This window comes from Nonomuraea purpurea, assembly GCF_042650645.1.
Lineage (GTDB): Bacteria > Actinomycetota > Actinomycetes > Streptosporangiales > Streptosporangiaceae > Nonomuraea > Nonomuraea purpurea.
This window is the reverse complement of sequence record NZ_JBHSBI010000031.1, coordinates 54,561-112,231: the sequence shown is the minus strand read 5'-3', so window position 1 is coordinate 112,231 and position 57,671 is coordinate 54,561. Positions and strand designations below refer to the sequence as shown.

Here is a 57,671-nt window from a genome sequence, read left to right as displayed (position 1 = left end):
CCAGGCCAGGTGGCAGGCGCCCTTCGAGGCGCCCAGCCGGCGCGGGGCGGCGCTGCCGTCGGCCTTGACCGCCATGATCGAGTCGCTCGCGCCCGGGTAGGCCACCTGCGTCGAGTCGGCCGACCAGACCGGGGTCAGGCACGGCGTGCCGCCCCGCAGGCCGTTCGCGAGCGTGCTGGTCTTGCCGTTCTGCCGGACCCGCAGGGCGCCGCCCGTGGTCACCCAGGCCGCCTTCTTGCCGTCCGGCGAGGCGGCGTACTGGGGCAGGGTGCCGACCTTGGCCAGCGTGGTCCACTCGCCGCCCTGGTAGCGGCTGAGCAGGTTGCCGGTGTCGGTTGCGTACACGGCGGAGCCGGACAGCTTGGGAGCGGGCGCGGCCGAGGCGGCGGAGGGGACCAGCAGGACGGCGCCGAGCGAGACGCCGACGAGAACACGAATCTTCATGAGACCCCATGGTGCCCGGGAAACGCCCCGAGATGCGGGAACAACTCACCCCCGCGGCTGTTCAGAGGCGTAGGAACGGGTCGCTGAAGTGGGCCGTGGCGAGGATCGCCCGCTCGGCCCGCAGCCCGCCGAGCACCTCGGCCCTGGTGCGCGCGGCCGTCTCCTGGTCGTCGTCGTAGGCGTAACGGACGGCCGGGTCGTCGAGCTGGGCCGGGTGCAGGACGAGGTCGCCCGTCATGGCGACCTCGCCGACCCTGACGATCTGGTGGCCGGGCGTGTGTCCGGGCGCGAAGTGCACGTGGACGCCGGGAGAGATCTCGGCCTGGCCCTCGACGACGTGCAACTGCCCCTTGATCGGGGTCACGAACGCGTCGAGGGTCTCGCCCTGCGCGGCGTCCAGTTCGGCCCGCTGGAGGACGTAGCGCGCGTTCTCGAAGGCCGGAGCGCCGTCCGCCACCGCGCCACTGGCGTGGTCGCTGTGCAGGTGGGTGAGGACGACGGTGCCGATGTCGGCGGGCGCGACGCCCACGGCGGCCAGCTCACCGGCCAGCGTGCCGGGGACGGGCGCCCAACTGGACGCCGGTGAGTCGACGCCGCCGATGCCGGTGTCCACGAGGGTCAGCCTGCCTGCCGCGTCGCGGAGCAGGTAGCAGTGGAAGTGGAGGACCCATGGCTCGTCCTGGAGCCCTGAACCGGGAAACAACTCGGCGAGCGGACGGCGGATCGCCGGCCCCATGGGGCCCACGGCGTCGCAGAGTGGTGTCACCTCGACGCCGGACACGTTCATCGACTGATGCGGCACCCGATCAGATTACGGGTAGCCGCAGACCGACGCGTCACCCGATCCGGGCGGCGGCTTTCTGCGGACCTGAGCCCTGGATCCCTAGGCTGCGACCGGGTGGCGCGGGACGAACTCGTTCTCGAGGTCGGCGGCGAAGACGGCGCGGCGGCAGTGCGCGCACCTGTACATGATCGGGCCTTCATCGAGCTCGTGGTGGCACCGCGGGCAGCGGTTGACGGTCTTCATGATGCTCCCCAAAGAGTTCTGACTTTTGTCCTATGGAACCCTCACCGAGTTGCAGGGATCCTGCATGTCGCTTGACAGGATGACGCCGCGTCGCTGAGAGCTCTGTGTTCGCCGGTACACCGCCCGCGGTAATTTTCCACGCAGTACGGTGCCGCAAGAACATTGTCGCGCCTCTGCCCCGCCTTTGCCGCGGAAGACACGAGAACGACCCGGGAATAGCCCAAGAGGGCTAGGCGTTTAGTGGGTCGAAGGCTGTGGTATCTTGCCATCAGCGTTGAGCTTCAGCTCCGCTGCTCTTCATTCAAAGCTCCGCCCCGCGTCGAGGGGCCAGGCTTCCTTTCATTGCTCGTCGGCTCCCCTGTGGACCGGCGCATTTGCCAAGGGGCTCATCATGTCTGTGCAAACCATTCCAGAAACCCGTGCGGACGTGCCCGTTCGCGAAATCCGCGAGGTCGCGGGCCTCGTGGACGTACGGGACAAATCCGCGTTCATCCGGGCAGGTCACCTGCCCGAACCCGGCGACGTGCGCCTGCCTCCCGACAAGGTCCGCCAGTTCGACCTGCGGGCCGGAGACGAGGTCGTCGCCTCCTTCGCAGGGAACAAGCTCGTCGGCGTCGAATCCGTCAACGGCTCGTCCGCCTGGCGCGACCGGCCCAGGTTCGCCGACCTGACACCCGTCCACCCGGACAAGCGGCTCACCCTTGAGACCGAGTCGCTCAGCACGCGCGTCGTGGACCTGTTCGCGCCCATCGGCAAGGGGCAGCGCGGCCTCATCGTGGCGCCGCCCAAGGCCGGCAAGACCATGGTGCTGCAGGCGCTGGCCGCCGGAATCACCCGCAACCACCCCGAGGTGCACCTCATGGTCGTCCTGGTGGGCGAGCGGCCCGAGGAGGTCACCGAGATGCGCGCCACGATCAAGGGTGAGATCTTCTCCTCCACCTTCGACCACCCGGACCGCGACCACGCCGCCATCGCCGAACTGGCCATCGAACGGGCCAAGCGGCTCGTGGAGTCGGGGCGGGACGTGGTGCTGCTGCTCGACTCGCTGACGCGGCTGGGGCGGGCGTACAACAACCTGGCGCCCAGCGGCGGGCGCGTCCTCACGGGCGGCATCGACGCCCGCGCCCTCTACCCGCCCAAGCGCTTCTTCGGCGCCGCCCGCAACGTCGAGGGGGGCGGCTCGCTCACCATCCTCGCCAGCGCGCTGGTGGACACCGGCTCGCGGATGGACAACAGCCTGTACGAGGAGTTCAAGGGGACGGGCAACATGGAGCTGCACCTCGTCCGCGACCTGGCCGAACGCCGCCTCTTCCCGGCCGTCGACCTGGACGCCTCGGGGACGCGGCGCGAGGAGATCCTGATGCGCGCCGACGAGCGGCAGGTGGTGTGGCGCCTGCGCCGGATGCTCACCGCCCTCGAAAAGCAGCAGGCCCTGGAAGTCCTCGTAGACAAACTCCGCTCCACCCGCTCTAATGCGGCTTTTCTCCTCGAAGCCAGCTGATCCTTAAATCCCCATCCTGTACGGCGGCGCCAAGCAGGCCGCCCCCGCCGCGCATGGCCGGTGGCCTCCAGGAATACGCCCTCTGACCCGCACGGGGCCAGTCGCCGTTACGCGCGCACGCTTGGCCGACTGAGTGGTGAAGTGAGGACCGCCATCCTCCCTCTCCGGTACCGGGGGTCCTGGGGAGCGTTCTCAGGGTGGTGCACCAGAATGGGCGCATGTTGGCCGACATCGTTGACTATCTGCTGTGCCCCGTTTGCGGGGGTGATGTGGCGTTGGGTGAGCGGGTGCTGCGGTGTGCGCAGGGGCATGTGTTCGATGTCGCTCGGCAGGGTTACGTCAGTTTGCTGGTGGGGTCGAAGGCGCCCGGGAGTGCCGACAGTGCGGAGATGGTGGCCGCGCGGGCCCGGTTCCTCGATGCCGGGCACTATGCCCCGTTGGCCGATGCGCTGGCCGAGGTCGTCGGTGAGCTGGTTGGGCGCGAGAACCTTCCGGCAGAACATGAGTCCTCCGCTGAAACGAATGACGGCGCGAAGCCGAAGGCGTACCGTGGGGCGGTAACGGAGACCGGTCATGGCGCGAGACCAGCAGGGGGTCCCGTGCCTGGCCGGAGGTTCGTCGAGGGTCGTCGCGCGGCGGGCAGGCCCGCCCCGGTGATCGTCGACGCCGGCGCGGGAACCGGGCACTACCTGGCGACCGTGCTCCACGCAGTGGACGATGGCATCGGGATGGCGTTCGATGTGTCCAAGCACGCGGTTCGCCGGGCGGCGCGGGCTCATCCGAGGGCAGGGGCGTTCGTGGCCGACGTGTGGCGCCCGCTCCCGATCCGGGGTGGGGTGGTCGATGTGGTGATCGACGTGTTCGCGCCCAGGAACGGGCCCGAGTTCAGGAGGATCCTGCGGCCGGGCGGGGCCGTGGTGGTCGTCACCCCTGGGGGCCGGCATCTGAGCCCGCTCGTCGAGGAGCTGGGGTTGCTCTCGGTGGACGAGGAGAAGGAGCGCAGGCTCGCGCGCAGCCTGGAGGGCTTCACAGAGGTCGGGCGGCGCTCTGTCGAGTTCGATATGGAGTTGACGCCTGGAGAGATCGCCCAGGTGGTGGGCATGGGTCCGAGCGCCTGGCACACTGAGGCGGGCGAACTTGAGGAGCGAATCGCCGGATATGTCTCCCGGAATGTCGTGAAAGGACGGGAAAAAGCACAAACGCGCGCGGCGTTTCATCTGTCTACCTTCGAGCCCACATCATGATCAAGTCCCCTTCCTTGACGGACCTCTGTGACCGGTGTTACTGATGGGGCATTTAGTCCGAAATTCCCCCACATTCTCGGAGAATTTCCTCAACGTAGGCGCAATACTGGACGGCATCCCTCGCCGGGAGGCGCGGGACTTCATAGGGAGGGGGCGCGTCGGATGAAGGCGGAGGAACGCTGGCAGGCCAGGTTCCGAGCGTCGCGCATGACGCTGCCGTCGTGGGCGCGTCAGGCTCCGAACCGCTCCATCTACCGCTCCAACGCCAGCGGCACCTGGGAGGTCTACGCCTGGGACCGCGTCACAGGCGCCATCCGCCAGGTCACCGACCGGCCCAAGGGCACCGTGTACGCGGCCATCGACCCCACAGGCCAGTGGATCTACTGGTTCGCCGATACCGAGGGCGACGAGTTCGGCGTGTGGTGGCGTCAGCCGTTCAACGGCGGCCCCGACGAACTGGTCGCCCCGGACCTGCCCCCCGGCCAGCCCGGCGGCATCTCGCTGTCCACGACGGGCGTCGTGGCGCTCACCATGGCCAGCGAGGGCTCCTTCCGCGTCCACCTCGTCCGCGCGGGCGATCCGACGCGAACGATCTACGAGCACACCGAGGCCGCCTGGGTGGCCGACATGACACTCGACGGCTCCCTCATCGCGATCAACCACAGCGAGTACGGCGACTTCCGCCACCCCGCGCTCCGCGTGGTCCGCCAGAACGGCGACACCGTCGCCGAGCTCCACGACGGCTCGGACAAGGGCGTGATCGGCCTGGCCTTCGCCCCGGTCCTGGGCGACCGCCGGCTGCTGGCCCTGCACGAGCGCCGCCGGCGCCACGAGCCCATCGTCTGGGACCCGGTGACCGACGAGGAGCGCCAGATCTGGGTGAAGGACCCCGGCGACCTCGACGCCGAGTGGTACGACGACGGCCGCAGCCTGCTCATCCTGCGCGACGACCGCGCCCGCAGCTTCCTGCACCGCTACGACCTCGCGGGCGGCACCCTGACCCTCATCGAGACGCCGCACGGCGTGATCGACGAGGCGGCGCCCAGGCCCGGCGGCCACGTCGAGTACTCCTGGTCGAGCGCCTCCCGTCCGCCTGTGGTCCGATCCACCAGCGGCCAGGTCGTCCTGAACCCCGGCGGCCCGCCCGCCCCGCCGAGCGTCCCCGTCGAGGACATCGACGTCGAGGGCGAAGGCGGGCGCATCCACGCGCTGGTCTCCAGGCCGGAGTTCGGCACCGTCCCGTACCCGACGGTCTTCCTGCTGCACGGCGGCCCGACGGCGAACGACCGCGACGCCTTCTCTCCCGAGGCCGCGGCCTGGGTGGACGCCGGGTTCGCGGTGGTACGCGTCAACTACCGAGGCTCCACCGGCTACGGCTCGGCCTGGCGTGACGCGCTCCACGGCGAGGTCGGGCACATCGAACTGGCCGACGTGGCCGCCGTGCGCCAGTGGGTGGTCGAGCGCGGCATCTCCGACCCGTCCAAGATGGTGCTGGCGGGCTCGGCCTGGGGCGGCTACCTCACGCTGCTCGGGCTCGGCACGCAGCCCGACCTGTGGACGGCCGGCATCGCCGCCGTGCCGATCGCCTGCCACCAGACCTCCTACGAGGACGAGGCGGAGAGCCTGCGGGCCTACCACCGGGCGCTGCTCGGCGGGTCGCCGGACGAGCAGCCGGAACGGTATGAGGCCAGCTCGCCCATCACATACGTGGACCAGGTGAAGAGCCCGCTGCTGATCCTGGCGGGCGAGAACGACACGCGCTCCCCGCTGCGGCAGATCGAGAAGTACGTGGCCAAGCTGGCCGAGCACGGGCGTGAGCACGAGGTCTACATGTACGACGCCATTCGCGGGTCGCTCGTGGTGTCGGAACGGATCGCGCAGATCGCGTTACAGCTTGAATTCGCCAGAAAACACGCGAATCCACACTAATCCTTGACACTTCGTAAAAACCTTGTCGACTCGATGGCCTTGACCGTCGGACGGTTCCACTGTCAGCATGCGCCAACGCTGGCACTGGGAGGCCGCCATCGAGCACCACATCCACCCGTCCGCGACCGCACCCCACCCACCGCGGCCGCCCCGAACACCACCACCCCACTCGCCTGACACGCCCACCGGACCCCGCCCCGGCCCGTGCCCGTCGCGGTCAGCGGGCGCGCAGGACCACGATGGCGAGGTCGTCGGCGCTGGGCTCGGCGGCGAACTCGGCCGCGCCCCTGCGGATGCGTTCTGCGACCGCCCTGGCCGACAGCCCGGCGCACTCGGCCAGGAGCTTGGCCAGGCCGCCGTCGTCGTCGAGGAGCCGCCCGCCCGAGCGCCGTTCCGTCACCCCGTCGGTCACCGCCAGCAGCACGTCCCCGTGCTCCAGATGGATGGTGTCGGCCTCGAAGACGACCTCGTGGAAGACGCCCAGCAGCGACTGCGGCGTCGTGACGGCCTCCACCTTGCCGCTGGGCTTGAGCCGCAGGGCCTCCGGGTGGCCGGCCGACACCAGGCGTATCTCAAGGCCGGTCGAGACCGGCGTGATGTCGCCGTGCAGCAGCGTGAGGAAGCGGGCCCGCTCCCCCTCCTCCAGGATCGCCTGGTTGAGGCGGCCGAGCACGGCGGCGACGCCGTAGCCCTCGCGGGCCAGCAGCCGCAGCGTGTGGCGGGCCAGACCGGTCACGGCGGCGGCCTCGGGGCCCGTGCCGCAGACGTCGCCGATGGCGAACCGCCAGGAGTCGTCCCCGGCCTTGAACAGGTCGTAGAAGTCGCCGCCGACCTCGTTGGCCTCGCCGGCGGGCTCGTAGATGACTCCGTAGTCGAGCCCCGGCACCTCGGGCTCGTTGGGCGGCAGGAGGCTGCGCTGGAGCGCGCGGTTGGCGGCGGCCTGCTGGGCGTACAGCCGGGCGTTGTCCATGGCCAGGGCCGCGCGCCTGCCGATGTCCTCGGCGAACTGGATGACCTCGTCGGGGAAGCGGTCGGACCGGCCCAGGCACATCATGCCGAGGCTGCGCCCGCGCGCCATCAGCGGGACGGCGAGCACCTGCGAGTCGGGCAGGTGGATCGTGGAGGTGACCCTGGTGTCGGCGGCCGAGACGTCCATCTCGGCGAGTTGCACGCGCAGGCCGTCGATCCTGGCCTCGTCGGCGTGCCAGAGGTAGACGAGCTTCAGCGGGCCGACGGAGTTGTCGGAGGTGTAGACGGCGCACCAGCTCGACAGGCGCGGCACCACGACCTGAGCGATGATCGCGGGCACCATGTCGGGGTCTAGCGTGCCCGCGAGCAGGTCACTCGCGTCGGCCAGGAAGCCCAGCCAGTGCGGCCCCCTGGCGCTCTCCTCCAGCCATTCGGCTGCCACTCTGTCCACAGAGCCAGGTAGCGTGAGTCTGGCCCAATGGACACGGGAATCGCCCGCGAAGGTGACTCCCCACTCTTCGACGTTCACGGAAGGAGCTTTCGGATCACCCTGGGAGAGGTATCGCTGCCGCAACTCCACCTGCACGGCATCCCCGAAATGCTTCCAGATCACCTCAAACGGCTCGTCAGCGACCTGTTCCGCCAGATCCCCAGCGATCTGCTCAGCGGAATGGAGCACGCCGCCGGTGGCCCACGCGGTCATCACCTCGCGCGTGAACCTCATCGCAGCCGTCACAGCGGTCTCGCCGGGCGCGAACGTCGCCGCGAGCACCGCGTGGGGAGAAGCAGTCATCCCACCGTGCCTACCACACTTCGCGCTGACTTGGGGTAAATCCAAGGACAGGACTACGAGCTACTCATCGTGACAGACTTGAATCACTCGCGTGAGCCCGCGGCGAGTGAAGGAGGCCCCATGACCACGGCCAAGGCCGAGCCAAGTCCGGAAGAGAGGACTTATACCGAGTCGGATCTCGTGCCCATCCTGGAGACTCTCTTCTCCTGGCGAGACGGCGACTTCCGGCGTCGGGTCCCTCATGCGCCTCCTGGCATCCTCAGCGAGGTGCGACTGCTGCTCAACGAAGTGGCCGACCGTCGTGAACATCTCGCGAACGAACTGGTGCGTGTACGTAAAGAGGTCGTCAAGGAAGGCCGCTTCGGCGAGCGGCTGACGCCCGGTCCTGGCGTCGGCGCGTGGGCCGAGAGCGTCGAGTCGGTCAACATGCTGATCGACGCGTTGGTGAGCCCGGTGAGCGGCGCCGCCGACGTGATCGACGCGGTCGCCAAGGGCGACCTGTCGCGGCGCATCGACCTCGACAGGTCGGCCCGCGGCGAGGTGCGCCGCCTGGGCAAGGCCATCAACGGCATGGTCGACCAGCTCGCGCTGTTCAACTCCGAGGTGACCAGAGTGGCCCGCGAGGCGGGCACGGAGGGCCGGCTGGGCGGCAGCGCCAACCTGCGCGGCATGTCCGGAAGCTGGCGCGATCTCACCGAGGCCGTCAACACGATGTCCTCCCGCGTGGCCGCGCAGGTGCGCGACATCGCGGTCGTGACCACCGCGGTGGCCAAGGGCGACCTGAGCCGCAAGGTCACCGTCGACGCCGTGGGCGAGATGTTCGAGCTGAAGAACACCGTCAACACGATGGTCGACCAGCTCTCCGGCTTCGCCGAGGAGGTCACCAGGGTCGCCCGCGAAGTGGGCACCGAGGGCCAGCTCGGCGGCCAGGCGCAGGTGACGGGCGTGTCCGGGGTCTGGAAGGACCTGACCGACAGCGTCAACTTCATGGCCAACAACCTCACCTCGCAGGTGCGCAGCATCGCGACCGTGGCGACGGCGGTGGCCCAGGGCAACCTGTCGAAGAAGATCAATGTCGATGCGCAGGGCGAGATCCTGCAGCTCAAGGACACCCTCAACACCATGGTCGACCAGCTGTCGTCCTTCGCCGACGAGGTCACCCGCGTGGCCCGCGAGGTGGGCACCGAGGGCAAGCTGGGCGGCCGGGCCGAGGTCAAGGGCGTGTCGGGCGTCTGGAAGGACCTGACCGACAACGTCAACTCCATGGCCAACAACCTCACCTACCAGGTCCGCAACATCGCCCAGGTGACGACGGCCGTGGCCAACGGCGACCTCACCCGCAAGATCGACGTGGACGCCCAGGGCGAGATCCTCGAACTCAAGTCGACCATGAACACGATGGTCGAGCAGTTGTCCTCGTTCGCCTCAGAGGTGACCCGAGTCGCCCGCGAGGTGGGCACGGAAGGTCAGCTCGGCGGCCAGGCGCAGGTGCGCGGCGTGTCCGGGGTCTGGAAGGACCTGACGGACAACGTCAACTCGATGGCCAACAACCTGACCTCGCAGGTGCGCCAGATCGCCGCGGTCTCGTCCGCGGTGGCCCAGGGCAACCTGTCGAAGAAGATCACCGTTGACGCGCAGGGCGAGATCCTGCAGCTCAAGGACACCCTCAACACCATGGTCGACCAGCTGTCGTCCTTCGCCGACGAGGTCACCCGCGTGGCGCGCGAGGTCGGCACGCAGGGTCAGCTCGGCGGCCAGGCCAGGGTGAAGGGCGTGTCGGGCGTCTGGTCGGATCTGACCGACAACGTCAACTCCATGGCCAACAACCTGACCTACCAGGTCCGCAACATCGCCGAGGTGACCACCGCGGTCGCCAACGGCGACCTCACCCGCAAGATCGACGTGGACGCCCAGGGCGAGATCCTGGCGCTGAAGACCACCATCAACCGGATGGTCGACCAGCTCTCCTCCTTCGCCTCAGAGGTGACCCGAGTCGCCCGCGAGGTGGGCTCGGAGGGCCAGCTCGGCGGTCAGGCCCGGGTCGAGGGCGTCGAGGGCACGTGGAAGCGGCTCACCGAGAGCGTCAACGAACTGGCGGGCAACCTGACCACGCAGGTGCGCGCCATCGCGACCGTGACCAGCGCCGTGGCGCGCGGCGACCTGACCCGCTCGATCGCCGTCGAGGCGCAGGGCGAGCTGGCGGAGCTGAAGGACAACATCAACTCGATGGTGGCCAACCTCCGCGAGACCACCCAGGCCAACCAGGAGCAGGACTGGCTCAAGTCCAACCTGGCCCGCATCTCCCGGCTCATGCAGGGCCACCGCGACCTGTTCGAGGTGGCCAAGCTGACGATGAGCGAGCTGACGCCGCTGGTGTCGGCCCGCTACGGCGCCTTCTACGGCATCGACCCCGAGGGCGACCACGAGCTGGTGCTGATCGGCGGCTACGGCGTGCGCCCCGACAGGGGGCCGCGCCAGCGCTTCGCGATCGGCGAGGGCATCGTCGGCCAGGCGGCGGCCGAGGGCCAGCACATCGTCCTCGACGACGTGCCGCCGCAGTTCATCACGATCGACAGCGGGCTCAGCCAGTCGACGCCCGCGCAGATCGTGGTGCTGCCGATCCTGTTCGAGAGCCGCGCGCTCGGCGTGCTGGAGCTGGCCTCGTTCACGCCGTTCGGCGAGGTGCACCTCGACTTCCTGCGCCAGCTCGTCGACACCATCGGCGTCACGATGAACACCATCATCGCCAACTCGCGCACAGAAGACCTGCTGACGGAGTCCCAGCGGCTCACCAGGGAACTGCAGGAGCGTTCCGACGAGCTGCAGCGCCAGCAGGAGGAGCTGCGCAGGTCCAACGCCGAACTGGAGGACAAGGCGGCGCTGCTGGCCAAGCAGAACCGCGCGATCGAGATCCAGAACTTCCAGATCGAGCAGGCCCGCCGCACGCTGGAGGAGCGCGCGGAGCAGCTCGCGGTCTCCTCGCGCTACAAGTCCGAGTTCCTCGCCAACATGTCCCACGAGCTGCGCACTCCGCTCAACAGCCTGCTGGTGCTGGCCAAGCTCCTGACGGAGAACGCCGAGGGCAACCTGACCTCGCAGCAGGTGGAGTTCGCCCGGACGATCCACAGCGCGGGCTCGGCGCTGCTCCAGCTCATCAACGACATGCTCGACCTGTCGAAGGTCGAGGCCGGCCGGATGGACATCCATCCGATCCAGGTGTCGCTGCCCAAGATGGTCGATCTGCTGGAGGCCGCGTTCGCGCCTCTGGCGCAGGACAAGGGGCTGGCCTTCACCGTGGAGGTCGAGCCCGACGTGTCGCAGGAGCTGCGCGCCGACGAGCAGCGCCTGCAGCAGGTGCTGCGCAACCTGCTGTCCAACGCGGTGAAGTTCACGCCGAGGGGCGAGGTGAAGCTGCGCGTCTCGACGGCACCGGCCGGGGTCGACTACGACGACGACACCCTGCACGACGCCGTGAACCTGCTGGCCTTCCAGGTGATCGACACCGGCATCGGCATCGCGCCCGACAAGCGGGACGTCATCTTCGAGGCGTTCAGGCAGGCCGACGGCACCACGAGCCGCAAGTACGGCGGCACGGGCCTCGGCCTGGCGATCTGCCGCGACATCGCCCGCCTGCTCGGCGGCGAGATCCACGTGGACAGCGAGCTGGGCAAGGGCAGCACGTTCACGCTCTACCTGCCGGCCTCCTACACCGGGCCGCTGGCGGCCACCGACGGCGGCGTGGCGCGCAGGCAGCTCATGAGCCCGCCGTCCGAGGAGCCCATGCAGGTGCCCGAGCCGCCGCTGCCGCTGGACCTGCCGATGCCCGAGCTGGTCGAGACGCCGGCCGAGACGCCCAGCCAGTGGCAGGGCGACGATCCGCTCAGCGGCGCCAAGATCCTCATCGTGGACGACGACATCCGCAATGTGTTCGCCCTCACCAGCGTTCTGGAAAGGCATGGCTCCACGGTCGTCTACGCTGAAAACGGCAGGGAAGGGATCGAGCAGCTCGAACGGAACGAGGACGTCGCACTCGTGCTGATGGACATCATGATGCCGGAGATGGACGGGTGGGCCACCACCTCGGCCATCCGGCGCATGCCTCAGTTCGCGGACCTTCCGATCATCGCGCTGACCGCCAAGGTCATGCGGGGAGACCGCGAGAAGAGCATCGCCTCGGGCGCCTCGGACTACGTGCCCAAGCCGGTCGACGTGGACCGCCTGCTCGAACGCCTGCGCGGCTGGCTCAGCCGCGGGCGTGGATCCGCATCCGAGTCACCTGCCGAAGGGACGTGATCGATGCCGGATCGTGCGAAGATCCTCCTGGTCGATGACCGCGAGGAGAACCTGATCGCCCTTGAGGCCATCCTCAGCTCTCTCGACCTGGTGCCCGTGCGCGCCAGGTCCGGCGAGGAGGCGCTGAAGGCGCTGCTCAACACCGAGTTCGCGCTCATCCTGCTCGACGTGCGCATGCCGGGCATGGACGGGTTCGAGACGGCCGCGCACATCAAGCGGCGTGAGCGGACCAGGAACATCCCGATCATCTTCCTGACCGTGGTCGACAGCGCCCCCGACTACGCCTTCCGCGGGTACGCGGCAGGCGCGGTCGACTATCTGACCAAGCCCTTCGACCCCTGGGTGCTGCGGGCGAAGGTGTCGGTCTTCACCGACCTGTACAACATGAACAAGCGCCTGGCCGAGCAGGCGTCGTTGTTGCGTGAGCGCGTGAACAGCGAGCTGCCGCCGGGCACGGGCGACCACGCCTCCGTGCTGCCCGAGCTGTCGGGGCGGCTGACCGCGGTGGAGGACGAGCTGGCCCGCGTGCGGGAGGTGGCTCGCAACTCGCAGGATCCGGCGCTGTCCGTGCCGCTGTCCGATCTGACCGATCGGGTGAAGCATCTGCGCGCCGGGTTCGACGCGATCTCCTGAAGCCCGATCTCCTGACAGTCGGAACCTCCTGAAGACCGTGACCTCCTGACGACAGTCGGGGTCTCCTGACAACCGGGGTCTCCCGGCGGTCGGGGGTCTCCCGGCGGTCGGGGGCGATCCTTCGGGGGCGATCACGGCGCCCCCGATGGACCTCCTCAGTGGCGGGCGCGTTCGAGTGCGTCCCAGAAGCCGCGCCGCAGCGCGTGGCGCACCTCGTCGTGCAGCAGGAAGTCGATCGGCAGCGACGACCCCTGCAGCAGCCGGGCCTCCAGGTCGGACGGCATGCGCGGCTTGCGCGCCAGCACCGCCTCCAGCCACAGCGCGGGGGCGTCGCGGGCGACGGACTCGCCGAAGTCGTGGCCCTCCCTGTGGGCGGCCTTGACGGCGTCGGCCAGCGTGGTGGCCCCCGCCGTGGCGGCGGGCGGCGGCGTGACCGGCGCGGGCTGCGGCCCGGTGTAGGACCCGAGCTGCTGGTAGGCGCCGCTGCTCGACGGCGAGGAGAACTGGCCGGTGTTCGGCGACTGCTGCTGCGACTGCGGCTGCTGCGCCTGGATGGGCCCGGTGACCGGAGCCGAGGACGGCGGCGTGGCCGGCGGCTGCTCGCTCTGGTAGCTGGCGTAGGTCGGCAGCACGGGCGGCGTGGACGACTGGCCGCGCCCGGACGAGGGCGGCGTCGAGGGCGGCTGACTCGGCGTCGAGGGGAGCGAGGGGGTGCTCGCGGCGTGGCTGCCGGTGGACGCCGGCGGCGTGGTGGGCAGGGAGGGCATGGACGGCTGGGCGGGCGGCAGCGAGTGGGCGGCCTGCCCGTTGCTGAGCGGCTGGTGGTGCCCGTTGGACACCTCGATGGCGCCGGTGACGACGCTGACGTACGGCCTCAGGTGGACCGCGCCCAGCTCGACCAGGTCGTCGCACTCCTGCCTGAGCGACCGGGAGACGGCCCAGCCGCCGTCGGCCGCGATGTGGATGACGCTCACCCTGATGCCGAGGTCCTGGGCGTCGCAGACGACCTGCGCCAGGTCTTCGTCGCCGCTGACGACCACGGCGTCGCAGATGGCGTTGTTGCGCGCCAGGGTCATCAGGTCGCGATGGACCTGGGCGTCGACGCCTTCGCGCCGGCCCGGCCTGATGCGCGACAGTCTCAGCTTGAGACCCGGTATGTCGGCCAGCGCGTCGTGCTCCGGCGTGCGGCGGCCCTCGACCGTCGCCTCGTACCAGTAGCACCTCAGCAGTGGCAGACCGGTGCGTTCGCGCGACAGATTGCTCATCAACTGGAGCAGCCCCGGATAGTCCCAGGCGACCGCTTCGCGATGGCGCGTGCCATGCACGGCCATCGCTCCGTCTGCCAGCAGATAGCCAGCGTCCACGAACAGCGCGCAGCGATCCACTGACCCCGCCCCTTTCCTGGTGGTCCGACCTTGCTGGCTCTGCACCGTCAGAGACCGGACTCGGCGGCCCTCTCTCAGGGTAATGAAAGCAGGTGATCGCGCGAGGGTTAATCCCGACGATTCGACACGTGCCCGTGGTTGCACCGAAGCATTCAGCCCGACGGTACCAGTTTGTCCCATTCGCGGTCACGACCGCGCACGCACGCTCAACGCGATCACCCCGAACAGGACGACGTCCTTGTCCGTGGCGATCGTCAGCGCGGGGTCCACTCCGAGTTCGGCGTTGACGGTGTCGACGTCGGTGCCGAACGTCATCTCCGACGCGCCGTTCGAGGAGCCGTCGAAGACGTTCTCCCGATCGCGGTCGCCGCCCTCGGGGGTCAGCGGGCCGGACCCGAGCGAGACCTTGTCGCCCTTGAGGTCGGCGTCGCCCTCCCAGGTGACCAGCTCGACCCTGGCGGGCGAGGCCGCCGGGCTCAGGCCGCCCAGCGGGATCCGCACGCGCCGGCTCTTGCCGCCGACCACGGTGGCGGTGTCGAGCACCATGGCCTGGCTGTACGGCTGCGCGGGATCGGTCACGATCACCACCAGGCTCCACCCGGCATGCCGCGAGACCCCCTCCTCGGTGGGCACGTCGGCCGCCCACCACACGCCGTTCCTGCGCGCGTTGCCGACCAGCCCGCTGACGTCCGCGAACGCCTGGTAGGCGGGCCCCAGGGGCAGCTCGCGGCGCGTCACCTGGCTGGGCCTGACCGTCAGGTACGAGTGCCGCCCCGGCGGCCTGATCTTGATCGGCCCCGAGCGCTCGCCGCTCGCCGACCAGTAGAGCCCGGCCCACACGACCTGGCTGTTCTTGGGCAGTGCCAGCTCCGCCGCGCTGGAAGAGGAGGTGTCGGAGGAGTCGTCCTGGTCGAGTGCGATCATCGGCCACAGGTCGTTGTCGCGCTGGGCGCCCTGGCGCCGTCTGGCCTCCACGCAGCCCGCACGCTCCTCCGGGCAGCTCAGCAGGGAGTTGCCGATGGCCTTGACGGCCACCTTCCCGTCGGTGGCGAACCTGGCCGGCGCGCCCGTCTGCCGCACGCCCTCCTCGGCCTGCGCCTTGACCTGCACCGAGCCCGCCTCGACGCGCAGGGCGGGCCCAGCGCCCTCGGGGGCCTCGTCGGCCACCAGCACACGCAGGAACACCGCCGTGCCCTGCCCGGCCTCCAGCGGCGCCCTGGCGCAGCGCGCGCCGCCCCGCACCGGGCGGCACGCCCAGCCGTCCACCGTGCCGACGGGGCCGGAGACGGCCATGCCGTGGCCGCGCCGCAGCGGCGGGACGAGGGTCACACCGGCGGGCAGGCGCACGAAGGCCGCGAGGTCGTCGCTGGGGCTCCCGCCGTAGTTGCGCAGGCGGATGGCCACGATGCCGGGCCGGGCGCGTACGAGGGCGCCGAGCGGGTCGATCGTGGCCCGCAGCCGGGCCCCGCCCGGTGTCTTGCCGGTCTTCGGCGGCACGGGGGCGGGCGGCTCCTCGCTCGGCATCGGCACCGGCACCGGCACCGGCCGCTGCGACACCGGCGGCTGCGCGACCTGCGTGGTCGCCGGCTTCTTGATCGGTTTCTCGTCGGAGACCAGCAGGAGCGCGCCCGCCATCGCGACGCACACGGCCATCCCGCCCGCCACCGCGGCCAGCCGGCCCTTGGACGCCCGCCGCATCCGGCCGAGCACCCGCGCAGGACCGCCCGCGCCGCCACCGGCCCCGGCCGACTTGGCCAGCGCCGCCGCGTAGCCGCCGAAGAGCGGCCCGGCGATCAGCGGCCCGACCATGACGCGCAGCCCGCGGTTGACGTCGGTCAGCTCCAGCAGGACCCCGTGGCACTCCTCGCACCCGCTCACGTGCTCGTCGATCGCCTTGGACTCGCGCCTGGCCAGCCCGCCCCTGACGTAGGCGCCCATCTGGCCGAGCGCGGGGCGGCAGTCCTGCTGCGTCGAGGAGCTGAGGTGCATCTGCAGGTACGCCTGCCGCAGCCCCTCGCGGGCCCGGTAGGCCAGCGCCGCCACGCCGTTGGGCGACAGTCCGAGCAGGGGCGCGACCTCGGCCGGTTTGGCCTTCTCCACCTCGGTGTGCCAGAGCACCGCCCGCCACCGTTCCGGCAGCGACAGGTAGGCCCTGGCGATCAGCGACCTCTCCAGCCCGACGAGGGCGGGGTCGACGAAGGGGGTGCCCGGGTCGTACAGCTCGATCTCGCCCGTGGTCACCTGCCGGCTCTCGATCCTGGAGCGGTCGTAGACCGTGCGGCGCACCACCGTCAGCAGATAGGTGCGGAAGCCGGAGTCGGGGCCGCCGCCCCTGCCCACCAGGTCGAGGATCTTCGTGAACGCCTCGGCGACCACGTCTTCGACCTCGGCGCCCCTGACGAGCTGCCGGGCCAGCGCGCGGGCCGCCGCGACGTGGCGCTCGTAGAGCTGCCCGTAGGCGGCGGCGTTGCCCTTCCTGACCGCCTGAAGCAGATCCGCATCGCTTTGCGGCGACTCGACACCCATAGTGACCTCACGATTACGCGGAGTTGCCTCGCGCAATCATTCCGCACATCCCGTCATGACTAAACCGCGCCCGCGTCTTTGGGCATGGGAGAAGTGCCGACCGGGACCGACCCTAAGCTTGGACGCATGACGGATCGCGACAACCTGCTGGCCGAGATCAAGCGCAAGGCCGTGGTGCACGGCAAGATCACCCTCTCCTCGGGCATGGAGGCCGACTTCTATTTCGACCTGCGGCGGATCACCCTCGACGGCGTGGCCGCCCCCCTCGTCGGCAGGGTGATGCTCGACCTGACCGACGACCTGGAGTTCGACGCGGTGGGCGGGCTGACGCTGGGGGCCGACCCGGTGGCGAGCGCGATGCTGCACGCGGCGGCGGCGCGCGGGCGCACGCTCGACGCCTTCGTGGTGCGCAAGGCGCAGAAGGCCCACGGCATGCAGCGCAGGATCGAGGGGCCGGAGGTGAAGGGGCGCAGGGTGCTGGTCGTCGAGGACACCTCGACGACCGGCGGCTCGCCATTGACCGCCGTCGAGGCGCTGCGGGAGGCCGGGGCCGAGGTGGTGGCCGTGGCGACGATCGTCGACCGGGGCGCCAGGGAGCGGATCACCGATGAGGGGCTCGACTACCGCAGCGTGTTCACCGTCACGGACCTGGGCCTCTGATCCACCGGACCGGGCGGGGGTCAGCCGGCCGAGCCCTTGACGGTGAACGCCTCGCGTTCGCCGGCCTTGCCCGGCTCGCGCGGCTTGCCGTTCTCGGCGACGCGCACCGTGCCGGCGTCGCTGATGACCACGTCGAGCTCGGGCTCGAAGTAGCTGACCTCCTCGCCCCTGCTCATCTCGCGGTACTGCAGCACGTCGCCGCCCGGCACGCGTACCGTCACGATCGGGCAGGTCTCGGCCACGCACTCGATGCGCACGGTCGGCACCTGCGCGGCGGCGCTCTCGTCGGTCGAGGCGGCCGTCGCGGTGTCGGCGGCGGCGCGCTCGGGCGGCTGCGTGCCGAACGAGCCGAACAGCGCGCGCCCGCCCATGACCAAGAGCGTCACCACGGCCCCTGCCGCCAGGACGGCGAGCGCCAGGCGGGCGAGGCCCATCGGATCAGACCTGTGGCGTCCCACGGGGGCAGCGTACCCGTTGGTATGCCGACGTTCGCGTCACTGCTGGATGTCGGACTGCGACCGCATGCGGTGGTGCTTGCCGTTGGGCTCTGGCAGGTTCTTGCCGGCCCTGCGGTGCTTGATCGCCTCGACGAAGATCGGGATCAGCGAGATCAGCACGATGAGGAAGACGCCCGGCAGGATGTACTTGTCGATCTGCTTGGGGTCGACGCTGCCGCCGAGGAAGTGGCCGAGCAGGAGCAGGCTTTCGACCCAGACGAGAGCGCCGATGACGTTCCAGAGGAAGAATCGTTTGGGGGACATCTCCAGCACGCCCGCGACCGGATTCATGAACGTCCGCACAATCGGCACGAATCTGGCCAAAATCACCGCCCTGGCGGGGCCGAACTTCTGGAAGAACTCCTCCGCCCTGACCACGTGCTCCCTCTTGAACAACCGCGAATCGGGTTTGTCGAAGAGTTTGCGGCCGAATCGCGCACCCAGAAAATGACCGAGCTGGGCGCCCGCGACCGCGCACAGCGGTGTGCCGATCAACAACACGGGGAAGGAGAGCGGCGCGATGCCCATTCCCTGCGCCACCGAAGCCGAGCTGAAAATCCCCGCGGCGACCAGGAGCGAGTCTCCGGGCAGGAAGAAGCCCAGCAGCAAACCCGTCTCGGCGAAGATGATCGCCAGAACGCCGACGGTGGCGAATGCCCCGAGAATCGTGAGCCACCACGTCGGGTCCAGGAGATTCCAAAGCCAGTCCACCCCGAGAGCCTACCCGTAGTGAGGACAGGCGACATGACCATCAAGCACGCGTTGTCTCTACCACACGGGGTAGTGAGCCGGGATACTGGGCCTGGCGCGAAGCCGTAACTTCTCAGGGAGATGAATCATGCCTATTGCGACCCCAGAGGTCTACGCTGAGATGCTCGACCGGGCCAAGGCCGGCGGATTCGCCTATCCGGCGATCAACGTGACGTCGTCGCAGACGTTGAACGCGGCCCTGCGCGGCTTCGCCGAGGCCGAGAGCGACGGCATCGTGCAGGTCTCCACGGGCGGCGCGGAGTTCCTGTCGGGCGCGACCGTCAAGGACATGGTCGTCGGGGCGTCGGCCCTGGCGGAGTACGCCCGGGTGGTGGCCGAGAAATATCCGGTCACGGTGGCGCTGCACACCGACCACTGCCCCAAGGACAAGCTCGACGGCTTCATGCGGCCGCTGATCGACATCTCCTTGGAGCGGGTCTCCAAGGGCCTCGACCCGCTCTTCCAGTCGCACATGTGGGACGGCTCGGCCGTTCCCCTTGAGGAGAACCTGGAGATCGCCAAGGAGCTCATCGAGAAGTGCGCGCGCGCCCGGATCATCATGGAGATGGAGATCGGCGTGGTCGGCGGCGAGGAGGACGGCGTCGTCGGCGAGATCAACGAGAAGCTCTACACGACCCCTGAAGACGCCCTGGCCACCGCCGAGGCCGTGGGGCTCGGCGAGAAGGGCCGCTACCTGCTGGCCGCCACGTTCGGCAACGTCCACGGCGTCTACAAGCCGGGGCACGTCAAGCTGCGGCCGAGCGTGCTGAAGGAGATCCAGGAGGCGGTCGGGGCCAAGTACGGCAAGGACAAGCCGTTCGACCTGGTCTTCCACGGCGGCTCCGGCTCGGCGCTCGAAGAGATCCACGAGGCGATCTCGTACGGCGTCGTCAAGATGAACGTCGACACCGACACGCAGTACGCCTTCACCCGGCCCGTCGCCGACCACATGTTCCGCAACTATGACGGCGTCCTCAAGGTGGACGGCGACGTCGGCAACAAGAAGGCCTACGACCCGCGCTCCTACGGCAAGGCCGCCGAGGCCGGGATGGCGGCGCGCGTCGCCGAGGCGTGCCAGAACCTCAAGAGCGCTGGGACGAAGATCTCCTAGCACTACGGAGGCCCGGCGGGTATGACTTGTCCTATGGATAACCTTCTCGCCGGGCCGCCCCCGACTCACCTGCCGGATCTGCCCGAGGCCAGGGAGGCGCTCGAATCCGGGGCCAAGGCCTCCGACGTGGCCGCCCGGTTCCCCGCCTTCCCGGCGGCCTGGGCGACGCTGGCGGAGGAGTACTTCGCGCAAGGGCACGCCGTCACCTCCTACGCCTTCGCCCGCACCGGCTACCACCGCGGGCTCGACCATCTGCGCCGCAACGGCTGGAAGGGCCACGGGCCGATCCCGTGGGAGCACGAGCCCAACCGCGGCTTCCTGCGCTGCCTGTTCGCCCTGTCGCGGGCCGCCCAGTCCATCGGCGAGAAGGACGAGGCCGAACGGTGCCTGCAGTTCCTCAAGGACAGCACGGAAACCGGTTATGACGCGCTGACCAAGGGTTAGCCCTTGGGACGATTAGGCACGTTCGGGTAGTCTCTCAACGCAAGAGCCCCTGTCGCGATTGCGCCAGGGGTTTTCGTTTTTTTGCTCGGGAGACTGAACCATGCCGGCTGCCGTTCTCGTTGGTGCCCAGTGGGGCGATGAGGGCAAGGGCAAGGCCACCGACCTGCTCGGTGGCGACGTCGACTACGTCGTGCGCTACCAGGGTGGCAACAACGCGGGCCACACCGTGGTCATCGGCGACCAGAAATACGCGCTACACCTGCTGCCGACGGGGATCCTGTCGCCGGAGGTGGTGCCCGTCATCGGCAACGGGGTGGTCATCGACCCGGGCGTGCTGCTGGGCGAGATCGACGGCCTGGCCGCCCGCGGCATCTCCGCCGAGCGGCTGCTGATCTCCTCCAACGCGCACCTGATCATGCCCCACCACAAGGCCCTGGACAAGGTGACCGAACGTTACCTGGGCAAGGCCAAGATCGGCACCACGGGGCGCGGCATCGGGCCCGCGTACGGCGACAAGATCGCCCGTATGGGCGTGCGCGTCCAGGACCTGCTCGACCCCGGGATCCTGGCCAAGAAGATCGAGGTCGCCCTGACCGAGAAGAACCAGGTGCTGACCAAGGTCTACAACCGGCGCGGCATCGACCCCGCCGCGGTCCTGGACGAGTACCTCTCCTTCGCCGAACGCCTCAAGCCGCACATCGCCGACACCTCGCTGGTGCTGTCCAAGGCGCTGGACGAGGGGAAGTTCGTGCTGCTGGAGGGCGGCCAGGGGACGCTGCTCGACATCGACCACGGCACGTACCCGTTCGTCACCTCGTCGTCGCCGACCTCCGGGGGCGCCTGCGCCGGCGCCGGCATCCCGCCGAACCGGCTCAACAAGATCATCGGCATCCTGAAGGCGTACACCACCCGCGTCGGCTCGGGGCCGTTCCCGACCGAACTGACCGACGAGATGGGCGACTGGCTGCGCAAGACCGGCGGCGAGTACGGCGTCACGACCGGGCGCAACCGCCGCTGCGGCTGGTTCGACGCGGTGATCGCCCGCTACGCCACCCGCATCAACGGCGTCACCGACTACTTCCTCACCAAGCTCGACGTGCTGTCGGGGCTGGAGCGGATCCCGGTGTGCGTCGCCTACGACGTCGACGGGGTCCGGCACGACGAGATCCCGATGACGCAGACCGACTTCCACCACGCGACCCCCATCTACGAGGAGTTCCCGGGGTGGCGGGAGGACATCACCAGCGCCAAGTCGTTCGACGACCTGCCGCCCAACGCGCAGGCCTACGTGCGGACGCTGGAGGAGATGAGCGGAGCCCCGATCTCGGCCATCGGCGTCGGCCCCGGCCGCGACCAGACCGTGGTCGTCCGCCCCCTCGTCTGACCAACCCCCAGGGGATGGAACACCCATCCCCTGGGCTGCCCGCTCGTCGGCGGGCCGAAAACCCGTGCCCCGGGCGGCATGCGGAGCAGAGGCGGACCCGGGGCGTACGAGTTGAGCATAGATCAGCCTGCGCAACGCGTGACCGGTACGGACGGGACGGCTGGTGGCGGTTCAGGTCAGGACGGCGGCGGTCATGGGGGTGTGCAGGGTCCAGCCGAGGGTGCGGTAGAGGGCCTGGCCCTGGGCGGTCGCCACCAGGATGCCGGTGCTCGCGCCTTTCGAGGCGGCCGTGCCGGCCAGGGTGCCCATGACGACGGTGCCGAGGCCGCGGCGGCGGTGGCCGGCGGCCGTTTCGACCTTGTCGATGACGGCCGTGGTGCCGGCCATGGCGTACTGTCCCCTGGCCGCCACCTCGCCCGCCGCCGTCAGCAGCCGGGCCACCGTGACGCCGGCCCTGGTGGTGACGGCCAGGGTGTAGCCGGGCGGCGCCTGCGGGACGGCGCGGTTCAGGCGGTCAGGGCGGTTCAGGCGGTTGGCTCGGGTTAAGGGGAGGGTGCGGGTCAGGGGGACGGTCATCATGAACTCGGGTTCTTTGACGGTCCAGCCCGGCGGAAGGCAGGGGGCGACGGACTCGGCGGGGGCGCAGAGTTTGAGCCAGGTGCCAGGGGTGGTGAGCCTGGCGGTCAGGCCGTGGAGGATCTCCTGGGTGGGGGCGGCCACGATGTGGCGGGCCACGTGGCCGGGCAGCCCGACGTCCACGCGCAGGCCCCATGGCTCGGGTACGGGTCCGGGGGTCGCGCGGGAGATGGCCCAGCCTTCGACCCACGCCCGAACTGTCGGGAAATGGGCTGATTTGAGAACCTCCGTCATGAATAACAGCCTATGGGCTACGGGTGTCTGGACGACCGGGCGTAGCAGGATAAAAAGGACACGGCGTGGCACCGCCGAACCGTGACCCGCGCCAGGTAGGGTCCCCGGTGTGCGCGTTGAGATACATGGTCACCGGGGCGCTCGCGGGCTGTGGCCGGAGAACACCCTGCCAGGGATGAGCCGCACGATGGAGCTGGGCGTGCATGCGCTCGAGCTCGACGTCGCGCTCACCGCCGATCGACGCCTCGTGCTCACGCACGACCTCACCGTCTCCGCCGTGACGAGCGCCGACAGGCGACCGGTCTACGCGGGCGACCCGCGCTTCCCGTACGTCGGCAAGCCGATCAACTCCCTCTCCCTGGCCCAGTTGCGCACGCTCGACGTGGGCGTGCGGCTACCGCGCCATCCCGACGACCCCTTCGCGCTGACGCAGGTCCCCATGCCCGAGACCCGGATGCCCACCCTGGGCGCGGTGCTGGGGCTGGTGAGCGCCTTCGAGGCCGAGGGCGTGCGCCTGCACGTCGAGCTCAAGTCCGACCCGACCAGGCCCGAGCTGACCCCCGACCCCGGGATGTTCACCGAGCTCGTCGTCGAGGAGCTCGACCGGCACGACCGGCTCGGCAACGCGGCCGTCCTCAGCTTCGACTGGCGGATCATCGCCGCGGCCGCCCGCCTGGCCCCTGACACGCGCCGGTTCGCGCTGATCGAGCCCGACACCCTGCACTGGCACGACGACCTGGGCGACGACGTTCCCGCCGCCGCCGGGGAGGCCGGGGCCACCACGCTCTCGCCGGAGCACGTCATGGTCGACGAGGCACTGATGGGGCAGGCCGAGGCGGCCGGGCTGGACGTGGCGGTGTGGACCGTCAACGAGGCCGGGCTGGCCGGCCGGATGCTGGATCTCGGGGTGGCCGGGATCGTCACCGACTACCCCGACCGGATGCGGGAGGTCTGGCGGGGGCGCGGGCTGGAGTTGCCCGAGCCCGTCAGCCCGCTCAGGCCCGTCGGGGTCTGAGACCCTTCAGAGCCAGCCGTTCCTGCGAAAGCCCCGGTGCAGGAGCACACACGTGGTGATCATGACGGCCAGCACCGCCGGGTAGCCCCAGACCTGCTTGGTCTCCGGCATGAAGTCGAAGTTCATGCCGTAGATGCCGGCGATCATGGTGGGCACGGCCAGGATGGCGACCCAGGACGAGATCTTGCGCATGTCCTCGTTGGCCAGCGCGTTCGAACGGGCCAGCGCCGCCTGCAGGATGGAGCTGCACAGTTCGTTGGAGGACTCCACCTGCTCGCACACCCTCGACAGGTGGTCGCCGACGTCGCGGAAGTACTCGCGCATCTCCGAGGGGATGACGCGGCGCTGCGGCAGCGCGGACAGGGGCGCGAGGAGCGGGGTGATGGCCCGCTTCATCTCCAGCATCTCGCGCTTGAGCTGGTAGATCCGGTTGATGTCGCGGGAGCTGACGTCGGCGAACACCGTCGCCTCGACCTCTTCCAGTTCGAGCTGCATGAGGTCGGCCACCTGCAGGTACTGGTCGACCACGTGGTCGGAGATCGCGTGCAGCACGCCGGCGGGGCCGCGGTTCATCAGCTTGGGCTTGTCCTCAAGCTTCTCGCGGACCACGGTGAGCGGGCAGTGCCGGCCGTGCCGCACCGTGACCACGAAGTCGGCGCCGAGGAACACCATGATCTCGCCCGTCGCGATGATCTCGCTGGTGGCGGTCAGCTCGTCGTGGTCGAGGTAGGCGATGGTCTTGAGCACCATGAACAGCGAATCGCCGTACCGCTCGACCTTGGGACGCTGGTGGGCCTTGACGGCGTCCTCGACGGCGAGCGGGTGCAGCCCGAACACCTCGGAGAGCCACTCCACCTCGGGGGACTCCGGCTCGTGGAGCCCGACCCAGACGAACGCGTTGGCGCCGTCGGAGTCCTTGTTGTGCTCGCGGACGAGCGTGAGCGCCTCGGCGATGCCCGGGGACGCGATCTTCTTGCCCTGGACGTAGGCGCCGAACTCGACGATGGAGTCGGCGGGCGGCACGCGGATCTCACGCACCTGCTGGGGAAGCTGACGCGTGACGCGCGACCGCACGGGGTGACGGTTGATGCGACGGAAAAGCGTGGACGAGCGCATGGCAGTCCCTTTCCGCCCGACCTGGCACGCTCCACGCGCGATGAAAATTCACCTCAATCAACACAAATGCGTGGAGGCACGATCAGGCTGCCGGATTGGAGTGGTCGGGGGCATACAGGATGTACGTGTTCGAGCACGTACTGCTGGGATCACCAGGTTTCATCCCGGACCACCTCCAATCACAAGAGACGCCGCAAAGCCGCCTTAACCTACCACAGGCGGGAGAACCTATCCGACAATACTCTCCGGGGCGGCAGGGGCTCAGGTAGAACTCAACAAAGTTTCCCATCTATTCCGGCGATAGCTGTTCAGCCGCCTCGGAGGGCCGGTACCTGAGCGTGCGACAGGCGGCGGGCCTGCGACAATGGACCGTGTGCGCGTTCTAGTCATCGGATCAGGAGGGCGTGAGCACGCCCTGTGCCGTTCCCTCAAACTCGACCCCCAGGTCAGCGAGCTCCACTGTGCTCCGGGCAACGCCGGCATCGAAGAGGTCGCCACCGTCCATCCCGTCGACCCCGTCGATCCCCCCGCGGTGGCCGAGCTGGCCACGCGGCTACGGGTCGACCTGGTGGTCGTGGGGCCGGAGGCGCCGCTCGTGGCGGGGGTCGCCGACGCCGTGCGCGAGGCGGGCATCGCCTGCTTCGGGCCGTCCGGCGATGCGGCCATGATCGAGGGCTCCAAGGCGTTCGCCAAGGAGATCATGAGGGCGGCCGACGTGCCGACCGCGCGGGCCAGGGCGTGCACCACCGAAGAGGAGGCCGCGGCGGCCCTCGACGCGTTCGGCGCACCGTACGTGGTCAAGGACGACGGCCTGGCCGCGGGCAAGGGCGTGGTCGTCACCGACGACAGGGACAAGGCGCTCGCCCACGCGCGGGCCTGCGAGCGGGTGGTGATCGAGGAGTTCCTCGACGGCCCCGAGGTGTCGCTGTTCGCGCTGTGCGACGGGAGCACGGCCGTGCCGCTGCAGCTCGCCCAGGACTTCAAGCGCGCCTACGACGGCGACCAGGGCCCCAACACCGGCGGCATGGGCGCCTACACGCCGCTGCCGTGGGCGCCCGACGGGCTGACCGAGCAGGTCATGCGGGAGGTCGTGCACCCGACGATCGGCGAGCTGTCGCGGCGCGGGCTGCCCTACCAGGGGGTGCTCTTCGTCGGGCTGGCGCTGACCTCGAAGGGGCCGAAGGTCGTCGAGTTCAACGCGCGTTTCGGCGACCCCGAGACGCAGGTGCTGCTCGACCGGCTGGAGACGCCGCTGGGCGGGCTGCTGATGGCGTGCGCGACCGGCGAGCTGGGGCTCGACCCGGTGTTCAAGGACGGCTCGGCGGTGACGGTCGTGGTCGCGGCGGAGAACTACCCGGACACGCCGGTCAAGGGCGACGTGATCACGGGGCTGGAGCCGACCGGGAACGCGTACGTCATCCACGCCGGCACCAGGCGCGACGGCGACCGCGTCGTCTCCAACGGCGGGCGGGTGCTGACCGTCGTCGGCCACGGGCCCGACCAGGAGAGCGCGCGCCGCAACGCCTACGACCTGGTCGGCCGGATCGAGCTGCGCGGCTCCCACCACAGGACGGACATCGCCCGATGAAGCACCTGCACTCCGGCAAGGTCCGCGACCTCTACCAGACCGACGACGGCCTGCTGCTGATGGTCGCCTCCGACCGGCTGTCGGCCTTCGACTACGTCCTGGAACCCGATATCCCCGACAAGGGAGCCATCCTCACGCAGATGTCGTTGTGGTGGTTCGACCAGCTCAAGGACATCGTGCCCAACCACATCGTGGCCAAGGGCGACGAAGCCCGCAGCGTGGTGTGCAGGCCGCTGAAGATGGTCGCGGTCGAGTGCGTGGCCCGCGGCTACCTGGCGGGCGGCGGGCTGAACGAGTACCGCGCCGGCGGCACGGTCTCCGGCGTGCCGCTGCCCGAAGGGCTGGAGGACGGGTCTCGGCTGCCCGAGCCGATCTTCACGCCCAGCACCAAGGCGCCCATGGGTCACCATGACGAGCCGATCTCCTACGAGCAGGTGGTGGCAGAGGTCGGCGCGGAGACCGCCGAGCAGTTGCGCCGCATCACACTGGCCGTCTACACGCGTGGCGCGGAGATCGCCCGCGAGCGGGGCATCATCCTGGCCGACACCAAGATCGAGCTCGGCTGGGACGCCGACGGGGTGCTGACGCTGGGTGACGAGGTGCTGACGCCCGACTCCTCGCGGTTCTGGCCGGCCGACCAATGGCAGCCGGGGCGTCCGCAGCTTTCTTTTGACAAGCAATTTGTACGCGATTGGCTGCTCTCGCCCGAATCAGGATGGGACAAAACATCCGGAAACCCCCCACCGCGACTTCCTGACGATGTCGTCGAACGCACACGGCAGCGATACCTAGAAGCGTATGAGCGCATCACGGGAGCTCCCTTTAGCGGATGATTCGGCTGGGTCATGTGGTGTTAGCGACTACTGTTGGCCCGATCGAGCCTCGCCGTTGATTTCAAGGAGCCGCACGAAATGGTCCGTTACCGCGTGCGCGGTGGCAACGCACTGCGTGGAACCGCGTTCATCCAGGGCGCGAAGAACGCCGTGCTACCCATGATCGGTGCGGCTCTGCTCGCCGCGAAGGGCCGCACCGTCCTGCGCAACGTGCCGATCATCGAAGACGTCCGCCGCGCGATCGAGCTGGCCGAGGCGATCGGGGCGTACGTCGAGCTGCACGAGTCGGAGCGCACGCTGGTCATCGACGCCTCCAAGGTGGACAGCCCCGTGCTGCCCGCCGAGATCGCCCGGCGCTTCCGCGGCTCGGTGCTGTTCACGCCCGCGCTGCTGCACCGTCTGGGCGAGGCCATCGTCGAGGGCGTCGGCGGCTGCAATCTCGGCAGCCGCAACCTCGACTTCCACTACCTCGGCTACAAGCGGCTGGGCGCCGTCGTCGACGAGGGCGACACCGTCATCCACGTCAAGGCCGCCGGACTGACCGGCGCCACCCTCTACCTCGACACTCCCTCCCACACCGGCACCGAGAACCTCATCATGGCCGCCGCCCTGGCCAAGGGCACCACCGTGATCGAGAACGCGGCGCTGGAGCCCGAGGTGCTCGACGTCATCCACATGCTCACCAAAATGGGCGCGCGCATCAGCGGCGGCGGCACCGGGTTCATCACCGTGGAGGGCGTGGACGAACTGCACGCCGTGGAGCACACGGTGATGCCCGACCGGCTCGACGCGGGCGTGTTCGCGATGGCCGCGGCGATCACCGGGGGCGAGCTGAGCCTGGTGGGCACCGGGCTCGACCTGGGCGTCGTCCGCTACAAGCTGGAGCAGATGGGCGTCGACTTCGCCCGGCAGGGCGCGGTGCTGCACGTGCGCTGCGAAGGCCCGCTGCGGCCCATCAACATCATCACCGACACCTACCCCGGCTTCGCCACCGACCTGCAGTCGCCGATGATGACCGTCGCCGCGCTGGCAGAAGGCACCAGCTACATTCACGAGCGCATCTTCGACGGCAGGTTCGCGCTGGCCGGCGAGCTCAACAAAATGGGCGCCAACGTGGAGGTGGAGGACAGCCGCGCGATCGTGCGCGGCAGGACGCCGCTCACCGGGACACAGGTGACGGCGCACGACCTGCGTTCCGGCATCGCGCTCGTCCTCGCGGGGCTCGCCGCCGAGGGCGAGACCCTGATCGACTCCGGATACCTGATCGATCGCGGACACGCACATCTCGCGGCACGAATGCGTGCGCTCGGCGCGGACATTACACGAGAGATTTCCGAGAGTTAAAAACCGGAAGAAAAGCGTCGTTGAGCTGCTAGAACATCTTGACGGGCGGTCAACCTGAAGGGCTTTCCGGAAAAGTCGGGCGTGACATTACGGCCCCCGCGAGCGATCGTTCCAAAAGAGAGCACTGCAACGGACGGCAGGATGGGACGAACATTGGTCGAGAGGGCCGAAGAAACTCCCCGAGTGTCACGCCCGGGCGCTATGACACCGGACCTCACCATCGGCGTGGTCGGACCCCACGACCTGGTCGAGCGAGTGATGTTGATGGGTCACGCCGCGGCGCCGCTGCCGTGTCGCCTTGTCGCGGCCGCATACCGCGACGAACAGGAGGCGCCCGACAAGGTGACACGGCTCGGTCCCGGTGTCGACGCATGCTTGTTCGCCAGCCCGGTCCCCTATGACCTGGCCAGGCGTTCCGGCGTGCTGACGATGCCCGCGACGTACGTCCAACTCGGCGGAGCAGCACTGGTGGCAGCGTTGGCCAAGGCCGCGCTGGACACCCGCATCGACCCCCAGAGGGTCAGCATCGACGTGGTCAGCAGGGCCGATGTCGAGGAGGCTTACACCGACCTCGGCATCCCCGCCACGGATGTGCACAGCCGCGACGAGCCGGGAGCGACCGGCACGATCGCGGCCTACCACGAACGCCTCGCCCGGCAGGGTGCCACCTCGGGGGCACTGACGTGCCTGCCCGCGGTGGCCGAACGCCTGAACACGGCGGGCGTTCCGGTGATCAGGATCAGGCCCACCTCAGGGGCGGTCCGGACGGCGCTGCACACCGCGGCGCTGCTCGGGGCGCACCACCGGCTGGAGGAGTCACAACTCACCGTCGTCCTGGTGGAGGTGCCGACGCTGCGCGAACCCGTGCGCCGCGCCGCGCCCCGCTACTGGCGCGATGAACTGCGGCTGTCTCTGCACCGGCTGCTGGTCCAGGAGTCGAACCGGATCAACGCCACCGTCTGGCCGATCGACGATCACAGCTACCTGGTCACCGCGACCAGGGGCTCGATCGCGGCGGCCACCGACGGATTCAGGGTGTTGCCGTTCGCCGCCAGGATCAGGGACGAACTGGGGCTGGCGGTCGAGGTCGGCGTGGGCATGGGGCGGACGACGCACGACGCGGAGTCACACGCCAGAGCCGCGCTGGCCCGCACGCAGGCGGGCAAACAGGCACAAGGGTTCGCGGTGGACCGCGAGGGACGGGCACTCATCCCGGCCCCGCGCATGCCACCGGCGGGCTCCGCCACGCTCAAGCCGAAGGGCGTGGAGGTACTGGCCAGATTGGCGGCCAAGCTCGAAGGCGGAGACACAGTGGTCGACGCCGAGGGCGCGGGCAAGATGCTCGGGGTTACGCCTCGTACGGCTCGGCGGTTGCTGCGCACGTTGGTTGACGAGGGACTCGCGTGGCCGCTTCCGCCCAACCGCACACCACAGCCTGGCCGGCCTCGGCAGCTGTATCGGCTGATCGTGGAGAAACTCGGTCCACGGTGACCGATCCCTCGAAGCGCTTCGAGTCCTTCTCGAAGCGCTTCGGGGACGCGTCAGTGCTCGCCGTTTTTGGAAGGGCAATCACCATCCAGTACGGCGAGCCAACGAGACGCCACCCGTCCTACGTGCTTGGGGGCCTTCCAGGGAGACGGCTCTGACCCTGTGCGGGGCTGGGCGCCGTTACGGCGCGCTCTGGGCCGGTTCGCGGGTCACGTGTGGCCTGCCTGGGACCTGAACGTTGACAGATCATGTCGGTCTGGCGAAGTTGTGCACCGACTCTTGTGAACTTATTGGTTGACCCGTGTAGATGAGGGTATGTTCTTCGACGCCCCCGATCGACGGGATTCGGACGGGGGCACCAAATTTTTCAGGCGGCCCTGAAGAGTTCGTCAAGGTGGGTTACCGCGTCGTTGACACAACGATCCACCAACCCCATCGGTCAACGCCTGCAACACTCTCACAGCCCCGCGCAGGCCCCTTCTGAGGCACCTCATCCGCAAGGCCCGAAATCCCCCACGCTGACGGGACATCACCGACAGGTCCATCCACACAAGCCGCGCTAGTCCAAAGTCTGATACGCGCGAGTTTTTGTTGGATGGTGCCGGTATCGTCATGAGCCATGAGTCCAAACGCCCCTGACACTCGGGCTCCGCTACTCGTCTGGACCGCGCTGGCGATCGTCTACGTGGTGTGGGGTTCGACGTACCTCGGCATCATGATCGTCATTGAGACCATGCCCCCGATGCTCAGCGGCTCCCTGCGGTTCCTGACGGCCGCGCTGTTGCTCGGCGGCTTCCTGCTGATCAGAAGGGGCCGGGAGCCGTTCAGGATGTCGCCACGCCAGTTCGGCGGGGCGGCGCTGATCGGCCTGTTGCTGCTGACCGGCGGCAACGGCATGGTGGCCGTGGCCGAGCAGCACATCTCCAGCGGCCTGGCCGCACTGCTCGTGGCGGCGGTGCCGCTGTGGCTGGTCGTGTTCAGAATCGTGTTCAGGGACCGCCCAGCGGTGCTGACGCTGGCGGGGGTGCTGGTCGGGTTCGGCGGGGTGGCGGCGCTGTCGCTGAGCGGCGGCGGTGGCGGTGGCGCCGGTGAGTCGTCCGGCACGCAGGGGATCGTGGTGATCCTGGTGGCCTCGCTGTCGTGGTCGGTCGGCTCGTTCCTGTCGGCCAGAATCCCCATGCCCTCCAACGTGTGGGCGGCCAGCACGATCGAGATGTTCGCGGGCGGGCTCGGCCTGCTGGCGACCGGCTCCCTGCTCGGCGAACGGCTCGACCTGGCCTCGGTGTCCGGGCGTTCGTGGGCCGCGCTGGCGTACCTGGTGCTGGTGGGCTCCCTGGTCGGCTTCACCGCCTACACCTGGCTGCTGGGCAACGCGCCGATCTCGCTGGTGTCCACGTACGCGTACGTGAACCCCGCCGTCGCCGTCCTCCTGGGTGTGCTCGTGCTGAACGAGGACGTCACCACGCAGATGATCCTCGGCGGCGTGGTGATCCTGGTGGGCGTCGCCCTGGTGGTGTCCACCGAGCGACGCGCCAAATCCAGGACGCCGGTGCTGGAAGAGGTCAAGGTCTAGCTCTGCCGCCCCTCTCCAAAGCCCCCCGCCGCCGAAGTGCGGATCTAGCGGGGGAACGCCTTGGCCACCGAGAGGAAGGCGTCGTTCGCCTCCGGGGAGCCGATGGAGACGCGCGCGCCCTCGCCCGCGAACGGCCGCACCGCCACACCCTGCTCCGCGCAGGCGGCCGCGAAGTCGAGGGTGCGCTCGCCGAGCCTGAGCCAGACGAAGTTCGCCTCGGTGGGCGGGATCGTCCAGCCCTGGGCGATGAGCGCCTCACGGACCCGGGTGCGCTCCTTGACCACCCGCTCGACCCGTTCGAGCAGCTCGTCCTCGGCCTTCAGCGACGCGATGGCCGCGACCTGGGCGAGGTGGTTGACCGCGAACGGGATGATCGTCTTGCGTACGGCCGCCGCCACGGGCTCCTGCGCGATCAGGTAGCCGACCCGCAGGCCGGCCAGCCCGTAGGCCTTGGAGAACGTGCGCAGCACGCCGACGTTGGGCCGGTCGCGGTAGAACGTGAGGCCGTCGGGGACGTCCGCGTCGCGCACGTACTCGTGGTAGGCCTCGTCCAGCACCACCAGCACCCGCTCGGGCACCCGGTCCAGGAACGCCTCCAGTTCGCGGCGGCGGACGGCGGTGCCGGTCGGGTTGTTCGGGTTGCACACGAACACCATGCGCGTGTCATCGGTGATCGCCTCCGCCATGGCATCCAGGTCGTGTTTCTCCTCGACCAGCGGCACCAGGACCGACTTCACCCCGGCCAGGTCGGCGAGCAGCGGGTAGGCCTCGAACGAGCGCCACGCGTACACGACCTCCACCCCGGGCTCGCCCACCGTCTCGAAGAGCTGCTGCGCCACGGTCACGGACCCGGCGCCGAGCGCGATGTGGCCGAACGGCACGTCGAACCGCTCGGCGATGGCCTCGGTCAGCTTGATCGCGCCCGCGTCGGGGTAGCGGTGGATCTGCCGCGCCCCCTCGGCGATGGCCTCGATGACGGACGGCAGCGGGCCGTACGGGGATTCGTTCGACGACAGCTTGTATGACCGCCCGTCGGGGGCCGCTACGGCCTTGCCCGGTTTGTACGGGGCCATGGTGTCCAGGATCTGGCGGAAACGAGGCATGGCCTAACTTTAGGAGCAGCGGCACCGTGCGGCATCACCGAGGCACCCTCGGGGGGTCGATGCGCGGAGTTACTCTTTGAGGCTGCGGAGCATGGGCGGGTGGAGGAGTTCGGCGGGGCCGCGGCGGTAGAGCTTGGCGGGGCGGCCGCCGTCTCTGGTGGTCGTGGCGCCCGTCTCCACCAGGAAGCCCCCCGCTTTGGTGACCTTCCTGTGGAAGTTTCGAGGGTCGAGGGGGCGGCCCCAGACGATCTCGTACACGCGCCGAAGGTCCGCCACCGTGAACTCCGGCGGGCAGAAGGCGGCCCCCAGGGGGGTGTACTCCAGCTTCGCCCTGGCGCGTTCGACGCCGTCGAGCATGATGCGGCGGTGGTCGAAGGCCATGACCGTGAGGGAGTCGACCGGCTGCCAGCTCATGTGGGCCTTCTCCGAGGCCGGGAGGTCGGGGGCCAGGCCGAGGTAGGCGACGCTGAGGACGCGCTGGCGGGGGTCACGGTCGGGGTAGCCGTACGTCTGGAGCTGCTCCAGGTGGACGGGGGCGCCGGGCAGGCCGGCTCGTTCCGACAGGATGCGGGCGGCTGCGGCCGGGAGGTCCTCGTCGAGCTGGATGAAGCCGCCCGACAGCGACCAGCGACGCAGGAACGGCGGGTTGTCGCGGCGCCACACGAGGGCGCTCAGCGCATGACCGCGTACGGTGAGCACGACCAGGTCGACGCTGACCGGGATGCTCGGGACCATGGACGGCACGTTACACGCAGTCGTGGGCGGCAAGCGAACCGTAGGTCCACCGCGGGTCTACGTGAGGATCCGGACGTGTAACGGCTCCGTGGTCGCCTGCCCGGAAGGGATCTTGACCCCGATCCTCACCCATTCCCCCGCGGGCACCTGGGACCAGTCGAACGGCACCCAGGCCGTGGACATCCCCTCCGGCAGCTCCTCCAGCGGATCCTCGTCGAGCCACCCCACGGAGGCGACCACGAGCTCCTGCCTGCCGCCCGACCACTCGACGGTGACGGTGCTGTTCTTGAAGTTGTAGCCACGCACCTCGATCCCGTCCCGGACGTCGCGTGCGCGCCGGATGGCGTCCACGGCGATCGGCCGCTGCCAGTCGGTGGTGATCTCCTTCTCCAGGGACGGGGTGCCGCAGGTCATGAAGTCGCTCCACATGTAGGAGACGACCTTCTGGACGTACCGCCCGGTCATCGTGACGGCCTGGTCCAGGCGTTTCTTGTCGGTCTTGCCGCGCGTCCCCTGCGGCGCGCACGGCTCCTTGCCGGACGGCTCGAACGCCTCGACGTTCGCCCAGAGCTGCACGTCGTGTCCGGCCGCGACCATCTCGTCGCGGGCCGCCGCCATCTCCCGGTAGTAGTCGCGCGTCGACCCGTGGTAGGCCGTGTTGTACGTCGACTCCCCCACCTCGGACCGCAGCCGCTCGTCGACCTCGTTGTCGCGTTCGTCCGGCCAGAACAGGCCCACCTTGCCGGTGCCGCGGCTGTCCTGCGGGGCGATGATGCCGACTCCCGTCTTGGCCAGGGCCTTGAACCCCTCGGCCACCTGCTTGGGCGTCCGCCCGAAGGCCACCCGTTTGCGCGCGTCCATGTAGGGGCTGATCAGGATGGGCTTGCCCGGTAACTGCTGCTCGACGATCGTGTGCTGGTCGGTGTAGACCTCCAGCGTCGGGTTCGAGGCCAGGGTGTCGGACATCTGCACCTCGAACGGCTGGTACACGCCTCCGAGCGAGTCACGGTCGGCGAAGCGGACGCCGTAGTCCTGCAGGATGCGCCGCGTCAGCGTGGTCAGCGTGCCGATGTGCTTCTTGTTGGCCCTGAGCTTGTTGTCCTGGTCGCGCGGCGCGAGCGGCAGCGCGGGGAAGATCCGCATGCCGAACTGGTCGCCCAGGTCGAGCAGCTCCTTCAGGCTGTCCTTGTCCGAGCCGGCCACCAGGATCAGGTCGTAGGAGGCCCCCTTGCTGGAGAAGTCGCAGGTGGCGTCGTCCGAGCCGTCCGGCTGCGTGATGATCCGGTAGTAGATGCGGTTGCCGGCCTCGATGGGGCGCTCCATCTTGGAGCAGCGGAACAGGTCGGGGCCGAACGACTCGTCGGTCCTGAAGACGTACGTGCGTCCGATCCGGTTGCCCGGGTTGGCCTCGCGCAGGTCGCGTTCGGCCGCGTCGTGGCAGGTCAGGCCGTCCTCCTGACAGGCCTTGTAGAGCGGGTCGAGCTCGCCGTCCCTGTCGAGGATCTCGCCGCCGTCGGAGACGGTGCGGAACTGCAGGCCGTACCCGATCCTGATGATCGTGTCGCCGCCCACGTCGTGGATCTCGCGGAGCTGGTTGCGCCAGGTGCACGGGTTCGACTTGGGGGTGATCCAGTAGCCGGTGACGGCGTAGGGGGCGCGCTCCTTGGTCTCGAACGTTCCACACTGGTCGGTGAACTCGCTCACTTGAGGCGTCGGGTCGGTGCGCGACGGCTTCGGCGCGGCGGAGACCGTGGGGGCCGGCTTGTCGTCGGAGGACGGCAACACGACGATCACGGCAGCGACCACGGCCACGATGGCCACGCCTGCGACCACGAGAAGCCAGCGCACGTTCAGGAACCCCTACCCGCCCTCGACGACTACGGCTTGACCCCGGCCCAGGACTCGAGCTGGGCGACGAACCGCTTGGCCGAGTTGGGCCAGTGGTGGTTCGCGCGGGCCGCGGCGTAACCGCGTGCCCCCTGCGCCCTGCGCTCGCGTACGTCGTCCCGGAGGGTGAGCACGGCCTGCGCGACCGCCTTGGGGTCCTCCCATGGCACCACGACTCCGCTGTCGTAGCGCTCGACCAGCTCGACGGCCCTCGGCGACGGGGTCGTGATGACCGGGATGCCGTGCGCCATGTATTCAACGATCTTGGTGGGCATCGAGTGCCGGTAGTTGGGCTCGTCGTGCAGCAACGACAGCCCGGCCAGCGCCCCGTCGAGCCGCTTGAGCGCCTCGTCGTTGGGCATGAAGTCGCGCCATTCCAGCACGCCCTCGGTGACGGCCTGGTTCAGCATGGGACGGCTCTGCGGGTCGGCGTACCCGATCAGCTCCACGGCCACCCGGTACGGCTGCAGCAGCCTGGCCACCTCGACGGCCTCCGTCACACCCCGCGCCCTGGACAGCCACCCCAGGTAGACCACGCGATCGTCGCCCGGGGGCGTCACGTCGTCGGGTACCCAGGTCTCGTTCGGCACGATGGGGTGGGCGTGCTTGAACCGGCCCGCGTACGCCGTCTCGGCCAGCATCAGGTTCATGTGGCGCTCCGCGGTGCCTTCGAGCACGCGGGCCAGGAACCGCACGGGAGGCCGCAGCGGCGAGGGCAGCCAGGGCTTGAGCGAGAGCGTGGCCGGGGTGTCCTCGTGGACGTCCCACACCACGGGCGGCCTGTGGCGCACCCCCCACACCGCGAACAGCAGCTCGGGGTCGTGGACGAGGGCGAGGTCGACCTTGTCACGCATGCGCTTGAACACCCGCCGGGCGGCCCAGACCGCCGACATGCGTTTGCGCTGTGCGGCGCGGGGAAGATCGACGCCGGTGACCCAGGAACGCGGTACCACCCCGAAGGCCGTGAAGGGGGCGGCATACGTGACCTCATGACCGGCATCCACGAGGGCACGAATCTGCCTGTGCAGAATCCGAGCGTCCTCGGGGTTATGCACCACCGTCATGACGAGCACGTGCACTGCGAGCAACCCTCCGTCGCTACAGCCGCTCGACGCGTTCACCCTCGGCGAGCACGCCGCGGGTGTCGAGAACGAGCCTGGCCTTCGCTTCGACCATGTCGAGGTCGAACGCCGCGTGCTGCTGCATGAGCAGCGTCACGTCGGCGTTGGTGACGGCCTCGGCCAGATCCTCTTGACGCGGCACTGGCGTGCCGTCTACCGACCACTCCTTGACGTACGGGTCCGCGAACGTGAGGTCGGCGCCCAGCTCGAGCAGCGCACGCGCCACTGGCAGGGCCGGGGTCTCACGATCGTCGGCGATATCCGGTTTGTAGGTGACGCCGAGCATAACGACTCTTGCGCCATTTACGGGCTTCTTATGCCGGTTCAGCAGCCGCTGTACGCGAGCGACCACATAAGACGGCATCCGCTCGTTGATCTCCTGCGCCAGCTCCACGAACCGGAACGGGTAGCCGAGCTTGCGCACGGTGTAGGACAGGTACGACGGGTCGACGGGGATGCAGTGCCCGCCGACGCCCGGACCGGGCAGGAACTTCTGGAAACCGAACGGCTTGGTCGCCGCGGCCTCGATCGACTCCCACAGGTCGATCCCGAGCTCGTCGCAGAAGATCGCCATCTCGTTGACCAGGGCGATGTTGACGTGCCTGTAGGTGTTCTCCAGCAGCTTGGCCATCTCGGCCTCGCGGGTGCCGCTGACCGGCACCACCTGCTCGATGAAGCGCCCGTAGAACGCGGTCGCCCTGTCGCGGCAGGTCGGCGTGTAGCCGCCCACGACCTTGGGCGTGTTCCGCATGCCGAACTTGGGGTTGCCCGGGTCGATGCGCTCGGGCGAGAAGGCCAGGTGGAAGTCCTCGCCCGCAACGAGACCCGAGCTCTCCAGCAGCGGCCGGGCCACCTCGTCGGTGGTGCCGGGCCAGGTGGTGGACTCCAGCACGACGAGCGTGCCCTTGCTCAGGTTGCGAGCCACGGCCTGGGTGGCGCCCTCCACGGCCGACAGATCGGGTCGGTGGTCCTCGTCCAGCGGGGTGGGCACGCAGATGACGATCGTGTTGCTCCTGGCCAGCACGGTCTCATCGAGGGTGGCGCTGAACCCGTTGGCCAGCATGTGCTCGAGGTCGGCGTCGGTCAGGTCATCGATGTAGGACTGCCCGGCGTTGAGCGCGTCGACCTTGCGGGGGTCGACGTCCACGCCGACGACCCGCAGGCCGGCGGCCACTGCCTCTTTGGCGAGCGGCATGCCGACGTAGCCCAGGCCGATGACAGCCAAGTCGATTTCTGTCACAGCGGGACCTTTGGGAGCCGGAGACAACACTTCATGGTCGCAAAGGTTATCTCAACTCCACCTAGCTCACGCCTAATGCGACGGAAACCGTCACAACAGACAGCTAACTTGAAGGTCATCATTCTGCTAGCGACCGATACAGAGCTTGATATGTCGCCGCGACGCGGCTCCACGTTCGCTTCGCGGCCACCTCCGCGCGACCCGCCTCGCCCATCTCGGCGCGCTTGGCGGGGTCGGCCTTGAGCCCCCCGAGCGCCTTGGCCAGCGCCGCCGGATCGCCCGCCTGCACCAGCATTCCCGCGCCGTCGGAGCCGACGAGCTCGGAGAGCGCCGGCAGGTCGCTGAGCACCACGGGCTTGCCCAGCGCCATCGCCTCGACGGGTTTCAATGGCGTAACAAGTCGGCAAACACGCAGGTCCTCGCGAGGACAGACGAAGATGTCGATGGCGTCCTGCGCCTGCAGCGCCTCCTCAGGGCCGACCCGGCCCGGCAGGATGGCCTGGCTCAGGCCCAGCTCCTCGACCAGCTCAAGCAGGTTCGGACGCTCGGCGCCGTCGCCGACGATGAGCACCCGCACGGGGTTGCCCTCGTCACGCAGCAGCGCGGCGGCGTGCAGCAGGGTGGCGAAGCCCTCATAGGCCACGATGCTGCTCACCGAGCCGACGACGATCTCGCCGGGCTCGATGCCGTACGCGGTCCTGAACGAGGCGCCGTCGTAGTGCGCGGTCAGCAGCGAGTCGTCCACCGCGTTGGGCGCCAGGTGGATCCGCTCCCTGGGCACGCCCCGCTCGACGATCTCGGCGGCCATGGTCTCGGCCAGCGTGACGACCGCGTTGGCCTCGCGCATCAGGAACGCCTCGCGCTCGCGCTGGAGCACCTGGCGCTCGCTGCCGACCCTGATCGGGTCGCGCGAGGCCCAGGTCTCCTCCAGGAAGCCGCGCACCTCGTAGACGTACGGCGTGCCCGTCCTGTCGCGCACGGCGTGCGCCACGGAGCCGTTGCGGTGGTCGGTGGCGGCGTGCAGGATCTGGGGCTTGAGCTCGGCGACGAGGTCGGTGACGGCGTCGGCGCCCTTGACCATGCGGCCGTGCATCTCGAACGGGATCTCGCCGTGCCCGTCGGGCAGCAGCCGGTAGTAGGGGATGCCGTCGATCTCGTCGAACGGCGACGCGTCCACGTGCCCCTGGAACATCGGCCAGCCCCAGCTCGTGGCCACGTGCGGGTCGAGCCCCGCGGCCTTCTGGGAGGTGACGATGCGGTGGGTGCGGACGGTGTAACCCGCCTGCGTGTACGGCAGCGCGTTGGTGACCAGGTGCAGCACCCGGCCCTCGACCCGCTCGGTGACGGCCACCTTGGACCCCGGCGGGATCGGGTCGGGACTGATCGCGGCCAGCTCGCCCCGGTAATAGGCGGCCCTGCGCTTGATGAACGGGTACTTGGTGTGGGCCTCGAGGACGGCGGCGGCCTCGCTGACCCGGCCGGCGTTCCAGTGTTCCTTGGCTTCGTTCCATGGACCCTTGACCACGCGCATGCCGAACTTGCGCACGGCCCTTCTGGCCCTGCGCGCGACCGGCCAGGCGACGCTGCCCACGACGGGACGCAGCCGGGGCGGAAGTGCCTCGGCCGCCGCCTGGGCGACGCGGACGGGGTCGGACTTGACCTTCGTCACGACGACGCGGGAGACGATGATCGGGTGCTGGACGAAGCCCTTGAGAAGTCCACCGACGCCGGCACGGGCGGACTTCGCGGAGACCTTTGAGGAGTCTTGACGACTGGCGTCGGATGCCACGCCGTGACCGTACCATAGGCAACGTTTTTCCCCTTCCGCTATGAAAGGCGAGGTCAATGAGGGAGAACCCCCTGGTCCTGCACGTTCTGGGCGCTCGTCCCAATTTCGTGAAAGCGGCCCCGGTGGTGCGAGCACTCGATGAACTCGGCGTGCGGCAGGGCATCATCCACACAGGTCAGCACTATGACGCGCTGATGTCGGACGTCTTCTTCGCCGATCTCGGCCTGCCGGACCCCGTGGCGAACCTGGGTGTCGGCTCCGGCACCCACGCCAAGCAGACCGCGGCCCTGCTCGTCGGCCTTGAGGAGGTCGTCCAGGAGCACGAGCCCGACCTGGTCGTGGTCTACGGCGATGTGAACTCCACGCTGGCCGCGATCCTGGTCTGCGCCAAGCTGGGCGTGAAGAGCGCGCATGTGGAGGCGGGGCTGCGCTCGTTCGACCGCGGCATGCCCGAGGAAATCAACAGGGTCGTCACCGACGCGCTTGCCGACCTGCTCTTCGCCACCTCACCCGAGGCCCTGTCGTTCCTGGCGAACGAGGGCGTGCCCGCCTCCAAGGTGCACCTGGTGGGCAACCCCATGATCGACAGTCTGTTCTCGGCCCTGCCGTCGCTGGACCCCGCGCCCGTGGTCGAGCGGCTGGGCATTCCGGGCCGCTACGCCGTGGCGACCCTGCACAGGCCCGCGAACGTCGACTCGCCCGAGGCCGCGAAAGAGCTGGTCGACGCCGTGCTGGAGGTCTCGCGCCTGATCCCGCTCGTGGTGCCGATCCACCCGCGCGGCAAGGCGCGGCTGGCCGAGGCGGGGCTGGTCGACGGGGAGTCGGTCAGGGTCGTCGACCCGCTGGGCTATGTGGACTTTCTCTCACTTGTCCGAGGCTCGGCGCTGGTCGTCACGGACTCCGGCGGCGTGCAGGAGGAGACGACCATGCTGGGCGTCCCGTGCCTGACCGTGCGGCCCAACACCGAGCGGCCGATCACGATCACGCACGGCACGAACCGCCTGGTCACGCCCGCGCTGCTGCCCGCGGCTGCGGAGAAGGCGCTGGCCGACGGCGCCACCACGCCGGCCGGCGAGCTGCCGGTGTTGTGGGACGGCAAGTCCGGGCCGAGGATCGCCACGGTGATCGCCGCCTGGCTCAAGGGCGACAACCTCGCCCCGGCCTCTCAGGGCAAACGCCCCGAATAGCGGAGATATCCGCCGTACGATGACGTCCGACAAGAACCCGGATAAGCGGGTTCTCGTCGGGCCCTCCCCAAGCGATAGGCGCACCACCATGGCAGAGACCCCGGAACAGCCCGAGTTCCAACGCCTCGGACCCGTCAACTGGCTGCCCGAGGAGCGCAAGCTCGTCGAGCGATACGAGACCGAGGTCAGGGAACTGCGCAGGCGGCTGGAGATCGCCGAGGCCAAGGCCGCGTACGCGACGTGGAAGCTTGAGGCCACGCAGGCCAAGCGCACGTTCAAGCTGGGCGAGGCCCTGGGCTCGAAGAGCCCGGGGAAGATCGTCGAGGCGGTCAGGTCGAAGGAGAAGGCCCCCAAGCCGCCCATCCCGGTCACCGAGGCGATCCAGACGGCCGGCAACCGGCCGCCGCTGGTCGAGGTCCTGCCGGTGAAGTGGCCGAAGGGGCCGGTCAACAGGCCCGACCTCAAGGTCGCGGTGATCCTGGACGACTTCTCCCGCATGGCCTTCCGCTACGAGTGGGAGCAGATCGAGTTCGGGCTCAAGGACTGGCCGGAGATCTTCGCGGAGAACCGTCCCGACCTGCTGTTCTGCGAGTCGGCCTGGCACGGGAACCAGGGCCGATGGCGTTACCAGATGACCGGCACGAACGCCCCCAAGGAGCCGCTGCGCGACCTGGTGGCCTGGTGCAAGCGCGAGGGCATCCCAACGGTCTTCTGGAACAAGGAGGACCCGCCGAACTTCGACTTCTTCATCGACACGGCCAAGCTGTTCGACTACGTGTTCACCTGCGACGGCGACATGCTGCCGAAATATCGGGAAATTTTGGGACACGACCGGGTGGACGTGCTGCAGTTCGCCGCCCAGCCCCGCGTCCACAACCCGATCCAGCAGAACAAGGGCCGGCTGCACGACGTGGTCTTCGCCGGGATGTACTTCCGCAACAAGCACCCCGAGCGCCGCGAGCAGATGGAGACCGTGCTCGACCCGGTCAGGGAACTGGGCCTGCACATCTTCGCGCGCAACGGCGAGGTGGACGAGAAGTACGCCTGGCCGGAGAAGTACCAGCCGCACATCGTGGGCGAACTGCCCTATGACCAGATGCTGGCCGCGTACCGGATGTACAAGGTCTTCCTCAACGTCAACTCGGTACTTGATTCGCCGACCATGTGCGCCCGCCGCGTCTTCGAGTTGTCGGCCTGCGCGACCCCCGTCGTGTCGGGGTGGTCGCGGGCCGTCGAGGAGACCTTCGGCGAGCTCATCCCCATCGCGCGCGAGCCGATCGAGTCCTACAACCAGGTCCTGCACCTGATCAACAGCCCCGAGCTGCGGGCCAGGATGGGCCACCTGGCCATGCGCGAGGTGTTCGACAAGCACCTGTTCTCCCACCGCGTGGACCAGATCCTGCAGAACCTGGGCCACCAGGTCGAGTCCAGGTCGCGCTCGATCTCGGTCGTGCTGCCCACCAACCGCGCCGCCCAGATCGAGCACGCCATCTCGTCGGTGGCCAAGCAGATCCACCGCCCGCTGCAACTCGTCATGGTGCTGCACGGCCTGGACATCGACCCCGTGGTCGTCGCGGACAAGGCCCGCATGGCGGGCGTCACGGACGTCGTCGTGCTCCCCGCCGACCCCGAGATGTCGCTGGGCGCGTGCATGAACCTGGGCATCGCCGCCGCCGAGGGCGACCTGATCGCCAAGATGGACGACGACAACCTGTACGGCGAGCACTACCTGTCGGACCTGGTCCGCGCCTTCGACTACTCCGACGCCGAACTCGTCGGCAAGGGCGCCCACTACGCCTACTTCGAGGGCAGCGACACCACCATGCTGCGCCTGCCGGGGCTGGAGCACCGCTACTCGTGGCTGGTGCAGGGCGGCACGTTCCTCGGCAAGGCCGACCTGTTCCGCTCCTACCCGTTCCCCGACCTCACCCGGGGCGAGGACACCAACCTCGTACGGCGGCTGAAGGAGGACTCCGTCAAGATCTACTCGGCGGACCGCTTCAACTTCGTCTACTGGCGCAGCGCCGACACCTCGATGCACACCTGGCAGGCCGACCACATCAAGCTGACCCGCAACGCGCAGTTCTCCTTCGTCGGCCGTCCGGACGCGCACGTCCTCATCTGAGTCCCTATCATGACCATCGTCGGCGCAAGCGGACGAAGGATGCGGGTCCTTACAGATGCACACGAGCCTTGCCATAGAGCGGCTGGACCGGGTTCCGGTGTCGGTCACCCTGACGCCGGGCCTGTCGATGCTGGCGTTGATCACCGACGCGCTGTCCGGCCGCACCCGCGGCGCCCCTGAGGGCTGGCGGCGCTCGGTGCGGGCGGCCGTCAAGGAGCGCGACGAGACGGTGCTGCGCTCGCTGGCGACCCCGGGGTTCAGCGTGCTGCCCGACGTGGTGCTGCCCGGGGAGTTCACCCGCGACCTGGCCGTGTCCGAGCAGGTGGAGATGCTGCGCGACCTGCCTGGCGACGATCTGCTGCTGGAGCTGGACACGCTCACCGACGGCCGTCCACCGCCCCAGTGGCGTCAGGCGTTCGACGACCCGCGCCGCTGGCTGCGCGGCTACGCCGACCTCATGGAACAGGCGTGGTCGGCCATGCGCCCGGTGTGGGAACGCGCCCGCCCCCTGTTCGAGCGCGAGGTCGGACGGGTCGCGGTGGCCGCCGCCCGCAGGTCGCTCGACCTCGTGCTCGACGACCTGCACGCCAACTGCAGGTTCAGCGACGGGACGCTGAGCTTCCCCGACTTCGAGCCGGAACGTTTCGCCATCGGCCCCAGATCGCTGGTGCTGATGCCCATGCTCGCCGGCAGGAACGCGCTCATCGCCCGCCTCGACGGCCCGGAAGCCGTCTGGATCGGCTACCCCCTGCCCGGTGCGGACGCCCCGCGGGGCGAGCCCGACGACAGCCTGGAACTCATCGTCGGGGACGTGCGCTCGGCCATCCTGACGATCCTGGAAAGGCCGCTGACGATGGGCGCGCTCGCCAGGCGCGTCAGGTACGCCCCGAACGTGGTCACCTACCACTGCGACCGGCTGGAGTCGGCCGGGCTGATCAGCCGTCGACGCCACGGCAGAGAGATCCACGTCCAGCGGACGCCGCGCGCCTCCGCGCTGGTGGGCCTGTTCCACTGAGTGGGCGCTACGTGGCGGCCCTGGCCAGGTTCTTGTCGGCGAGGTTGGCCAGCTCGTACAGGCCCTGCGGCTTCACCTTCTGGCCGACCACGAGCATGCTCATGACCACGGTGCCCCGCCTGATCATGACCGAGCCGATCTGCGCGTTCTTCTTGCCGCCCGCCGCGGAGGTGAGGTAGGCCCGCGACTCGTCGCCCTTGGCGGGCATGTTCAGCGTCTTGGTCTTGTAGGAGACCCGCGTGCCCGCGACGTCGGCCGTGTAGTCGGAGCACTGCTGCGGCAGCGGCTTGGGGAAGGTCGCCTTGGGCAGCGACACGATGGCCTGGGTGATCGAGCCGCGCTCGGCGGCGAAGGCGATCACCGCCGCGGGCGCCTTGGCCACGTCGGGCTGGGCGGCGTCGAGCTGGGCGGCGCCCGCGCACTCCGGGCGCTGCAGCTTGGCCTGGCGGACGGCCGCGAGGCCCTCCTGGGTGGACTTGAGCGAGCCGAAGGCGCCCAGCTCGGGCCCGTACGCGACGTGCATGCCCTTGGGGGTCGGCAGCAGCGCGCTGCGGAGCTTGGCCGTGTCGGCGGAGGACGGCGGCGACACCGGCGTCGCCGCGACGGGTTTCGACGGCTCCTCGCCGGACGAGCATCCGGCGATGACCGTCATGCTCAGAAAAATGCCGGAAATCGCCTTAAGCATGGACTCTCCAATTCACTCTGGCGGCATTATCAAATACGCTAGAGGAAAGGCAGAGTAACGAGCTGAGTAACGTCGCTATTCGCGGGATTCAGTAGTTTTACGAATGATTTCCGATTCGGTGCTGTTGGGCGTTCCGGCAGTGCCGTCTGACGACGTCACCGGGGTTCCGCCATTGAGCAGCGCCCTGGCCACACCGAGCCCCGCGCCGCCCAATGTGAGCGCTTTCGCCAGCATTTCCTCGACGCCCTGGGCGCCGTTCAGCACGACCATGTGGTCCACGTTCCCGAATGCCTTCGCGCCCGCCTCCACGACCTCCGGCCAGCGTTCCGCGAGCTGCTGGGCGATGACCGCCTCCTGGTTCTCCTTCAGCGCGTCGGCTCGCGCCCTGATGGCCACCGCCTCGGCCAGGCCCAGCGCCTTGGCCGCCTCGGCCTCGGCCAGCCCGCGCGCCTCGGTGGCCTGGGCCTCGGCCTCACCGGCGACCTTGGTGGCGGCGCCCTCGGCCTCGCCGCGCAGCCGCACGGCCTCCGCGTCCGCGGCGGCGGCCAGCTTGACCTGGGAGGCCTGCGCGGCGGCACGCAGCTCGGTCTCCCTGGCCTCCGCCTCCGCCTGGGCGATGCGGGCGTCGCGCTCGGCCTGGGAGAGCGTCACGGTCTCGTACGCCCTGGCGTCGGCCGGCTTGCGCACCTGCGACTGCAGGCGCTGCTCGGCGAGCTGGGCCTCCAGCTCGGCGGCCCTGGTCTCCTGGACGACGACCTCCTGGCGGGCGGTCGCCTCCGACAGCGGCCCCGCCTGGCGGGCCGTGGCCTGGGCCCGGTCGATCTCGGCCTGGTAGGCGGCCTCCTTGATCTGGGAGTCGCGGCGGGCGGCGGCCTTGTTGGCGGCGGCGATCTGCTCGGCCTCGGTGGCCTCCTGGTCGCGCTGGGCCTGGGCGATGCGGGCGGCGGCGGAGATCTTGGCGGCGTGCGGCTTGCCGAGGTTGACGATGTAGCCGGTCTCGTCGTCGATCTCCTGGATCTGCAGCGAGTCCACGACCAGGCCCAGTTTGCTCATCTCGTCGGCGGCCGAGGCCCTGGTCTCGCTGGTCAGACGCTCGCGGTTGAGTATGAGGTCCTCGATGGTGAGGTTGCCGATGATCGAGCGCAGGTGGCCGGTGAACAGCTCGTGGATCGCGCTGGTCATGAAGTCCTGCTGGTCGAGGAAGCGGCGGGCGGCGTTCGCGATCGAGGACAGGTCGTCGCCGACCTTGTAGATCACCACGCCTCGGATGTGCACGGGGATGCCCTGCTGGGTGACGCAGGAGACCTGGAGGTTGGCGGCCCTGGTGTCCAGCCGCAGGCGCCTGGCCGCCTGGAACCCGGGCAGCACGGCCGTGCCCTTGCCTGTGATGATCTTGAAGCCGAGGCTGTCGAGTCCCTCGCCGCGGCGGCGCGCCCCCAGGCCGGAGATGATCAGGGCCTCGTTGGGCTCGGCGACCCGCCACACGGCCTTGAACAGCAAAATCAGAACGACGACCGCGACGAGGACGCCGGCGGTGACGATGAGGAGCTCGGCGGACATCGTGGGGCCTCCTTAGACGAGTGCCTTGGCCACGTAGACGGTTCGCGGGGGGAAGTAGTCCACGACGACGACGATGGAGCCGACGACGATCTCCTCGTCGGAGACGCTCGGATGGGCGTAGAAGGCCTCCACGCCGCCCCGTACCGGGATCATGACCTCGCCGACGAGCCCTGGGCCGATCTTCCCCGTGACCCTGCCCTGCTTGCCGACCACCACCCGGCTCCCTCTGTCTGGGAAATCCTGTTGCGACGTTTCGGACGCTACTCCAAACAGGCATTCGCGGTAATAGGCCCTGCAAAATGTTTCTCGAACCGCTGCGCGCCCCTGTGCGGCATTTCGCCGGGCTGCTGAGGATCACGCCATGAGCCTGACCCCGCGCGCCCTCGGCATGAGCCGGCCCATCTCCCGCCGCGACTTCTTCGACGGGGTGGCTGTCGGGGCGCTGGGGAGCGTGGCAGCGGCCGGAGGATCTGAGCCGCCTCAGGACGCCGTCCCCGCGCCCCGGCCGTTCGAGGTGCGCGGCGGGACCGCGCAGGCGCTCAGCGTGCCGCACGCGCTGCGGGACGGGCGCTTCTGGCGGCATGCGGGACCACCGGTCCCGACGGGCGAGAAATACGATCTGGTGGTGGTCGGCGGCGGGCGCAGCGGCCGCGGCGCCGCGCGCGAATGGCTGAGACGTGATCCGCGGGCCCGGGTGCTCGTCCTGGACAACCACGACGAGATCGCGGACCGGCCGCGCGGCCCCTTCCGCGCCGACGCCGTGATGTGCGACGCCGAGACGTTCGGGGCCGACACGTTCGTCAGCCTCACCGCGGACTGGATCGGCCGGCTGCCGATCGCGCCGGACGCCAGGCGGGACCTGCGCGCCCTGCACGGCGATCCGCCCGACTGGTTCCCCTGGCTCTCCCCCGAGGGCAAGCAGGAGCGGCTGGCCGAGCTGACCTACTCGCGGTTCCTGCTGGAGGTCTGCGCGGCCCACCCCGACGTCGAGCGGTTCTGCCGGACCATGTCCAGCGCGGAGTGGGCCTACGACACCCGGGCGTTCGGCGCGATCGACGCGTGGGCGACCGGCTATCCGGGCTTCGACGGGCTCGGGCTCGACCGCGCCAAGCCGTCGCGGCTCAACTCGCCCACCGTGCGCGCCGCCGGCGGCGATCCCGAGCCCGCTGCCGACGTCCCCGTGCGGATGTCCAGCCCGGTGGTGTCGGTGCGGGAGGGGAGCGTGGGCTACTTCGACGGGCACCGCGTCAGGACCGTCGAGGCCGGGGCCGTGATCCTGGCCTGCTGGAGCGCCGTCGTCCCCTACCTGCTGCCCGGCCTGCCCGAGCACCGGAGGCGGGCGCTCAGCAGGGCGGTCAGGATGCCGCTGCTGCAGGCCGACGTGCGACTGCGCGACCCTCGGGCGTGGCGGCGGCTCGGCGCGCGCCGGGTGCGCTGGACGGGCGCGTACTGGTGCGCCTGCGCCTTCGACCCGCCGGACACCGTGCGACTGCTGGCCGCGCCCTGCCGCTCGGAGCTGGGGCCTGACGCGGGGGCGGCGGCGGGCAGGCAGGAGCTGTTCAGGACGTCGTACGAGCGGTTGGAGCACACCGTCCGCGACCAGCTCGCCCGGCTGCTCGGCCCCGTGGGCTTCGACCCGGCGGGCGACATCGAGGCGATCGCCGTGCACCGGTGGGGACACGGGCGGGCCCCCGAGTACTGCCGCCCCTGGCACGCGTTCTACCCCGACGGGCCGTTCCCCGCGGACGCGGCGCGCGGGACGTTCGGCAGGGTCGCGATCGCCGGCTCCGACGCGGCGCCCGTCGGCCGCTCAGGCGCCGCCGACGCCGCCGCCGTGCGCGCCGTGGAGGAGTTGTGGCGATGAAGCCGAAGTTGTGGCGGCGGATCTTCGTGATCGGGCTGCTCCTGTGGACGGCCACGGTCGCCGTGACGGCCTGGACGGGCAACTCCAACCTGGTGCCGACCGTGGTGCTGTTCGGCAGCTTCCTGGTGCCGGTGACGTTCGTGGTCTGGGCGTACGGGCGGGGCCGCTCACCCGGGGTGACGGTCGAGCGGCTGTTCATGGCGTTCGTGGTGGGCGGCATTCTGGGCGTGCTCGGCGCCTCGCTGCTGGAGAGCTGGCTGGTCCACCCGTCGATCACGATGTACGTGCTGGTCGGCCTGATCGAGGAGGGCGTGAAGCTGGCCGCGCTGGTGTTCGTCACCCGGCACATGGAGCGGCGCTTCACCAGGGACGGCGTCGTGCTCGGCGCGACCGTCGGCTTCGGCTTCGCCGCCTTCGAGAGCGCGGGGTACGCCTTCAACGCGCTGTTCTCCGCCGACGGGCTGTCGCTGGCCCAGCTCGTCGAGACCGAGGTGCTGCGCGGCATCCTCACCCCCGTCGGCCACGGCCTGTGGACGGCGATCACCGGCGGCGCGCTGTTCGCCGCTGGCGGGCGGCTCGCCTCGGCCCGCGTCGTGCTGACCTACTTGGGCGTCTCGGCGCTGCACGCGCTGTGGGACTCGATGACCGCCATCGCGATCGCGATCACGCTCGTGCTGACCGGGCAGCCGTGGCAGTTCCGGGAACTCCGGATCGGCATGGTGCCGCATGTGACCGACTGGCAGGTGCACGTGTTCACGATCGTGAACTGGGCGGGGCTCATCGTGATCTCGCTGGTGGCGCTGGTTTGGCTGTGGAGGATCGTCGCCTCCACGCGCCGGGAGCCCCAGATTCGTCCCAATAATCACGGTAATGAACGTGTTCCCCCCACTGCGCCGGACGCATAATCGGTGCTAGTCTCCTGTGCGATCTTCCGGAGGTGTATTTACACAAGGTGTGGAAATGCCCCCGACTCGAGGTTGGGACATGGGCTCGCGAAACCGGTCAATTCGGTTCAAGATCTTCTTATTACTGCTGCTACCCCTTCTGTCTCTGAGCGCGCTCTGGGGTTTCGTCCTCAACCTCACCATGGGCGACGCCCAGTCACTGTTCCGCGCCGACACGCTCTACCAAACTGTCGGCGTCACCTCCACCGACCTGGGCTTACAGTTACAGACCGAACGGGCGCGTTCGGCGGAGGCGCTCACTACGCGTGATCTCAACGAGGTGCTCGGCGGGCAGCGCGCCCGCACCGACAGGTCGGTCGCCGACTTCAAGAAGGCCGTCGGCCAGGCAGGCGAGGCCATCAGCGGCGACCTGGTCCGCCCCGTCGAAGACCTGACCGCCGCCCTTGACCGGCTCGGCCCGATCAGGAACGACATCGACGGCGGCCTGGGCTCCCGCCTGGCCGGACTGAACGAGTACAACCGCATCCTCGACGCGGTCTTCATGGTCTTCGACCACCTCGTCGTGGTCTCCGACCTGTCGATCTTCCAGCAGGCCGCCTCGCTGCAGGCCATGGGTCAGGCCAGGGAGTACATCGCCAGGGAACACGCGCTCGTCATCGGCGCGCTGGCCGACAGCCGGCTCACCGAGCCGGAGATCGCCGCCTTCACCGAGTTCGCCGCCTCCAGGAAGTTCCTGCACTCGCGCGGACTCGCCGGTCTGGACGTGTCGCTGCGCAGGCCGTACGAGCAGGTCTTCGCGACCGAGCCGTTCGCGACCTTCAGCACGATGGAAGCGCGCGTCATCAAGACCGGCGCGCCTCCACCCGACCCCGACGCCTGGAACGCGACGGTCGACAGACTCACCACCCAGCTCGACACCCTCGGCCTGGCCTCCGCCGAGACCCTGGCCGGGCGCACCTCGGAAGCCGCCACCGGCACCGTGGCCGAGATCTCCCTCGCGGGCGGCCTCGGCTTGATCGCGGTGCTCGCGTCGATCATCATCTCAGTACGCTTCGGTCGTCGCCTGGCCGGAGAACTGGCCGGGCTGCGAACCGCCGCGGTCGAGCTGTCGCAGGAACGACTGCCCGGCATCGTCGAGCGGCTGCGCAGAGGCGAGGACGTCGACGTGCGGAAGGAGGCCAAGGCGATCAGGGTCAGCGGTTCTGCTGAAATCAGCGACGTGGCCAAGGCCTTCGGTTCCGTGCAACGCACCGCCGTGACGGCCGCGGTCGGCCAGGCCGCGCTGCGGCGCGGGGTCGGCCAGGTCTTCCTCAACCTCGCCCGGCGCAAGCAGGGCCTGCTGCACCGCCAGCTCGCGCTGCTCGACGGCATGCAGCGGCGCACGCACGACCCCGACAGGCTGGAAGAGCTCTTCCGTCTCGACCACCTGACCACGCGCATGCGCCGGCACGCGGAGAGCCTGACGATCCTGTTCGGCGCCGCCCCGGGACGCGCCTGGCGCAAACCGGTGCCCGTGGTCGACATCGTCCGCGCCGCCGTCGCCGAGGTCGAGGACTACACCAGGGTCGCCGTCGAAGCCATGCCGCCCGGCGCGATCGACGGCACCGCCGCGGCCGACGTCACCCACCTGGTGGCCGAACTGGTCGAGAACGCCACCATCTACTCGCCGCCCGACACCAACGTCCAGGTGCGCGGCGACATGGTGAGCAACGGCTACGCCATCGAGGTCGACGACCGAGGGCTGGGGCTTTCCTCCGACGAGTACGCCGCGTTCAACGCGCTGCTGACCAACCCGCCGGAGTTCGACCTGGCCGACAGCGACAGGCTGGGCCTGTTCGTGGTGGCCAAACTGGCGGAACGACACGGGATCAAGGTCCTGCTGCGCCGCTCGCCCTTCGGCGGCACGACGGCCATCGTGCTGGTACCGCGCGCGATGGTGACCGAGCAGGCGGCCCTGGAGGCCGGGGGCGGCGACGACAAGGCCGCGCTGCCCAGCCGTACGAGGAAGAAGGCCCTCGCGGTGGTGACCTCGGGGACCCACGCCGGGCTGCCCAGGCGGGTCCGCCAGGCCAATCTGACGCCGCAGCTCAACGAAGCGCCGCCGGAGAAGGCCGAGCAGGAGCCGCAGCCCGAACGCTCTCCCGACGAGGTACGCGACCTGTTCTCCGCCTTCCAGCGGGGAACCCAACGCGCCCGAGAAGAAGCCTCTGAGGAGGGGCCATGACTAAGGGGGATGCATGAGTGCGCCGACCACCAACAACACCGGTGAGCTCAACTGGCTGCTTGACGACCTTGCCACGCGAGTAGCGGCGGTGCGCCAGGCGGTCATCTTGTCGACCGACGGACTGGCAGTGGGCTATTCCAAGGGGTTGGCAAGGGAGGACGCCGAACACCTGTCGGCTGTGGCGGCCGGGTTCCAGAGCCTGGCCCGCGGCACAGGACGCCATTTCGGCGGCGGCGAGGTGCGGCAGACCATTGTGGAGATGGAGTCGGCGTTCCTGTTCGTGACCGCGGCGGGACAGGGCACCTGCCTGGCCGTGATCGCCGATGCGAACGTGGACGTCGGCCACATCGCCTACGAGATGGCGATGCTGGTCAAGCGGGTGGGCCAGCACATCACCACCAACCCGCGCGCTGGAGCGTCATGAGCGATAGCCCGCAGTGGTTCGATGAGGACGCGGGGCCCATCGTCCGGCCTTATGCTCTCATCCGTGGTCGGACACGTTCCTCCGGGGACATGTTCGACCTCGTCGCGACCGTGCGCGCGATCGGTGAGACACCCGGCGATCTCGGCCCGGAACAGCAACTCATCCTGCGGGCGGCGCGTCAACCGATCTCGGTGGCCGACATGGCCGTCGAGCTCGACCTGCCCGTCGGCGTCGTCCGGGTGCTGCTCGGCGACATGCGTGACCACGGCCTCATCTCGGTGACGTCGCCCTCTGCCGGAGGGTCGCGGTCGAATGAGCGCATTCTCAAGGAAGTGATCAATGGACTCCGTGCTCTCTGAGGACCCCGTCGCGTTGAAGATTCTCATCGCAGGGGGGTTCGGCGTCGGCAAGACCACACTTGTCGGGGCCATCAGCGAGATCAAGCCACTGCGCACGGAGGAGGTGCTCTCCGACCGCGGAGTCGGCATCGACGACCTCGACGGCGTGGAGGCCAAGTCCACCACCACCGTGGCGATGGACTTCGGCCGCATCACCATCCGCGACGGGCTCGTGGTGTACCTGTTCGGAACACCCGGCCAGGAGCGGTTCTGGTTCATGTGGGACGAACTATCCTACGGCGCGCTGGGCGCGGTCGTGATCGCCGACACCCGGCGGCTGACCGACTGCTTCCCGTCGGTCGACTACTTCGAGCAGCGCGGCACGCCGTTCGTGGTGGCCGTCAACTGCTTCGACGGGGCCGCCAGTCACAGCGTGGACGACGTGCGCATCGCGCTCGACCTCGACGACGACGTCCCGGTGCTGCTCTGTGACGTGCGGCGGCGGACGTCGGCCAAGGAGGTCATGGTCACCCTGGTCGAGCACTCACTGCGAACGCTGACCTCGGCCAACTGACCTCCCTGAGGGGCGACCCGGCGGACTCAGAGCGCCCTGAGTCCGTTGATCACCTCTCGGAGCAGGCTCTCCGTCGCGGCCGTGGCCTTCTCGTCGCGCGGCGGACGCACCGCGACCAGCTCGTACTGCAGCAGGTCGCCCAGCAACACCCTGATCACGCCGACCGGCAGGCCCAGATCCGAGGCGAGCTCGGCGACGGGCCTGCTCTGCGCGGCGAGACAGCTCAGCACCCGCCGGTGCTGAGCTCCCAGCTCCGCCTTGGCCGGAGCCGACTTCCCCGACAAGGCGACGATCGCCAGCAGGTCGAGCGCGGTGGACGTCGGCCTGGTGCGGCCACGGGCGACCGCGTACGGGCGCACGACCGGCCCCGCCTCGTCGTCGACCCACTCGTGCTCGCGACTCACGATCGCGCTCCCCCATCCTGATCACTGTCCTGCCGCCCACGCTGCCAGCCGGACTGGAGCGAGGACAACAACGCCCTGGCCTCCTCAGGAGAGCGCTCTTCAGTCGACGGCGCAGCAGGGGGCGGCGCTTCCTTGAGCCGCTGCGGCAGGCTCGCCTGCCGCTCGCGGCGGGGCAGTCCCGGGTTTCCTCCGGTCTCCTGCTGTTGCTGCTGCGCCGAGCGCTTGGAGGTGCGGACCCGGCGCGGCAGTTCCCCGTGGCCCGTCGTCGTGGAGACGGGAGCGGCGGGGGGCTCCTGCCTGACCACCGACACGGAGACCGACTCGAACTCCATCGGCTGCACCGGAGTCGCGATCGGCTCGACGAGCGTGGCCGGCACCAGGACGATCGCGGTCGTGCCGCCATACGGGGAGGGCTTGATCGTGACCTTGACGCCGTGCCTGGATGCGAGCATCGCGACCACGGCGAACCCCAGCCGCTCGGTCTGCGACGGGTCGAAATCCGGCGGGCTGGCCAGACGGGTGTTGATGGCCCTGCGGGTGGCCTCGTCCATGCCCAGGCCGCGGTCCTCGATCTCGACGGCGAAGCCCCTGCCGACCATCTCGCCGCGCACGGAGACCTCGTTGCCCGGCGAGGAGAAGGAGGCCGCGTTCTCGATCAGCTCGGCGAACAGGTGCATCAGGTCCGCCACCGCCGAGCCGGACAGGCCGCTCTCGGGCATCGGGTAGACGCGGACCCGGGTGTACTCCTCGACCTGGGCCGCGGCGCCGCTCAGGACGTCCTCCATGGGGATGACGCCGCGCCACCTGCGGCCCGCCGCACCGCCCGACAGCAGCACCAGGCCCTCGGCGTGGCGGCGCATGCGCGTGGTCAGGTGGTCGAGCTTGAACAGCCGCTCCAGCGCCTCGGGCTCCTCCGTCTGGCGCTGCATCTCATCCAGCAGCCTGAGCTGGCGCTGCAGCAGCGACTGGCTCCGCCTGGCCAGGTTGCGCAGCGCCTCTGACACGCCCTGGCGCAGCCTGGCCTGCTCGACGGCGGCGTCCACGGCCGTGCTCTGCACGCTGTCGAACGCCGTGGCCAGGTCGCCGACCTCGGTGGTCGGGTTGTGGCCCACCGTGATGGGCGGCGCCTCGGTCGCGATGTCCACGCTCTCGCCCTTGCGCAGCTTCGCCACGACGTCGGGCAGCCTGATCTCCGCCAGGTCCAGCGCCGTGCGGCGCAGCGCCCCCATCTCGCGGGTGAGCCTGCGGCCGACCCTGACCGAGATGAACACGGAGAACACCACCGCGATCAACCCGAGCGCGCCGGCGACGGCGGCCTGGATCACGATGGCGATGCCGGCCGGCTCCATCCTGGCCAGCAGCTTGTCGCCGGTGCGCCAGACGATCTCGCGGTACTCCTTCTGCACCTGGTCGGCGATGCCCTGCCACAGGTCGAGGTCCACGCGCTGGCCGGAGGTGTAGCTCTCCAGCAGGTTCTCCATCGTGACGTAGCGCGAGGAGTAGTAGAGCTTCTCGAACGGGGCCCGCAGCTCGGTGTCGAGGTTGGCCATCGCCTTGGGGAACAGGTAGGTCCTGGTGCCGTCGATGGCGGCCAGCATGTGGACGTCGTGCATGCCCACGTTGCCGCCCGAGGCCATGATCAGCGCGTGCTCGCGGCTGAGCAGCTCGCGCACCTCGTCGGCGGCGATCAGGCCCTGCGCCTGGAGGGCCAGTTCCAGGTCGGTGCTGACCGTCAGCCGGGAGTACAGCAGGTGGACCTCGTTGGCGATCTTCGAGAACTCGCTGACGAGGGCGCCCGGGGTGAACTTGCGGTCGTCGACCTTCCGCCTGAGCTCCGGCAGCCGGTCGACGGTCTCGAACACGACCTGGAGCTGGGCCTTCATGTCAGCGGTCAGGGCCGACTGCGTCTCTTCGAGCGCCACCCGCTCACGCAGCGTCTTCCTGTTGTTGTCCACCTTGGCCCGCGCCTTGGACAGGGCATCGGGGTCCTTGGAGATGCCCGCCAGGAGCTCGGCCGACGCCAGGCGCTCGGTCTGGAGGTTGCCGACGAGGCCGTCGGCGTTGTTGATCACGTTCGTCCAGAGGGTCTCGACCTTGAGCAGGCTGAGAGCCTCCTCGGACGTGGTGCTCGCCGCGAAGCCCCACAGTGCTACCAGGGATACCAAAGGGATGACGAGCAGCGTCGAGATCTTGAATCTGATGGATCTGCCCGATGCCATGACACCCGCTCCCGGATAGAAGATCGCGGGAGAGAATAGCACCGAAACGGGTGGGTTTAAGATCGACTTGCGATAATTCTGTGATATGCGGGGAAATTTACGCCCTTGACCGGCCCTTCAGGGCGGCTATGCGGCGGTCCTGACGACCTCTTGAGCGGCGGCTTGGGCGGCGGCTTGGGCGGCGGCTTGGGCGGCGGCTTGGGCGGCGGCTTGGGCGGCGGCTTGGGCGGCGGCTTGGGCGGCGGCTTGGGCGGCGGCGCCACGCGGGTGCCACGCCTCGGACTGCCTCCTGACCGCGCTCTCAACGGGACCCCGCCGCCACGTCAACAGCACCAACCAGCCGGCCAGCACCGCCAGCAACGCCACCTCGGACCCCAGCAGCAACCGCTCCACGAGCCCGATCATGACCCGGTCGCCCGGCAGAGCCACGTACGTGATCGCCAGGAGCCCGAACCCTCCGGCCAGAGCCACCCACTCCACCACGCGCGCCACGGGCTTCCAGGCGACATCTGAGGCCAGTCTGGAGACCATCAGGGCGCCGGCGGCAGGGAGGCTCACGAAAGCCGCAATAGAGACGTACCGGTGGATCTGAGCCGCCAGATCGAGGTCTGCGCCGAAGGGGGTCGTCGGGATGAGCGCCGCCACGACCAGCGCGCCCGACCACACCATCAGCAACCGCTCGGGCATCCCTCTCACCGGCGCCCCAGCGGCCCGCAGCCCGGCCAGCAACGCCAGGGACCCGACCCCGAGCACCGCCATCGCAACCCCCGTGACCCCTCCGCGGTCGGACACGGCGTACTCGCTCACGGTCGCGTTCACGGGGTCGAGGGCGGAATCAGGGCCCAGTTGGCCGATCACCACCGCGACCACCGCGAACAGGATCGAGCCACAGGCGACGAGGGGATAGATCCTCTTCACTGCGGTCATACCCCCAGCTTCCCGCCGCGCCCCCTCCCCCCACATCCGGCGCACCCCTACCCGTCCCCTGACCCGACCCTGAGATGACTCCCATGTAAGCCACCCACCGACCCGAGCTGTCCGAGTGCGGGGGCGGGCGTTTTCCCATCCTTTACGGCGTCGCCAAGCGGGCGCCACCCACCGACCCGGGTGACCGGCCTTCCAGGGTGACGCTCACCCGCCTCACCGCCGCACCGCCGTAACGGCGCACGGTCACCGGCTTCTTCGCACAACCGGACACCCCTCGCGAACCCAAAAGAGCCGCCGTTCTCCCCAACGCCAGGGAGGACGGCGGCTCTGCTGCCCGGCTTAAACGTCCAGGCAGTACATCCAGCCGTAGTCGGGGACGTAGCAGCGGTACCAGACATCACCGGGAGGCATCGCCTGCGCGGGCGCGCTCGCCATGCCGATGGTGACCACGGTGGTGACGGCGAGGAGGGAAAGAGCACATGCCCGGCGCACCCGGGCCTTCATCGAAGTTTGGGATCTCATGCCCCTCATGCAACACACCGCCACTTGGAACCATCTTGGAACTGACTGCACACGATCGGCGGGGAACGTCAGTCCAGGATGTGGGTGGTGGCGCGGGTGTAGCGGGTGCGGATTTCGGGGGCGGCTTCGCCTTCGTACGTCTGCGTGTCCTCCGAGTGCCAATCCGGTGTGGTCACCAGCGTCGCGGCCTGGTGGGCGGCGCCGTTGGCAACGTACTCGGCGGGTGGCGGCACCATGATCGGGACGCCGAAGATGGTCGGGGCGATGCGCCGGACGGCCTCCGAGCGGGCCGCCCCGCCGATCAGGAGCACCCGTTCCGGCCGCATCGCCAGCGCGTCCAGGGCGTCGGCGAGGCCGCAGAGCATGCCCTCGATGGCCGCCCGCGCCAGGTGGGCCCGGGTCGAGGTGGCCAGAGTGAGCCCGTGGATGGAGCCCGTGGCGGTGGGCCGGTTGGGGGTGCGTTCACCCTCCAGGTACGGCACCAGTGTGAGCCCGTCGGCTCCCGGCGGCGCCTGGAGGGCGAGGTCGCTCAGCTCGTCGAGGCCGACTCCGGCGATGCGGGCGGCGGCGTCCATGACGCGGGCGGCGTTGAGCGTGCACACCAGCGGCAGGAACCGCCCCGTGGCGTCGGCGAATCCGGCCACCGCTCCCGTGGGGTCGGCGCTGGGCGTCTCGGCGACGGCGAACACGGTGCCGGACGTGCCGAGCGACACCACGACGTCACCCGGCCGCGCGCCCACACCGAGCGCGGCGGCCATGTTGTCACCGGTGCCCGGAGCGATCAGCACCCGCTCGGCAACGCCACCGAAACCCGCCGCACCACCGAAACCCGCCGCCAGGCCACCGCCCGGCAGACCCGTGCTCCCTGGAGAAGCGCCTGCGCCGGTGCCGGAGGCCGCGCCCACCTCGTCCGTTGGGCCCAGTACCCGGGGCAGCAGCGGCACCGTCCCGAAGGCGGCCTTCAGCAGGTCGGGGCGGTAGGCGCCCGTGAACGGCGACCAGTAGCCGGTGCCCGAGGCGTCGCCGCGGTCGGTGGTGAGGTGGTCGAGGGGTGGCGTGGGCGCGTCGGCCCAGGCCGCGGCGTCGAAAGGACCGGAGGCGAGCGCCCCCGCCAGCCGCCACGTCAGCCAGTCGTGCGGCAGGCACACCGCGGCCGTGCGGCGGGCGTTGGCGGGCTCGTGTTCGGCCAGCCACCGCAGCTTGGTGACGGTGAACGAGGCCACGGGCACCGAGCCCACGGCGTCGGCCCAGGCCTGCGGCCCGCCGAGTTCGGCGGTCAGGTCGAGGGCGGCCTGGGCGGAGCGGGTGTCGTTCCACAGGAGGGCGTCGCGTACGACGTTTCCGCTCTCGTCCAGACAGACCATGCCGTGCTGCTGCCCGGCGACGCTGATGGCCGCCACGTCGTC

At 69.6% G+C, this 57,671-nt stretch carries 48 protein-coding genes (2 of these 48 cut by a window edge); 24 read left to right on the top strand and 24 right to left on the bottom strand.

Annotated elements, in window-relative coordinates; genetic code table 11:
- The 3 genes from ACFOY2_RS42740 to ACFOY2_RS42730 all read right to left on the bottom strand — a co-directional run.
- Positions 1-444, bottom strand: the 5' portion of a protein-coding gene (locus ACFOY2_RS42740; RefSeq protein WP_379533850.1) for a hypothetical protein. 429 nt of this gene lie to the left of the window's left edge; the window shows 444 of its 873 coding nt (coding positions 1-444); it begins with the start codon at positions 442-444; the stop codon falls past the left edge of the window.
- Positions 445-505: 61 nt separating this feature from the next.
- Positions 506-1,246 (bottom strand): MBL fold metallo-hydrolase, encoded by a 741-nt coding sequence (locus ACFOY2_RS42735; protein ID WP_379533849.1) that lies wholly within the window; start codon positions 1,244-1,246, stop codon positions 506-508.
- 81 nt (positions 1,247-1,327) lie between these two features.
- Positions 1,328-1,471, bottom strand: coding sequence for a hypothetical protein (locus ACFOY2_RS42730; RefSeq protein WP_379533848.1), 144 nt, complete (start codon positions 1,469-1,471; stop codon positions 1,328-1,330).
- A gap of 391 nt (positions 1,472-1,862) precedes the next feature.
- Here ACFOY2_RS42730 and rho point away from each other — a divergent pair, with 391 nt between their 5' ends.
- The 3 genes from rho (at position 1,863) to ACFOY2_RS42715 (ending at position 6,145) form a co-directional block, all read left to right on the top strand.
- Positions 1,863-2,972 (top strand): transcription termination factor Rho, encoded by a 1,110-nt coding sequence (gene rho / locus ACFOY2_RS42725; protein WP_379533847.1) that lies wholly within the window; start codon positions 1,863-1,865, stop codon positions 2,970-2,972.
- A gap of 218 nt (positions 2,973-3,190) precedes the next feature.
- A complete protein-coding gene (locus ACFOY2_RS42720; protein WP_379533846.1) occupies positions 3,191-4,216 on the top strand; it encodes a putative RNA methyltransferase in 1,026 nt (341 codons plus the stop codon).
- Positions 4,217-4,378: 162 nt separating this feature from the next.
- Positions 4,379-6,145: a S9 family peptidase gene (locus tag ACFOY2_RS42715; RefSeq protein WP_379533845.1), complete on the top strand. Its 1,767-nt coding sequence runs from the start codon at positions 4,379-4,381 to the stop codon at positions 6,143-6,145.
- Between the two features lie 217 nt (positions 6,146-6,362).
- On the opposite strand, the gene ACFOY2_RS42710 is transcribed toward ACFOY2_RS42715, so the two are convergent.
- Complete coding sequence (locus tag ACFOY2_RS42710; protein ID WP_379533844.1) at positions 6,363-7,907, bottom strand: PP2C family protein-serine/threonine phosphatase; 1,545 nt, start codon at positions 7,905-7,907, stop codon at positions 6,363-6,365.
- A gap of 120 nt (positions 7,908-8,027) precedes the next feature.
- Here ACFOY2_RS42710 and ACFOY2_RS42705 point away from each other — a divergent pair, with 120 nt between their 5' ends.
- Positions 8,028-12,200 carry a HAMP domain-containing protein gene (locus tag ACFOY2_RS42705; RefSeq protein ID WP_379533843.1) on the top strand — a complete coding sequence of 1,391 codons (4,173 nt, stop codon included), beginning with the start codon at positions 8,028-8,030 and terminating at the stop codon, positions 12,198-12,200.
- Between the two features lie 3 nt (positions 12,201-12,203).
- Entirely contained in the window at positions 12,204-12,833 is a 630-nt protein-coding gene (locus ACFOY2_RS42700; protein ID WP_357813261.1) for a response regulator, read from the top strand.
- A gap of 155 nt (positions 12,834-12,988) precedes the next feature.
- Here the strand turns inward: ACFOY2_RS42700 and ACFOY2_RS42695 are convergent, their stop codons facing one another.
- Together ACFOY2_RS42695 and ACFOY2_RS42690 are read right to left on the bottom strand one after the other, a co-directional pair.
- Positions 12,989-14,218: an NYN domain-containing protein gene (locus ACFOY2_RS42695; RefSeq protein ID WP_379533842.1), complete on the bottom strand. Its 1,230-nt coding sequence runs from the start codon at positions 14,216-14,218 to the stop codon at positions 12,989-12,991.
- 186 nt (positions 14,219-14,404) lie between these two features.
- Entirely contained in the window at positions 14,405-16,744 is a 2,340-nt protein-coding gene (locus ACFOY2_RS42690) for a sigma-70 family RNA polymerase sigma factor (protein WP_379533841.1), read from the bottom strand.
- Between the two features lie 126 nt (positions 16,745-16,870).
- Between ACFOY2_RS42690 and pyrE the strand changes: the two genes are divergently transcribed.
- Complete coding sequence (gene pyrE / locus ACFOY2_RS42685; RefSeq protein WP_379533840.1) at positions 16,871-17,404, top strand: orotate phosphoribosyltransferase; 534 nt, start codon at positions 16,871-16,873, stop codon at positions 17,402-17,404.
- Positions 17,405-17,424: 20 nt separating this feature from the next.
- Here the strand turns inward: pyrE and ACFOY2_RS42680 are convergent, their stop codons facing one another.
- Complete coding sequence (locus ACFOY2_RS42680; RefSeq protein ID WP_379533839.1) at positions 17,425-17,862, bottom strand: hypothetical protein; 438 nt, start codon at positions 17,860-17,862, stop codon at positions 17,425-17,427.
- Between the two features lie 36 nt (positions 17,863-17,898).
- Positions 17,899-18,612, bottom strand: coding sequence for a DedA family protein (locus ACFOY2_RS42675; protein WP_379533838.1), 714 nt, complete (start codon positions 18,610-18,612; stop codon positions 17,899-17,901).
- 127 nt (positions 18,613-18,739) lie between these two features.
- Between ACFOY2_RS42675 and fbaA the strand changes: the two genes are divergently transcribed.
- From fbaA to ACFOY2_RS42660, 3 genes are all read left to right on the top strand, one after another.
- Positions 18,740-19,762, top strand: a complete 1,023-nt coding sequence (fbaA, locus tag ACFOY2_RS42670; RefSeq protein WP_379533837.1) for a class II fructose-bisphosphate aldolase — start codon at positions 18,740-18,742, stop codon at positions 19,760-19,762.
- Between the two features lie 33 nt (positions 19,763-19,795).
- A complete protein-coding gene (locus ACFOY2_RS42665) occupies positions 19,796-20,206 on the top strand; it encodes a DUF3151 domain-containing protein (protein WP_379533836.1) in 411 nt (136 codons plus the stop codon).
- 100 nt (positions 20,207-20,306) lie between these two features.
- Positions 20,307-21,590, top strand: coding sequence for an adenylosuccinate synthase (locus ACFOY2_RS42660; RefSeq protein ID WP_379533835.1), 1,284 nt, complete (start codon positions 20,307-20,309; stop codon positions 21,588-21,590).
- Positions 21,591-21,761: 171 nt separating this feature from the next.
- Here ACFOY2_RS42660 and ACFOY2_RS42655 read toward each other — a convergent pair whose 3' ends face one another.
- Positions 21,762-22,460: a GNAT family N-acetyltransferase gene (locus ACFOY2_RS42655; protein WP_379533834.1), complete on the bottom strand. Its 699-nt coding sequence runs from the start codon at positions 22,458-22,460 to the stop codon at positions 21,762-21,764.
- A gap of 109 nt (positions 22,461-22,569) precedes the next feature.
- Here ACFOY2_RS42655 and ACFOY2_RS42650 point away from each other — a divergent pair, with 109 nt between their 5' ends.
- A complete protein-coding gene (locus ACFOY2_RS42650; RefSeq protein ID WP_379533833.1) occupies positions 22,570-23,475 on the top strand; it encodes a glycerophosphodiester phosphodiesterase family protein in 906 nt (301 codons plus the stop codon).
- A gap of 6 nt (positions 23,476-23,481) precedes the next feature.
- Here the strand turns inward: ACFOY2_RS42650 and corA are convergent, their stop codons facing one another.
- The gene (gene corA / locus ACFOY2_RS42645; RefSeq protein WP_379533832.1) at positions 23,482-24,549 is read right to left on the bottom strand and encodes a magnesium/cobalt transporter CorA; all 1,068 of its coding nucleotides are present in this window, start codon (positions 24,547-24,549) and stop codon (positions 23,482-23,484) included.
- Positions 24,550-24,964: 415 nt separating this feature from the next.
- Here corA and purD point away from each other — a divergent pair, with 415 nt between their 5' ends.
- The 5 genes from purD (at position 24,965) to ACFOY2_RS42620 (ending at position 31,417) form a co-directional block, all read left to right on the top strand.
- On the top strand, positions 24,965-26,179 hold the full coding sequence (purD, locus tag ACFOY2_RS42640) for a phosphoribosylamine--glycine ligase (RefSeq protein WP_379533831.1): 1,215 nt from the start codon (positions 24,965-24,967) through the stop codon (positions 26,177-26,179).
- Entirely contained in the window at positions 26,176-27,012 is an 837-nt protein-coding gene (locus tag ACFOY2_RS42635) for a phosphoribosylaminoimidazolesuccinocarboxamide synthase (protein WP_379533830.1), read from the top strand. Before purD ends, ACFOY2_RS42635 begins: the two co-directional genes overlap by 4 nt.
- 78 nt (positions 27,013-27,090) lie before the next feature.
- Entirely contained in the window at positions 27,091-28,356 is a 1,266-nt protein-coding gene (gene murA / locus ACFOY2_RS42630; protein ID WP_379533829.1) for a UDP-N-acetylglucosamine 1-carboxyvinyltransferase, read from the top strand.
- A gap of 201 nt (positions 28,357-28,557) precedes the next feature.
- Positions 28,558-29,847, top strand: a complete 1,290-nt coding sequence (locus tag ACFOY2_RS42625; RefSeq protein ID WP_357813299.1) for a GTP cyclohydrolase IIa — start codon at positions 28,558-28,560, stop codon at positions 29,845-29,847.
- A gap of 616 nt (positions 29,848-30,463) precedes the next feature.
- Positions 30,464-31,417, top strand: a complete 954-nt coding sequence (locus ACFOY2_RS42620; RefSeq protein ID WP_379533828.1) for an EamA family transporter — start codon at positions 30,464-30,466, stop codon at positions 31,415-31,417.
- Positions 31,418-31,461: 44 nt separating this feature from the next.
- On the opposite strand, the gene hisC is transcribed toward ACFOY2_RS42620, so the two are convergent.
- The 6 genes from hisC to ACFOY2_RS42590 all read right to left on the bottom strand — a co-directional run bounded on the left by hisC (position 31,462) and on the right by ACFOY2_RS42590 (position 39,292).
- Entirely contained in the window at positions 31,462-32,520 is a 1,059-nt protein-coding gene (hisC, locus tag ACFOY2_RS42615) for a histidinol-phosphate transaminase (protein WP_379533827.1), read from the bottom strand.
- Between the two features lie 69 nt (positions 32,521-32,589).
- Positions 32,590-33,255, bottom strand: a complete 666-nt coding sequence (locus tag ACFOY2_RS42610; RefSeq protein WP_379533826.1) for an NUDIX hydrolase — start codon at positions 33,253-33,255, stop codon at positions 32,590-32,592.
- 57 nt (positions 33,256-33,312) lie between these two features.
- The gene (locus ACFOY2_RS42605) at positions 33,313-35,103 is read right to left on the bottom strand and encodes a DUF4434 domain-containing protein (RefSeq protein ID WP_379533825.1); all 1,791 of its coding nucleotides are present in this window, start codon (positions 35,101-35,103) and stop codon (positions 33,313-33,315) included.
- A 29-nt stretch (positions 35,104-35,132) separates the two neighbouring features.
- Positions 35,133-36,221: a glycosyltransferase gene (locus ACFOY2_RS42600; protein ID WP_379533894.1), complete on the bottom strand. Its 1,089-nt coding sequence runs from the start codon at positions 36,219-36,221 to the stop codon at positions 35,133-35,135.
- A 19-nt stretch (positions 36,222-36,240) separates the two neighbouring features.
- The gene (locus ACFOY2_RS42595) at positions 36,241-37,503 is read right to left on the bottom strand and encodes a nucleotide sugar dehydrogenase (protein WP_379533824.1); all 1,263 of its coding nucleotides are present in this window, start codon (positions 37,501-37,503) and stop codon (positions 36,241-36,243) included.
- Positions 37,504-37,621: 118 nt separating this feature from the next.
- On the bottom strand, positions 37,622-39,292 hold the full coding sequence (locus ACFOY2_RS42590) for a glycosyltransferase family 4 protein (protein WP_379533823.1): 1,671 nt from the start codon (positions 39,290-39,292) through the stop codon (positions 37,622-37,624).
- A gap of 56 nt (positions 39,293-39,348) precedes the next feature.
- Here ACFOY2_RS42590 and wecB point away from each other — a divergent pair, with 56 nt between their 5' ends.
- The 3 genes from wecB to ACFOY2_RS42575 all read left to right on the top strand — a co-directional run bounded on the left by wecB (position 39,349) and on the right by ACFOY2_RS42575 (position 43,619).
- Complete coding sequence (wecB, locus tag ACFOY2_RS42585) at positions 39,349-40,479, top strand: non-hydrolyzing UDP-N-acetylglucosamine 2-epimerase (RefSeq protein WP_379533822.1); 1,131 nt, start codon at positions 39,349-39,351, stop codon at positions 40,477-40,479.
- 88 nt (positions 40,480-40,567) lie between these two features.
- Positions 40,568-42,604, top strand: a complete 2,037-nt coding sequence (locus tag ACFOY2_RS42580; RefSeq protein ID WP_379533821.1) for a glycosyltransferase family protein — start codon at positions 40,568-40,570, stop codon at positions 42,602-42,604.
- 55 nt (positions 42,605-42,659) lie between these two features.
- Positions 42,660-43,619: a winged helix-turn-helix domain-containing protein gene (locus ACFOY2_RS42575; RefSeq protein ID WP_379533820.1), complete on the top strand. Its 960-nt coding sequence runs from the start codon at positions 42,660-42,662 to the stop codon at positions 43,617-43,619.
- 7 nt (positions 43,620-43,626) lie between these two features.
- On the opposite strand, the gene ACFOY2_RS42570 is transcribed toward ACFOY2_RS42575, so the two are convergent.
- The 3 genes from ACFOY2_RS42570 to ACFOY2_RS42560 form a co-directional block, all read right to left on the bottom strand.
- Positions 43,627-44,271 (bottom strand): hypothetical protein, encoded by a 645-nt coding sequence (locus ACFOY2_RS42570; RefSeq protein WP_379533819.1) that lies wholly within the window; start codon positions 44,269-44,271, stop codon positions 43,627-43,629.
- A gap of 108 nt (positions 44,272-44,379) precedes the next feature.
- Positions 44,380-45,864, bottom strand: coding sequence for an SPFH domain-containing protein (locus ACFOY2_RS42565; RefSeq protein WP_379533818.1), 1,485 nt, complete (start codon positions 45,862-45,864; stop codon positions 44,380-44,382).
- 12 nt (positions 45,865-45,876) lie between these two features.
- Positions 45,877-46,077 (bottom strand): hypothetical protein, encoded by a 201-nt coding sequence (locus tag ACFOY2_RS42560; protein WP_357813337.1) that lies wholly within the window; start codon positions 46,075-46,077, stop codon positions 45,877-45,879.
- Between the two features lie 148 nt (positions 46,078-46,225).
- Between ACFOY2_RS42560 and ACFOY2_RS42555 the strand changes: the two genes are divergently transcribed.
- The 6 genes from ACFOY2_RS42555 to ACFOY2_RS42530 all read left to right on the top strand — a co-directional run bounded on the left by ACFOY2_RS42555 (position 46,226) and on the right by ACFOY2_RS42530 (position 52,193).
- Complete coding sequence (locus ACFOY2_RS42555) at positions 46,226-47,728, top strand: hypothetical protein (protein ID WP_379533817.1); 1,503 nt, start codon at positions 46,226-46,228, stop codon at positions 47,726-47,728.
- Positions 47,725-48,633, top strand: coding sequence for a PrsW family intramembrane metalloprotease (locus ACFOY2_RS42550; RefSeq protein WP_379533816.1), 909 nt, complete (start codon positions 47,725-47,727; stop codon positions 48,631-48,633). The genes ACFOY2_RS42555 and ACFOY2_RS42550 overlap by 4 nt, the downstream gene beginning before the upstream one ends.
- A gap of 79 nt (positions 48,634-48,712) precedes the next feature.
- Complete coding sequence (locus ACFOY2_RS42545) at positions 48,713-50,857, top strand: sensor histidine kinase (RefSeq protein ID WP_379533815.1); 2,145 nt, start codon at positions 48,713-48,715, stop codon at positions 50,855-50,857.
- 13 nt (positions 50,858-50,870) lie between these two features.
- Positions 50,871-51,281 carry a roadblock/LC7 domain-containing protein gene (locus tag ACFOY2_RS42540; RefSeq protein ID WP_379533814.1) on the top strand — a complete coding sequence of 137 codons (411 nt, stop codon included), beginning with the start codon at positions 50,871-50,873 and terminating at the stop codon, positions 51,279-51,281.
- Positions 51,278-51,640 carry a DUF742 domain-containing protein gene (locus ACFOY2_RS42535; protein WP_379533813.1) on the top strand — a complete coding sequence of 121 codons (363 nt, stop codon included), beginning with the start codon at positions 51,278-51,280 and terminating at the stop codon, positions 51,638-51,640. Before ACFOY2_RS42540 ends, ACFOY2_RS42535 begins: the two co-directional genes overlap by 4 nt.
- Positions 51,621-52,193: a GTP-binding protein gene (locus ACFOY2_RS42530; RefSeq protein WP_357813354.1), complete on the top strand. Its 573-nt coding sequence runs from the start codon at positions 51,621-51,623 to the stop codon at positions 52,191-52,193. Before ACFOY2_RS42535 ends, ACFOY2_RS42530 begins: the two co-directional genes overlap by 20 nt.
- Positions 52,194-52,219: 26 nt before the next feature.
- Here the strand turns inward: ACFOY2_RS42530 and ACFOY2_RS42525 are convergent, their stop codons facing one another.
- The 5 genes from ACFOY2_RS42525 to ACFOY2_RS42505 all read right to left on the bottom strand — a co-directional run.
- Entirely contained in the window at positions 52,220-52,597 is a 378-nt protein-coding gene (locus ACFOY2_RS42525; protein ID WP_357813357.1) for a DUF742 domain-containing protein, read from the bottom strand.
- Positions 52,594-54,816, bottom strand: a complete 2,223-nt coding sequence (locus ACFOY2_RS42520; RefSeq protein WP_379533812.1) for a nitrate- and nitrite sensing domain-containing protein — start codon at positions 54,814-54,816, stop codon at positions 52,594-52,596. The genes ACFOY2_RS42525 and ACFOY2_RS42520 overlap by 4 nt, the downstream gene beginning before the upstream one ends.
- A gap of 126 nt (positions 54,817-54,942) precedes the next feature.
- The gene (locus ACFOY2_RS42515; protein ID WP_379533811.1) at positions 54,943-55,743 is read right to left on the bottom strand and encodes a DUF998 domain-containing protein; all 801 of its coding nucleotides are present in this window, start codon (positions 55,741-55,743) and stop codon (positions 54,943-54,945) included.
- A 339-nt stretch (positions 55,744-56,082) separates the two neighbouring features.
- Positions 56,083-56,265 (bottom strand): hypothetical protein, encoded by a 183-nt coding sequence (locus tag ACFOY2_RS42510; RefSeq protein ID WP_379533810.1) that lies wholly within the window; start codon positions 56,263-56,265, stop codon positions 56,083-56,085.
- A 68-nt stretch (positions 56,266-56,333) separates the two neighbouring features.
- Positions 56,334-57,671, bottom strand: the 3' portion of a protein-coding gene (locus tag ACFOY2_RS42505) for a xylulokinase (protein ID WP_379533809.1). Its footprint extends 177 nt past the window's final position; the window shows 1,338 of its 1,515 coding nt (coding positions 178-1,515); the start codon falls outside the window, past its right edge; it ends in the stop codon at positions 56,334-56,336.

Coding starts and splice junctions, on each gene's coding strand:
- ACFOY2_RS42730 (WP_379533848.1), bottom strand. CDS start 1,471: ATGAAGACCGTCAACCGCTGCCCGCGGTGCCACCACGAGCTCGATGAA.
- rho (WP_379533847.1), top strand. CDS start 1,863: ATGTCTGTGCAAACCATTCCAGAAACCCGTGCGGACGTGCCCGTTCGC.
- ACFOY2_RS42720 (WP_379533846.1), top strand. CDS start 3,191: ATGTTGGCCGACATCGTTGACTATCTGCTGTGCCCCGTTTGCGGGGGT.
- ACFOY2_RS42715 (WP_379533845.1), top strand. CDS start 4,379: ATGAAGGCGGAGGAACGCTGGCAGGCCAGGTTCCGAGCGTCGCGCATG.
- ACFOY2_RS42710 (WP_379533844.1), bottom strand. CDS start 7,907: ATGACTGCTTCTCCCCACGCGGTGCTCGCGGCGACGTTCGCGCCCGGC.
- ACFOY2_RS42705 (WP_379533843.1), top strand. CDS start 8,028: ATGACCACGGCCAAGGCCGAGCCAAGTCCGGAAGAGAGGACTTATACC.
- ACFOY2_RS42700 (WP_357813261.1), top strand. CDS start 12,204: ATGCCGGATCGTGCGAAGATCCTCCTGGTCGATGACCGCGAGGAGAAC.
- ACFOY2_RS42690 (WP_379533841.1), bottom strand. CDS start 16,744: ATGGGTGTCGAGTCGCCGCAAAGCGATGCGGATCTGCTTCAGGCGGTC.
- pyrE (WP_379533840.1), top strand. CDS start 16,871: ATGACGGATCGCGACAACCTGCTGGCCGAGATCAAGCGCAAGGCCGTG.
- fbaA (WP_379533837.1), top strand. CDS start 18,740: ATGCCTATTGCGACCCCAGAGGTCTACGCTGAGATGCTCGACCGGGCC.
- ACFOY2_RS42665 (WP_379533836.1), top strand. CDS start 19,796: ATGGATAACCTTCTCGCCGGGCCGCCCCCGACTCACCTGCCGGATCTG.
- ACFOY2_RS42660 (WP_379533835.1), top strand. CDS start 20,307: ATGCCGGCTGCCGTTCTCGTTGGTGCCCAGTGGGGCGATGAGGGCAAG.
- ACFOY2_RS42655 (WP_379533834.1), bottom strand. CDS start 22,460: ATGACGGAGGTTCTCAAATCAGCCCATTTCCCGACAGTTCGGGCGTGG.
- ACFOY2_RS42635 (WP_379533830.1), top strand. CDS start 26,176: ATGAAGCACCTGCACTCCGGCAAGGTCCGCGACCTCTACCAGACCGAC.
- murA (WP_379533829.1), top strand. CDS start 27,091: ATGGTCCGTTACCGCGTGCGCGGTGGCAACGCACTGCGTGGAACCGCG.
- ACFOY2_RS42625 (WP_357813299.1), top strand. CDS start 28,558: ATGACACCGGACCTCACCATCGGCGTGGTCGGACCCCACGACCTGGTC.
- ACFOY2_RS42620 (WP_379533828.1), top strand. CDS start 30,464: ATGAGTCCAAACGCCCCTGACACTCGGGCTCCGCTACTCGTCTGGACC.
- hisC (WP_379533827.1), bottom strand. CDS start 32,520: ATGCCTCGTTTCCGCCAGATCCTGGACACCATGGCCCCGTACAAACCG.
- ACFOY2_RS42610 (WP_379533826.1), bottom strand. CDS start 33,255: ATGGTCCCGAGCATCCCGGTCAGCGTCGACCTGGTCGTGCTCACCGTA.
- wecB (WP_379533822.1), top strand. CDS start 39,349: ATGAGGGAGAACCCCCTGGTCCTGCACGTTCTGGGCGCTCGTCCCAAT.
- ACFOY2_RS42580 (WP_379533821.1), top strand. CDS start 40,568: ATGGCAGAGACCCCGGAACAGCCCGAGTTCCAACGCCTCGGACCCGTC.
- ACFOY2_RS42575 (WP_379533820.1), top strand. CDS start 42,660: ATGCACACGAGCCTTGCCATAGAGCGGCTGGACCGGGTTCCGGTGTCG.
- ACFOY2_RS42570 (WP_379533819.1), bottom strand. CDS start 44,271: ATGACGGTCATCGCCGGATGCTCGTCCGGCGAGGAGCCGTCGAAACCC.
- ACFOY2_RS42565 (WP_379533818.1), bottom strand. CDS start 45,864: ATGTCCGCCGAGCTCCTCATCGTCACCGCCGGCGTCCTCGTCGCGGTC.
- ACFOY2_RS42555 (WP_379533817.1), top strand. CDS start 46,226: ATGAGCCTGACCCCGCGCGCCCTCGGCATGAGCCGGCCCATCTCCCGC.
- ACFOY2_RS42550 (WP_379533816.1), top strand. CDS start 47,725: ATGAAGCCGAAGTTGTGGCGGCGGATCTTCGTGATCGGGCTGCTCCTG.
- ACFOY2_RS42545 (WP_379533815.1), top strand. CDS start 48,713: ATGGGCTCGCGAAACCGGTCAATTCGGTTCAAGATCTTCTTATTACTG.
- ACFOY2_RS42540 (WP_379533814.1), top strand. CDS start 50,871: ATGAGTGCGCCGACCACCAACAACACCGGTGAGCTCAACTGGCTGCTT.
- ACFOY2_RS42535 (WP_379533813.1), top strand. CDS start 51,278: ATGAGCGATAGCCCGCAGTGGTTCGATGAGGACGCGGGGCCCATCGTC.
- ACFOY2_RS42530 (WP_357813354.1), top strand. CDS start 51,621: ATGGACTCCGTGCTCTCTGAGGACCCCGTCGCGTTGAAGATTCTCATC.
- ACFOY2_RS42520 (WP_379533812.1), bottom strand. CDS start 54,816: ATGGCATCGGGCAGATCCATCAGATTCAAGATCTCGACGCTGCTCGTC.
- ACFOY2_RS42515 (WP_379533811.1), bottom strand. CDS start 55,743: ATGACCGCAGTGAAGAGGATCTATCCCCTCGTCGCCTGTGGCTCGATC.
- ACFOY2_RS42510 (WP_379533810.1), bottom strand. CDS start 56,265: ATGAGATCCCAAACTTCGATGAAGGCCCGGGTGCGCCGGGCATGTGCT.